Annotated in this window: 48 protein-coding genes and 1 pseudogene (2 of these 49 only partly in view); 9 read left to right on the top strand and 40 right to left on the bottom strand. The window is 44.4% G+C overall.

All coding sequences use genetic code 11. The features are described 5' to 3' along the window. Positions 1-735 carry the 5' end (the start) of a malate synthase A gene (gene aceB, locus OXI21_RS07825; protein ID WP_279619009.1) on the bottom strand. Its footprint begins 828 nt before the window's first position, so only the first 735 of its 1,563 coding nucleotides appear in the window; its start codon is at positions 733-735; its stop codon lies beyond the left edge, outside the window. A 347-nt stretch (positions 736-1,082) separates the two neighbouring features. Between aceB and OXI21_RS07820 the strand changes: the two genes are divergently transcribed. After that, positions 1,083-2,039, top strand: coding sequence for a LysR family transcriptional regulator (locus OXI21_RS07820; RefSeq protein ID WP_279619008.1), 957 nt, complete (start codon positions 1,083-1,085; stop codon positions 2,037-2,039). A 445-nt stretch (positions 2,040-2,484) separates the two neighbouring features. On the opposite strand, the gene OXI21_RS07815 is transcribed toward OXI21_RS07820, so the two are convergent. Both OXI21_RS07815 and OXI21_RS07810 read right to left on the bottom strand, forming a co-directional pair. Continuing rightward, entirely contained in the window at positions 2,485-3,684 is a 1,200-nt protein-coding gene (locus OXI21_RS07815) for a glutathionylspermidine synthase family protein (protein WP_279619007.1), read from the bottom strand. Positions 3,685-3,697: 13 nt separating this feature from the next. Further along, positions 3,698-4,360 carry a DUF1190 domain-containing protein gene (locus OXI21_RS07810; protein WP_279619006.1) on the bottom strand — a complete coding sequence of 221 codons (663 nt, stop codon included), beginning with the start codon at positions 4,358-4,360 and terminating at the stop codon, positions 3,698-3,700. Between the two features lie 537 nt (positions 4,361-4,897). Here OXI21_RS07810 and OXI21_RS07805 point away from each other — a divergent pair. Together OXI21_RS07805 and hpaA are read left to right on the top strand one after the other, a co-directional pair. After that, positions 4,898-6,247, top strand: coding sequence for an MFS transporter (locus OXI21_RS07805; RefSeq protein WP_347815526.1), 1,350 nt, complete (start codon positions 4,898-4,900; stop codon positions 6,245-6,247). A gap of 185 nt (positions 6,248-6,432) precedes the next feature. After that, a complete protein-coding gene (gene hpaA, locus OXI21_RS07800; protein WP_279619004.1) occupies positions 6,433-7,356 on the top strand; it encodes a 4-hydroxyphenylacetate catabolism regulatory protein HpaA in 924 nt (307 codons plus the stop codon). 178 nt (positions 7,357-7,534) lie between these two features. Here hpaA and OXI21_RS07795 read toward each other — a convergent pair whose 3' ends face one another. The 15 genes from OXI21_RS07795 to OXI21_RS07725 form a co-directional block, all read right to left on the bottom strand. Then, on the bottom strand, positions 7,535-8,737 hold the full coding sequence (locus OXI21_RS07795; RefSeq protein WP_279619003.1) for a Bcr/CflA family multidrug efflux MFS transporter: 1,203 nt from the start codon (positions 8,735-8,737) through the stop codon (positions 7,535-7,537). A gap of 12 nt (positions 8,738-8,749) precedes the next feature. After that, positions 8,750-9,694: a p-hydroxyphenylacetate 3-hydroxylase reductase component gene (locus tag OXI21_RS07790; RefSeq protein ID WP_279619002.1), complete on the bottom strand. Its 945-nt coding sequence runs from the start codon at positions 9,692-9,694 to the stop codon at positions 8,750-8,752. A 224-nt stretch (positions 9,695-9,918) separates the two neighbouring features. Continuing rightward, positions 9,919-11,088 carry a p-hydroxyphenylacetate 3-hydroxylase oxygenase component gene (locus OXI21_RS07785; RefSeq protein WP_279619001.1) on the bottom strand — a complete coding sequence of 390 codons (1,170 nt, stop codon included), beginning with the start codon at positions 11,086-11,088 and terminating at the stop codon, positions 9,919-9,921. 288 nt (positions 11,089-11,376) lie between these two features. Then, entirely contained in the window at positions 11,377-12,828 is a 1,452-nt protein-coding gene (locus OXI21_RS07780) for an NAD-dependent succinate-semialdehyde dehydrogenase (RefSeq protein ID WP_279619000.1), read from the bottom strand. A 174-nt stretch (positions 12,829-13,002) separates the two neighbouring features. Next, on the bottom strand, positions 13,003-13,821 hold the full coding sequence (gene hpaI, locus OXI21_RS07775; protein ID WP_279618999.1) for a 4-hydroxy-2-oxoheptanedioate aldolase: 819 nt from the start codon (positions 13,819-13,821) through the stop codon (positions 13,003-13,005). Positions 13,822-13,878: 57 nt separating this feature from the next. Continuing rightward, positions 13,879-14,682 carry a 2-oxo-hept-4-ene-1,7-dioate hydratase gene (gene hpaH / locus OXI21_RS07770; RefSeq protein ID WP_279618998.1) on the bottom strand — a complete coding sequence of 268 codons (804 nt, stop codon included), beginning with the start codon at positions 14,680-14,682 and terminating at the stop codon, positions 13,879-13,881. Between the two features lie 174 nt (positions 14,683-14,856). Then, on the bottom strand, positions 14,857-15,255 hold the full coding sequence (locus tag OXI21_RS07765; protein WP_279618997.1) for a 5-carboxymethyl-2-hydroxymuconate Delta-isomerase: 399 nt from the start codon (positions 15,253-15,255) through the stop codon (positions 14,857-14,859). A 43-nt stretch (positions 15,256-15,298) separates the two neighbouring features. Continuing rightward, complete coding sequence (hpaD, locus tag OXI21_RS07760; protein WP_279618996.1) at positions 15,299-16,147, bottom strand: 3,4-dihydroxyphenylacetate 2,3-dioxygenase; 849 nt, start codon at positions 16,145-16,147, stop codon at positions 15,299-15,301. Positions 16,148-16,216: 69 nt separating this feature from the next. Beyond that, on the bottom strand, positions 16,217-17,677 hold the full coding sequence (gene hpaE, locus OXI21_RS07755) for a 5-carboxymethyl-2-hydroxymuconate semialdehyde dehydrogenase (protein ID WP_279618995.1): 1,461 nt from the start codon (positions 17,675-17,677) through the stop codon (positions 16,217-16,219). 98 nt (positions 17,678-17,775) lie between these two features. Beyond that, the gene (locus tag OXI21_RS07750) at positions 17,776-18,552 is read right to left on the bottom strand and encodes a fumarylacetoacetate hydrolase family protein (RefSeq protein WP_279618994.1); all 777 of its coding nucleotides are present in this window, start codon (positions 18,550-18,552) and stop codon (positions 17,776-17,778) included. After that, on the bottom strand, positions 18,552-19,205 hold the full coding sequence (locus tag OXI21_RS07745; protein ID WP_279618993.1) for a fumarylacetoacetate hydrolase family protein: 654 nt from the start codon (positions 19,203-19,205) through the stop codon (positions 18,552-18,554). The genes OXI21_RS07750 and OXI21_RS07745 overlap by 1 nt, the downstream gene beginning before the upstream one ends. Before the next feature lie 206 nt (positions 19,206-19,411). Then, on the bottom strand, positions 19,412-19,918 hold the full coding sequence (gene hpaR, locus OXI21_RS07740; RefSeq protein ID WP_279618992.1) for a homoprotocatechuate degradation operon regulator HpaR: 507 nt from the start codon (positions 19,916-19,918) through the stop codon (positions 19,412-19,414). Positions 19,919-20,014: 96 nt separating this feature from the next. Continuing rightward, positions 20,015-20,869, bottom strand: a complete 855-nt coding sequence (gene modD / locus OXI21_RS07735; RefSeq protein WP_279618991.1) for a ModD protein — start codon at positions 20,867-20,869, stop codon at positions 20,015-20,017. Between the two features lie 60 nt (positions 20,870-20,929). Beyond that, entirely contained in the window at positions 20,930-21,427 is a 498-nt protein-coding gene (locus OXI21_RS07730) for an Lrp/AsnC family transcriptional regulator (protein WP_279618989.1), read from the bottom strand. Between the two features lie 302 nt (positions 21,428-21,729). Beyond that, a complete protein-coding gene (locus OXI21_RS07725; protein WP_279618988.1) occupies positions 21,730-22,149 on the bottom strand; it encodes a universal stress protein in 420 nt (139 codons plus the stop codon). Between the two features lie 229 nt (positions 22,150-22,378). Between OXI21_RS07725 and fumC the strand changes: the two genes are divergently transcribed. Beyond that, positions 22,379-23,776: a class II fumarate hydratase gene (fumC, locus tag OXI21_RS07720; RefSeq protein WP_279618987.1), complete on the top strand. Its 1,398-nt coding sequence runs from the start codon at positions 22,379-22,381 to the stop codon at positions 23,774-23,776. Positions 23,777-23,856: 80 nt separating this feature from the next. Here the strand turns inward: fumC and OXI21_RS07715 are convergent, their stop codons facing one another. The 4 genes from OXI21_RS07715 to OXI21_RS07700 all read right to left on the bottom strand — a co-directional run bounded on the left by OXI21_RS07715 (position 23,857) and on the right by OXI21_RS07700 (position 28,710). Further along, a complete protein-coding gene (locus tag OXI21_RS07715; protein WP_279618986.1) occupies positions 23,857-24,891 on the bottom strand; it encodes a hypothetical protein in 1,035 nt (344 codons plus the stop codon). Between the two features lie 100 nt (positions 24,892-24,991). Further along, positions 24,992-25,624, bottom strand: coding sequence for a hypothetical protein (locus OXI21_RS07710; protein ID WP_279618985.1), 633 nt, complete (start codon positions 25,622-25,624; stop codon positions 24,992-24,994). Positions 25,625-25,733: 109 nt separating this feature from the next. Then, on the bottom strand, positions 25,734-26,417 hold the full coding sequence (locus OXI21_RS07705) for a DUF1294 domain-containing protein (RefSeq protein WP_279618984.1): 684 nt from the start codon (positions 26,415-26,417) through the stop codon (positions 25,734-25,736). A 79-nt stretch (positions 26,418-26,496) separates the two neighbouring features. Further along, positions 26,497-28,710, bottom strand: a complete 2,214-nt coding sequence (locus OXI21_RS07700) for a UvrD-helicase domain-containing protein (RefSeq protein WP_279618983.1) — start codon at positions 28,708-28,710, stop codon at positions 26,497-26,499. A gap of 128 nt (positions 28,711-28,838) precedes the next feature. Here OXI21_RS07700 and OXI21_RS07695 point away from each other — a divergent pair, with 128 nt between their 5' ends. Next, entirely contained in the window at positions 28,839-29,351 is a 513-nt protein-coding gene (locus OXI21_RS07695) for an acyl-CoA thioesterase (protein WP_279618982.1), read from the top strand. Between the two features lie 90 nt (positions 29,352-29,441). Here OXI21_RS07695 and epmA read toward each other — a convergent pair whose 3' ends face one another. The 7 genes from epmA to OXI21_RS07660 form a co-directional block, all read right to left on the bottom strand. Further along, a complete protein-coding gene (gene epmA / locus OXI21_RS07690; RefSeq protein WP_279618981.1) occupies positions 29,442-30,395 on the bottom strand; it encodes an EF-P lysine aminoacylase EpmA in 954 nt (317 codons plus the stop codon). A 114-nt stretch (positions 30,396-30,509) separates the two neighbouring features. Then, positions 30,510-33,464 carry a FimV/HubP family polar landmark protein gene (locus OXI21_RS07685; RefSeq protein ID WP_279618980.1) on the bottom strand — a complete coding sequence of 985 codons (2,955 nt, stop codon included), beginning with the start codon at positions 33,462-33,464 and terminating at the stop codon, positions 30,510-30,512. Positions 33,465-33,612: 148 nt separating this feature from the next. After that, the gene (gene asd / locus OXI21_RS07680) at positions 33,613-34,728 is read right to left on the bottom strand and encodes an aspartate-semialdehyde dehydrogenase (RefSeq protein WP_279618979.1); all 1,116 of its coding nucleotides are present in this window, start codon (positions 34,726-34,728) and stop codon (positions 33,613-33,615) included. Positions 34,729-34,917: 189 nt separating this feature from the next. Beyond that, on the bottom strand, positions 34,918-35,985 hold the full coding sequence (gene leuB / locus OXI21_RS07675) for a 3-isopropylmalate dehydrogenase (RefSeq protein ID WP_279618978.1): 1,068 nt from the start codon (positions 35,983-35,985) through the stop codon (positions 34,918-34,920). 21 nt (positions 35,986-36,006) lie between these two features. Then, positions 36,007-37,227, bottom strand: a complete 1,221-nt coding sequence (locus tag OXI21_RS07670; RefSeq protein ID WP_279618977.1) for an MFS transporter — start codon at positions 37,225-37,227, stop codon at positions 36,007-36,009. 112 nt (positions 37,228-37,339) lie between these two features. Next, a complete protein-coding gene (gene dut / locus OXI21_RS07665) occupies positions 37,340-37,795 on the bottom strand; it encodes a dUTP diphosphatase (protein WP_279618976.1) in 456 nt (151 codons plus the stop codon). Between the two features lie 17 nt (positions 37,796-37,812). Beyond that, positions 37,813-38,757 carry an NAD-dependent epimerase/dehydratase family protein gene (locus OXI21_RS07660; RefSeq protein ID WP_279618975.1) on the bottom strand — a complete coding sequence of 315 codons (945 nt, stop codon included), beginning with the start codon at positions 38,755-38,757 and terminating at the stop codon, positions 37,813-37,815. Positions 38,758-38,962: 205 nt separating this feature from the next. On the opposite strand from OXI21_RS07660, the gene glmM reads away from it, so the two are divergent. Both glmM and OXI21_RS07650 read left to right on the top strand, forming a co-directional pair. After that, positions 38,963-40,261, top strand: coding sequence for a phosphoglucosamine mutase (gene glmM, locus OXI21_RS07655; protein ID WP_279618974.1), 1,299 nt, complete (start codon positions 38,963-38,965; stop codon positions 40,259-40,261). 25 nt (positions 40,262-40,286) lie between these two features. Then, positions 40,287-41,453, top strand: coding sequence for a hypothetical protein (locus tag OXI21_RS07650; protein ID WP_279618973.1), 1,167 nt, complete (start codon positions 40,287-40,289; stop codon positions 41,451-41,453). Between the two features lie 101 nt (positions 41,454-41,554). Here the strand turns inward: OXI21_RS07650 and purD are convergent, their stop codons facing one another. From purD to purE, 9 genes are all read right to left on the bottom strand, one after another. Then, on the bottom strand, positions 41,555-42,826 hold the full coding sequence (purD, locus tag OXI21_RS07645) for a phosphoribosylamine--glycine ligase (RefSeq protein WP_279618972.1): 1,272 nt from the start codon (positions 42,824-42,826) through the stop codon (positions 41,555-41,557). Between the two features lie 131 nt (positions 42,827-42,957). Next, positions 42,958-44,499 (bottom strand): bifunctional phosphoribosylaminoimidazolecarboxamide formyltransferase/IMP cyclohydrolase, encoded by a 1,542-nt coding sequence (gene purH, locus OXI21_RS07640; RefSeq protein WP_279618971.1) that lies wholly within the window; start codon positions 44,497-44,499, stop codon positions 42,958-42,960. Positions 44,500-44,513: 14 nt separating this feature from the next. Next, positions 44,514-45,080 carry a phosphoribosylglycinamide formyltransferase gene (purN, locus tag OXI21_RS07635; RefSeq protein WP_279618970.1) on the bottom strand — a complete coding sequence of 189 codons (567 nt, stop codon included), beginning with the start codon at positions 45,078-45,080 and terminating at the stop codon, positions 44,514-44,516. Further along, positions 45,077-46,084 (bottom strand): phosphoribosylformylglycinamidine cyclo-ligase, encoded by a 1,008-nt coding sequence (purM, locus tag OXI21_RS07630; RefSeq protein ID WP_279618969.1) that lies wholly within the window; start codon positions 46,082-46,084, stop codon positions 45,077-45,079. The genes purN and purM overlap by 4 nt, the downstream gene beginning before the upstream one ends. Positions 46,085-46,095: 11 nt before the next feature. Next, a complete protein-coding gene (gene purF, locus OXI21_RS07625) occupies positions 46,096-47,505 on the bottom strand; it encodes an amidophosphoribosyltransferase (RefSeq protein ID WP_279618968.1) in 1,410 nt (469 codons plus the stop codon). Further along, the gene (gene purC, locus OXI21_RS07620; protein WP_279618967.1) at positions 47,505-48,218 is read right to left on the bottom strand and encodes a phosphoribosylaminoimidazolesuccinocarboxamide synthase; all 714 of its coding nucleotides are present in this window, start codon (positions 48,216-48,218) and stop codon (positions 47,505-47,507) included. The genes purF and purC overlap by 1 nt, the downstream gene beginning before the upstream one ends. Positions 48,219-48,235: 17 nt before the next feature. Further along, positions 48,236-51,979 (bottom strand): phosphoribosylformylglycinamidine synthase, encoded by a 3,744-nt coding sequence (locus tag OXI21_RS07615; RefSeq protein ID WP_279618966.1) that lies wholly within the window; start codon positions 51,977-51,979, stop codon positions 48,236-48,238. A 38-nt stretch (positions 51,980-52,017) separates the two neighbouring features. Continuing rightward, positions 52,018-53,142, bottom strand: a complete 1,125-nt coding sequence (gene purK / locus OXI21_RS07610) for a 5-(carboxyamino)imidazole ribonucleotide synthase (protein ID WP_279618965.1) — start codon at positions 53,140-53,142, stop codon at positions 52,018-52,020. Positions 53,143-53,163: 21 nt separating this feature from the next. After that, positions 53,164-53,649 carry a 5-(carboxyamino)imidazole ribonucleotide mutase gene (purE, locus tag OXI21_RS07605; RefSeq protein ID WP_279618964.1) on the bottom strand — a complete coding sequence of 162 codons (486 nt, stop codon included), beginning with the start codon at positions 53,647-53,649 and terminating at the stop codon, positions 53,164-53,166. Between the two features lie 803 nt (positions 53,650-54,452). Here purE and OXI21_RS07600 point away from each other — a divergent pair. Next, positions 54,453-55,694 carry an aromatic amino acid transporter gene (locus OXI21_RS07600; RefSeq protein ID WP_279618962.1) on the top strand — a complete coding sequence of 414 codons (1,242 nt, stop codon included), beginning with the start codon at positions 54,453-54,455 and terminating at the stop codon, positions 55,692-55,694. 119 nt (positions 55,695-55,813) lie between these two features. On the opposite strand, the gene OXI21_RS07595 is transcribed toward OXI21_RS07600, so the two are convergent. Both OXI21_RS07595 and OXI21_RS07590 read right to left on the bottom strand, forming a co-directional pair. Further along, a complete protein-coding gene (locus tag OXI21_RS07595) occupies positions 55,814-56,629 on the bottom strand; it encodes a transferrin-binding protein-like solute binding protein (protein WP_279618961.1) in 816 nt (271 codons plus the stop codon). Positions 56,630-56,739: 110 nt separating this feature from the next. After that, on the bottom strand, positions 56,740-57,201 hold the full coding sequence (locus tag OXI21_RS07590) for a glycine zipper 2TM domain-containing protein (protein ID WP_279618960.1): 462 nt from the start codon (positions 57,199-57,201) through the stop codon (positions 56,740-56,742). A 262-nt stretch (positions 57,202-57,463) separates the two neighbouring features. Between OXI21_RS07590 and OXI21_RS07585 the strand changes: the two are divergent. Next, positions 57,464-57,671, top strand: a pseudogene (locus tag OXI21_RS07585) (EamA family transporter); it runs 764 nt beyond the window's last position.

Genomic DNA, 57,671 nt, shown 5'->3' with positions numbered 1-57,671 from the left:
CGGAATCGTCTCAATTAAGACCGTACAGCGCAATGTGCCCGGTTTCATGCCGAGATAATCCTCGGTAAATTTAAAGACATCGTTCCAAAAACGCGCTTCTAAATAGTGCTCAAGCTTCGGAATATAGAGATATAATCCTTTTTTATGCTTGGTGGCACTTTCGTAGTTATTGGCCATAAAGACCGCAAAATCAAAGAGGCTTCCACTTATCGGATTATTTTGGTAGAGAACGTGTTTTTCCTCTAAGTGGAGCCCGCGAACTCGCACCATCAGCACCGCAGGATCGTCGCCGACCTCATAAATACGGCCATCAGGATTATTAAAAGTGAGTGAGTTTGTGTAAGCATCATGCAGATTAACTTGCCCTTGAATCACATTATCCCACGAGGGACTATACGCATCCTCAAGGTCTGCCATGAAGACCTTTGCCCCACTATTGAGCGCATTAATCATCATTTTACGATCGCACGGGCCGGTAATCTCAACGCGGCGATCTAAGATATCAGCATAGAGCGGTGCAACTTGCCAATCGCTCTCGCGAATGTCTTTCGTTTCTGGGAGAAAATCGAGCGTTCCCCCTTGATCGAGCAGTGCTTGACGCGCCTCTCGGTCAGCCATCAATTGACGGCGAGTTTCACCAAAACGCTTCTCGAGCGCCTCGATTAATGCGTGGGTTAATGGGGATAATACTTTTTCGTATCTCGGCTCAATGGTTTCAGTAAATCGTATCGCCATGATTCTTCCTCTCTTCACCACAAAAACAGCGCCCTGACACTCTGTTTCAATCGCTTGCCTACTCGCCTAGTTGCCTATCAAGAAGCGTTGTGCTATCTATAGTTTTATCAGCGTCTCTCTATTTACATTAATAACTCGTTCTGACTCGGATAATAAAAGTAAATAGTAGATCGGTTTTCAGCTTTTTTGTTGTTTTTGTTTACTGTGGTTTGTCGTTATTATTCTTATTTGTCTAAGGCTTGACTTCATCCTGCCCAGATCACCAAGGAATATCAAACACTTAATGATTCGATTACGGTATTCAAAGCATACTAAAAATTTATAATGCAGTAAGCATGAGGCTTTACATGGATAAATCACTCTTTTTCCAACGCCAATTTTTCAATACGTTACGCACATTTTGCACCGTTGTGGTCGAAGGAAGCTTCTCCAATGCCGCTCTTGAATTAAAAACAAGTCAGCCCGCGGTCTCCCTTCAAATTCAATCCTTAGAGAAATATCTCGATGTGATTTTATTTGAGCGCAAAGGGCCCAAAATCTGCATTACCCCCGATGGGCGCGCCCTTTATGAGATGGCGATGCCGGCGCTTTCCACCATTGAAGCCTTACCGGATCAATTTTTAAGCAGTCGCGGGGAACTTCAACATGGCGATCTCACTCTTGTTGGCGGAGAAACGGCGCTATTAAATATTCTGCCGCCCTATCTCAAGCTCTTTTCCACGCGCTATCCGAACATTAATCTCATTATTCATTCCACCTTAACCCAGACCATTCCGGAGATTATTCTCTCCAATAAGGCCGATTTTGCGATTGGATCGCTTTTTGAGGAAAATGATGAGCTCCTCTATTCACCGATTTTTAAATTCCCCTCTCTGCTGATCATGCCGCACAATCACCCGCTTGCCGAGCTTGAAACCATTACGCTCCGCGATATTGCTGCCTATACACTCATCATGCCGCCGGAGTATTCCTATTCATGGTGGTCGATCAATCAGGTTTTTAAAAATAATAATATTGAGTGCCCCAGCCAGCTCACTGTATCGAGTAGCGAGGCGGTAAAGCGCTATGTTCGTGAAGGCCTTGGCGTTGCCATTATTATGAGCGCGGGCGAAATTAATTATAATGATCTCCTTGCTGTGCCGATGAGTCGCTATTTCCCTCATCGCGATTATGGACTGATCCAACGGCGCGGGAAATTTCTCTCCCCTCAAGCGCGGAAATTTAAAGAACTCCTTCTTTCCAATGAGATTCAACTGCCTAAAGCAAAATTGCTCCACACGCCCGTCGTACCAAGCCTTTCATAAGAGAGTAAACAGGGTTAAATAACGCAAAGAAACCCCAAAATTCTTTTATCTATGTTATTATTTATAAAGAGCTGTTAAATTTCTGTATCTTCTACGAAATAACCGCTTAGGAATCTCTCATCTATTTAATATCATTGATCAAACTGTGAGTCTGCTTTGGACAATCTTGCCATACAAGTTTTCTCGACCGTATCGATTATTTATCCGCTAACCTGCCTTATTTTGCTTGTAATAACGCTGGTGAGCCACTATTTGGTAAAAAAGAAAGGTCGCACCATTCCCAATTTAATTCATCTCTATATTCTCACCGGCGTCAGCATTGCCGGAACTGCAATTATGATGATGTTAAATTCGGTCGCCTAAATATTGAAGCTCAAAAAAAGCCCCTAATCTCTGCTGAAATTAAGGGCTATTGGACCATGCTACTTAGCTCTCGGATCGACAATTACGCGGTAAAAATGCCTGCTGAATCCTCTTCCGATACCGGTAAAATCATATGGGGATAGAAACGCGATAAATCTTGAGTCACAAGACTCTTATCTTCACGAATGCCGATACCGCACGCGGTTTCCCCGACAATCCAACTGCCGATTAAGGTGTAATTATCCTCAAATTTAGGCAGCGGATAATAAGCTTGCAATACTGCGCCCTCTTCACCGTACGGCCCTTCCGATTCATAGATCACCTCACCTCGATCGATAATCTCGATATTCGCCCCTTCGCGAGAAAAGAGCGGTTTACGTACATAATGGCTCATCGCTTTTGCGCGCGGATCATCGTCAAAATAGGCTTCCAATAAATTTGGGTGATGCGGAAACATCTCCCACATTAAGGGCAATAGCGCTTTATTTGAAAGAATCCCTTTCCACGCGGGCTCAAGCCAGAGCGTTGATGCATTGCCGAGATATTCTGCAAAATCCTCGCGGAACATAAATTCCCACGGATAGAGCTTAAAGATCGCCTCAATAACGCCATCATAAGGATCGGTAAATTCGAGGTTTTCGCCAATGCCGATCTCTTCCATAAAGAGAAAGCTATTTTCAATTTCCGCATCGGTTGCGCAATCTTGCAGATACTGCGTCGTTCCGCGATCTTCCACCGAATCATCACAGCAAGCAAAATGCAGATGATGCAGATTATAAAAGCGTTTAAACTCGACAAATCGATCAATCAGCGCCTCTTGGATGCTATTAAATTGATCGCTTCCTTCCGGAAGATTGCCCGCCTCCCCTTGATCTTCAAACCAGAGCCATTGGAAAAAGGCTGATTCAAAGAGCGATGTGGGCGTATCGGCATTATATTCAAGCATTTTCGGTGGCGTTTTACCGTCATAGGCAAAATCAAAACGCCCATAGAGTGACGGCTCTTCCTTCTCCCACGAGGTTCGAATCAGCGGCCACACTTTTCGGGGAATGGCGAACTTTTCAAGCAGCGCATCATCATGCACCACCCGTTCCACCGCTTTTAGCGCCATCTCGTGAAGCTCTTCCGTTGCCGCTTCAATCTCTTCGATCTCTTCGAGCGAAAACTCATAATAATAATCTTCACACCAATAAGGCTCGCCATACATGGTGTGATAACTAAATCCATACTCTTCCGCTTGCGCCTTCCAATGCGGGCGCTCGCTAATTGCAACTCGTCTCATGAATCCCCTTTAATTATCCGCCAAAACTGCGTGATGAAGAGCGTGACGAGGTTCCTTTTTTCGATTGTGCCGCATGTTGCTGATTGGCCACCACTTGTCCAAATCCACCGCGTTTTAAGGTGCGCGTGGTTTTCGGAGCAGGTTTTAAATCGCCTTTAGGAACGGATACGGTTTTTCCAGGAGTTGCTGCGCCGTAAGATTTCCCCGTTGCATCATAAAACTGGCCTTTTCCAGCGCCGGCTTGTGGCGTATAAAGAGGCTTTTGCGCTACCATTCCGCTCGACATACGCCCAAACATATAGCCTGCAATCAGAGGCATCCACATGCTGCCTGAGCTTTGATATTGCTGTCTTTCACCATTTTCATTACTCACGGTTTGACAGGCAGCGGCTCCAAACTCCGCTTCACAATCTGCTTGTGAGGCAAATTTTGGCGCGCTTGAGATCGCTTCTAATTTCGCCGATTCATAGGCGTTATAACACTCTTGCCCCATGTTTGGATTGGCCTCAAAACAGGCTTCGGGGGATTCATAAATGGTTAAATTTTCATTTGGTTCATTGCCACCGCAAGCGGTTAATGTCATCACCGCAAGAGCTAAGGGCGCTAATTTAAGCAGAGGACGACGTTTACGAAAACGGTCGCGATTGATCGATTTTGTGCGTTTTAATTCAGTCATACTACTCTCTTTTTTATCTGTAAATGGCGATCTAAAATCCCCACGGGATTCGTATAATTATGATTTCTGATTGATTCTACCATCTTTTTAATGCGTAGGTTAAGAATCCTCGGCTTATTTTCACCCGCTTTTTGCCTTCTTATTGCCGATTGCAATCGATGACTCCATTGATAACTATTTAATCAATCTGTCTATTTAAACGCGTTTTTATCCCGGATTGTGCATGAAAATTTCATAAACAGTTCTCTTTTTGCGATTATGTTTTATTTTCCTCGATGGATTGAATAGCGCCGATAAATCAATCGATTGCCCTTTTGTAAATAATTCAAAAAAGACTAGACAAAGCCAGATTTAATCATCTAATATGAATTTATATTCACTAACATATTAGCTATATTTTTAGCCGGGTATAAAAAAAGTACAAAGCGCCCGCCGTTAGCTGAATAAATCATCGAATAAGAAAGATAACAATTAGCACGAGATATATGTATATATATTGGAGGAAATATGTCTACAACAACGCTATCCGTTGAGGAGATGCAACAGCGCTCGGACGAAGCAAAACGCACACGCCGAGTGGCTTACGCAACCATTATTGGGACCACCATTGAATGGTATGACTTTTTTATCTATTCCAGTGCCGCCGCACTGATCTTTAGCAATCTCTTTTTCAAACCCGCGGGCGATACCTTTGCGACCATTTTAGCCTTCGCATCGGTGGGAATTAGCTTTCTATTTAGACCGCTCGGCGCGTTTTTAGCCGGACACTTTGGTGACCGAATCGGACGCCGTGCCATGCTCGTCATTACCCTCATTGCTATGGGACTTGCCACCACATTAATCGGACTCTTACCCACCTATGAATCCATCGGAATTATGGCGCCCATTTTATTGATCCTTCTGCGCATTATTCAAGGAATTTCCGCAGGCGGCGAATGGGGTGGCGCGGTATTGATGGCCGTTGAACATGCGCCCGATGATAAGCGCGGCCTTTATGGCTCTTTCCCACAGGTGGGTGTTCCGCTCGGGCTTCTCCTTGCATCGGCGGTATTTGCGCTCATGAGTGGGGTGATTTCCCCCGGTGAAGAGTTTGTTAAATGGGGCTGGCGTATTCCATTTTTACTCAGCATTGTACTTCTCTTTTTAGGCCATTGGGTGCGCCGTTCTGTGGATGAAAGCCCGATCTTTGAAGAGATTAAAGAGCGTAAATCGAGCACGAAAGCGCCAGTTGTAGAGCTTTTTAAAAATCACTCTTTGCTCGTACTTCTTGCTGCGCTTGTCTTTGCCGGAAATAGCGCCCTTGGCTATATGACAACCGGTGGATTTATCCAAAATTACACCACCGACCCCAATGGGCCACTTGGAATGGACCGAACCCCGATCTTAATTGTGGTGACGATTTCAGCGGCGTCATGGCTCTTCTTTACCTGGCTTGCGGGCTATTGGTCAGACAAAATTGGACGCCGTAATATCTATCTAATCGGCTGGATCGTTCAATTTATCGGCGTTTTTGCACTTTTTCCCCTTGTTAATATAGGAACGTGGCAGAGCGTGCTCTCAGCCCTTTGTCTACTCTCTGTTGGAATTGGCCTTACCTATGGCGCGCAATCGGCGTTTTATGCAGAACTCTTCCCCGCTTCGATCCGCTTCTCAGGAGTGTCGATCTCTTATGCTATCGGGGCAATTATCGGGGGCGCATTTGCACCGATGATCGCAAAATGGTTGATTGCCGCCACAGGTTCAACGGAATCGGTTGTGGTCTATCTCACCATTATGACGGGGCTTGGACTCATTTCTACCTTACTCTTGAAAGATCGAAGCCGTATTCCGCTTGGCCCGGATCATGAAGAACTGCAACTTCAATCACCGATTTATGGCAGAAAATAGATAAAACCGTCTGCATTAACAGCGCATTAGATTGCTAATGCACTTGTAAAAAAACTACTAAAGAGGCCATAATGAATGTATGGCCTTTTTAACTTAGGTCGCATAAATCATTTATAACAATAATAAATAACAATAATATTACACAGATCACCTTCATTGGTTAGATCTCGGATTTGGAGCATCACATGAAAGAAACCACTAATATTCCTATTCTGAATCTGCCGGGGACTAGCAGTCTCTCCTATGAAAACTCTCTAATTCACTGCGAATCGCTCAATGCGCTGGCAAACTTTTTTGGACGCAACATGCAGGCCCATCGTCATGATCGTCATTACCAGTTGCATTTTATCAATAGCGGTAAGGTTCACTTAAGCCTTGGTGAAGATGAATATAATGATGAGGGGCCGCTTATTTTTCTCACCCCTCCACCGATTCCGCATAGTTTTATTACTGAGCCGACGGCCCACGGGATTGTGGTGACGGTGCATCAAAGTGTGATTCAAGATCTCCTGCAAGTGCTGGCAAAAGATGAGCTCCACCTTGAGCCGATCTGCATCACCTTAAGCCAAGTCTCTGATACGCTTGATCATCATAAAGAGCAGCTTCTGCTTGGGCTTAAGGGGATTAGTCTCGCCGCTGAAAATAGCCAAGCCGACCACCACTCGTCCACCATTATGTATTGGACGAAGCTCATTTTTATTAATCTAATTTCGCTCCTTGAAGAGACGCCAGCAGTACGCCCATCGCATCATAGCTACTCACAAATTTTCCGTGATTATCTTGAGCTCATTGAAGAGAACTTTAAAAAGCATCTCCCCATTGATTTTTATGCCGATCAGCTCAATATTACCGAAGCAAAGCTCAATACCATCTGCCGTATTGTTTCGAATTCATCGTCAAAACAACTGATTTACGATCGCATTATTCAAGAGAGTAAATATCTGCTTAACTACACGGGCATGTATGTTAAAGAGATCGCCTTTGAGATTGGCTTCCAAGACCCCGCCTATTTTACCCGGTTTTTCGCCAATTATATGGAATTGACCCCTACTCAATATCGCAATTCAATACGGCAACACACCCATTCAGAGCGTGCCCATCAAAATTAATCGGCAGATTTAATCAATATTCTTTAGCAATAAAAAAGAGCCATGATTCAACGAGAAATTATCTTCAAGAATCATGGCTCTTTCTGTTACTGCGTGACACCAAAATCAATGCAAGCGCTTCGCTCTGAATGGAGTTGAAATCATTGAGCGATGCCTACATATCAACGCGCAGTAGTTATCAATTAGAAGTGGCAGGCTCTTTCGTCATCATCATGGCTAAGAAACTGAGTAACCCAGCGCAGGCAATGAGATAAATCATCGCTGCAGGGGAAGCTGATTTACTCTGACTCACAATAAAACTCAAGAGCCCACCGAGTCCAAACTGAACCGATACGGCAAGTCCCGCCGCCGCTCCAGCCTGTTTTTTGGGGAATAATCCCATTAATTTAGCAATGCAATTTGCGCTCAATAGACCGGTCATACCCACAAAGAAAAAGAGCCCTAACACCACTAAACTGAGTGGAATATCGATCATTAGGTGAACCACTAACATAAATAGACTCGATCCAAGCACCGTTGTCGCGCCAAAGGCGATCATCTTTTGAGGATCAAGCGTACGGACTTGCCTTGCGTTAAAGATCGTCATCGCCATAATCGAAAAGATATTCAACCCGAAAAGAAGCGCATAATGTTGGCTTGTGACACCAAAGTGTTCGATATAAACAAAGGGAGAGGCGGTAATATAGACAAACATGCCCGCAAACGCCATGCCCATGCAGCCGATATAACCAATCGCTCGGCGATTTTTAAGAATCTCAAAATAGGAGGTTAACGCCTGTGGCAGTGACTCAATCCGAGCCTCCTCGGGAAGGGTCTCTTTAATATTAATAAAACTTACCAAGGCCGTAAGCCCGGCGAATATCAACAAAAAAACAAAGATCGAGCGCCAGCCAAAAAAGTCCGCAAGATAACTGCCTAAGATCGGCGCAATCAGCGTTGCGATCATCGTAATGGTATGCATCCACGATAAAATACGCGCCGAGTCTTGCACTGAATAGAGATCACGAACGATCGCTCTTGCCAATACAGAAGCACTTGCCCCGCCTAACGCTTGGGCTAAACGGGCAATAAAGAGCTCGGTACCATTTGCTGCAAAGATACAGCCGATCGTCGCAATAATATAGACAATCATCCCGGTAAAGAGCAGTTTACGCCGGCCAAATCGATCCGATAATGGTCCATAAAAAAACATTCCGACACTAAATCCGACTAAGAAAAAAGTGATGGTCTGTTTAATCTCACGAATATCAGCTCCCAAATCGTCGGTGATCATCGTTAAGCTTGGTAGATACATATCGATCGATAGCGGCCCGAAGGCCACTAATGCCGCTAGGATAATAATGAGTCCTGCACTTTGTGGAGTGGTCTGAATCTGTCTCATAAGACCCTCCTTCTATGAATTGGGATCAGGATCGCGGTCGATTAACTCTTTTAGAATCTTTTTAAATACGGAGATCTCTTCGGAGGTATATTTTTTAAATACTTCCGTTTGGTGGTTTGACGCAATGCTCGCAAGTTTCCCCGCCGCTGCACGCCCCTCTTCCGTTAAACTGAGCGTTCCTTCCACACATTTTAAGAAGCCTTTTAATTTAAGCGCTTCTACCGCGATATTGATCTCACGCATCGGCATGCCCACTTCTTTGAGCATCTCTTCTTTTGTTGATCCATGTTCGCCAAGTAAAACCATCGCTAAACGCGCTTCACTTGTACTTAACCCTGAGGAGAGCTGTTTAGGATAATACTCATTTTGATAGGCGCGAACCGCTTGCGTGAGCAGATAGTGCATATTGTCAAACAAACGCTCATCACAAGAGGAGGCTTCTTTTTTATGAGAATCAGGGTCAATCACATGCCCTGGATGCGGTAATACCGCTGAATACGCCCCTTGATGATAGAGAAGAGGCGGTTTTCCATTATCACTAAAGCCCACCACTTTCCCGACTAAAATAACGTGATCTCCCCCATCTAAGGTTTCATGGAGTTCACATTCAAAGCTTGCAGCACAATTCGGCAGTAATACCGAACCGCCTGCGCCCTCTTTAAATTCAATGCCTGCAAAACGATCTTCTGCAGGACGTGCAAAATTGTTCGAAATATTGATCTGATCAACGGCAAGGACATTCACCGCAAAATGCGTTGCATTTAAAAAGACCTCTTTACTGCCAGAACGGCGATCAATACTCCATAAAATAAGTGCTGGATCAAGTGATACTGAGTTAAAACTATTTGCTGTAACGCCCACTCGATTTCCATCTCTATCCGTTGCCGTCATTACCGTTACACCGGTTGCAAAGTTGCCTAATGCGCGACGAAATGCTTTTGGATCAATCTGTCCCATATCCTTATCCCCTTAAGTCATTGGTTGGTATTGTTATTATTATGTGCTGTTTATCTATTATATTTATAGAAACGTTATAGAAATTAGATTCTATGGCTCCCATCCATTATTACAGCTATGGATATAAATATCCAAACAAGACCAGCGCTCTGGTATCCACCACGGCCGGCCCTGCTTGGAGGGAGGAACTGTTGTTATTATGTTTTTAGTAAAACAAAATGTGCTTATACCATGCTTGGATCGGGATCAAGTCCCATGATTTCACGACCTAAAATTTGCGCACAAACATCATAATCAGTATAGGCATGCGCGCCGGTCATATGAGAGTCTCTAAAGAGGCGTTGTAATTCATTGCCATCAAACCACGCAGATCCACCGGCTGCTGTAAAGAGGCGATCAACCGCTTCAATACACATTTTGACCGCATAACCTTGGTTGGTACGCCAGTACGCTAAACGTTCTTGGGTTGGATACTCTTTGCGCTCACCATGAACTTTGTGATCTTCCCAGGTTTTCTCTAATAGTGCGCGCGCCGCTAACACTTGATGGGTCGATTCTGCAAGACGCATTAATGCAGGCGTTGCGGTACCGACGCTAGCACCGGTATAGGCACGAACGCGGTTTTTAGTACGTTCTTTAAAGGCTTCCAACATGCGCTCTGCCACGCCTAAGCTGATCGCCGCAAACCCACACGCAAAGTACGGACGATATGGCGTGTAATAGATTTTGCTATCAGGATAGAGACCAAATCCAGCGGATTTACCGGTCATCATATCTTGCGCTGCTTGGATACGGTGTTCAGGGACAAATACATTCTCAATTTTAAGCATCTTTGAGCCACTGCCCTTCATGCCCATCACAAACCAGTTGTCTACAATGGTGTAATCTTCACGTGGAATCACCGCAAACGAGTAAACTTTGTTGCCTTCCGCATCATAACGATTACAACCAATAATCGCCCAATCTGCGTGATCACAACCACTGCTCCAGCCCATTTCACCACTTAAACGAATGCCGCCTTCTACCTCTTCAATGGTACTAAAAGGCGCGATTGAGCTGCTCGCAACGGTATCGGGATTATCTTTCCAAAGTTCGTCTTGAAACTCTTTTGGGAACATGGCTAATTGATGATTATGAGTACAGAGAAGACTATACGCCCATGCAGTACCACCACACGCCGATGCAAGCGCTACAACGCACTCAGCAAAATCGGGCAGAGAGATCTCGTACCCACCGTATGCTTTCGGTAAAAATGCACGATGCAGACCTGTCTCTTTTAATAAGCGAATATTCTCTTCTGGTACTTTTCGCTCCGCTTCAGCTTTGTCTGCGTTCGCTGCAATAATTGGTAAAATCTTTTCTAAGCGCTCTAAAAGAAAATTAGACTCAGTCATATCTCTACTCCCATCTCTTCGATCGTTATTATTTTTTATTGATCTTATTGTTTTATAAATTATTTTATGTGATGTCTTTTTCAAGGCATAATTCGATTATGCGTGATAGATTTCAAATGATAAATGTAATTTTCCAAGCTAAACTTGTACTTTTCATATGAATTATTAATTTATTAGCAAATAAAAAAGAAAGTCGTAACAATAAGGTGCTAAAAATAGTTCCCATCATTACGACTTTCATAGTTGATCGAGCCTTTTATGGCGACTCTATCTTAAAATAATAGTGGATTATATTCCGGCTAACAAGACATATTTAATCTCTAAATAATCCTCAATGCCGTATTTAGATCCTTCGCGACCAAGGCCTGATTGTTTAACCCCACCAAAGGGCGCCGCCTCATTTGATAATAGCCCTGTATTGACGGCAACCATGCCATACTCCAAGGATTCTGTCATACGAACAATGCGGCCTAAATCTTGGGTGAAGAGATAAGAAGCCAAACCAAACTCAGTATCATTAGCGTAATTAACAACTTCCGCCTCCGTTTCAAATTTAAATACCGGTGCAAGCGGGCCAAACGTCTCCTCTTTTGCCACCAACATCTCTTGTTTTACATCTTTCACAATCGTAGGTTTAAAAAAGAGTGACCCAAGTGCCGGATCAATCTCTCCGCCCGTTACCAGCGTCCCGCCTTTTGAGACCACATCATTAATATGTGATGTCACTTTTTTAACGGCATTTTCATCGATCACTGGCCCAAGCTCAACCCCTTCGGTTAAGCCATCACCGAGTTTAAGCCCATTTACGGCCTCTGAAAAACGTTCAACAAATCGATCATAAATGCCCGATTGCACATAAAAACGATTCGCGCAGACACACGTTTGCCCAGAATTACGGAATTTACTAGTGAGCGCCCCATCAATCACGGTATCGAGATCCGCATCATCAAAGACAATAAAGGGCGCATTTCCACCGAGTTCCATCGTCACTTTTTTAATGGTTGACGCGCACTGCTCCATCAATTTTCGCCCAACGCCTGTCGATCCCGTAAAACTAAACTTACGCACACGGTCATCTTCAGTAAGCACTTTTCCAATCTCAACGGCATCTCCGGTAATAATATTGAGCACACCCTTTGGAATCCCAGCTCGATCCGCTAGTTCTGCAATCGCAAAGGCTGAAAGCGGTGTTTGAGATGCCGGACGCACCACAATGGTACAACCCGCCGCTATTGCCGGTGCAATCTTACGGGTAATCATCGCATTGGGGAAATTCCATGGAGTGATCGCCGCGCAAACGCCAATCGGCTCTTTCGTCACTAAAATGCGTTTATCACTGCTCGGCCCAGGAATAATATCGCCATAAATTCGTTTTGCTTCTTCAGCATACCACTCAATATAGGAGGCACCGTAGGCAATTTCGCCACGGGCTTCTGACAGCGGTTTTCCTTGCTCTAAGGTAAGAATTTTGGCCAAATCCTCTTGGTGCTCCATCATTAGATCAAACCAGCGGCGCAACAACTGACTACGGGTTTTCGCCGGCACGCTCCGCCATGATTTAAGCGCATCGGTTGCCGCTTCCACCGCGTTTTCAGCATCTAAACGGCTCATCTGCGGGACATCGGCAATATGCTCACCATTTGCCGGATTAATCACTGCAACGGTTTCGCCACTAATTGCATCGATCCATTTTCCATCGACGTAACTTTGTGTGCGTAATAAATTTGAGTCCTTTAACATGTCACTCCCCTTCATTGGTTATGATTCATTTTGTTATTATTGTTGAATTTTCGGGCCATAAGCCCGGATTCTTTCCAATAAAAAGCCCTGTGAATGTGAACATTTTCACCATTAGACAGGGCTTTTAAAGGTTAACTATAATGCTAATTTCTTTGCTACTAAAGTGGCAACCCGCTAATACACCGAGTTGCTATCCTCTTTTTTTGCCCCATTTGGCGCTTTAAATTTATCAAGCAGTGCCTGGCATGATTTCACTAAAATTGAGGTATCCACACCGACCGCCACAAAGTTAAAGCCCATCTCGATAAAACGTTTAGCGCCCTCTTCATTTGCATATAAAATCCCCGCCGCTTTCCCGTGAGATTTAATGATTTTAAGCGCCTTTTCAATCGCTGCTTGCACCTCAGGATGCGATGGATTACCGCGATGCCCCATCGAAGCACTCAGATCCGCAGGGCCAATAAAGATCCCATCAACGCCCTCAAGCGAAGCGATGGCATCCAGATTTTTAACGCCTTCAAGTGTCTCAATTTGAAGCAATAAACACATCTCATCATCGGCTTGATTGAGATAGTCATCGACCTGATTCCAACGTGATGCCCGCGCAAGTGCACTTCCCACCCCGCGAATCCCTTTTGGGGGATACCACATCGATTTAACGTAGGTTTCAGCCTGTTCTTTGGTTTCGACCATCGGGATTAAGAGCGTTCTCGCGCCTAGATCGAGAAGCTGTTTGATCACTGCAGGCGAGCCCTCTAAGGGACGAATGACCGGATGAGAAATCCCTTCGCTCTCATACGGCGCAATCGCTTGCAGCTGACTTAACAGAGTTGATACATTATTCGGTGCGTGTTCACCATCAAGGAGAAGCCAATCATACCCAATCGATGCAACCATCTCAGCGGTATACCCATTCGCAAGACCCACCCACAGCCCAATTTGAGGCTCTCCTGATTTTAATGCGGCTTTAAACGCATTTTTCCTAAATTTCATCTATCTATTCCTTCAATTTTAGAATGTTTCGATCAAATAACGGAACTATCTGATCGTTTATCCAAAATAGCAGGTTACTGCGCCAAGTTCATCATAATCTACATGAAATGTATCGCCTTTGCGCGCTGGCACGGGACGAGTAAATGAACCGCCTAAAATAACCTGTCCTGCTTCAAGCTCAACCCCATAAGGATGGAGTTTATTAGCAAGCCACGCCACCCCTTTTGCGGGATGATTTAATACCGCTGCAGAAACGCCCGATTCCTCAATCACGCCATTACGATATAAAATCGCACTGACTCGACGAAGATCAAGCTCCGTTGGACGAATCGCCCGACCACCCATCACAACACCGGCATTGGCCGCATTATCAGAGATCGTATCGAAGACTTTACGTGTCACCTTAGTTTCAGAATCGACCTGTTCAATCCGCGCATCAATAATTTCTAACGCAGGAATCACCCAATCGGTAGCATCGAGTACATCGAAAATCGTGCAATTCGGGCCACGTAGCGGTTTACCCAAGATAAAAGCGAGCTCCACCTCAACGCGCGGTACAATAAAGCGATCCGTTGGGATCGTCGTGCCCTCTTCAAAAAACATATCGTCTAATAACGCGCCATAATCGGGCTCATCAATGTTCGATGAGAGCTGCATTGCCCGTGACGTTAGACCAATTTTATGCCCTTTTAAAATGCGTCCTTCGGCAATTTTTTGCGCAACCCACGCCTTTTGAATTTTGTAAGCATCGTCAATCGTAATATCAGGGTGCTGAAGGGAAAATTGGCGCAGCTGTTCTCCGCTTTTTTCCGCCTGATTGAGCGAACGCGCAAGGTGTTCGATCGTTTCTGGTGTTAACATAGCTCTTCCTTTTAGTTCTCTAGCGCACGTCTATGACTGAGTATCACTTAGCATGATATGCGCCATGTATTTTTATAATCTGTCTTACTTGTCTTACTGTTTACTTAAATGCACTTTTACACAAACATACAGAGATGGGCGTACAAAGATGGACAAAGGTTCATGGCAATAGCGCTATGACTTTTCGGCCTCTTTTTGTAAAAATGCATGAATATTATTTTTCTTATAGGTCAATACAGGATCGATCTCCTGCATCTCAAATGTGATCGCTAATAAGCGCTTGTCTTGAATGGGCGCAAGGTAGGATTCGATAACGTTAAAAAGATCGTCACAGACTTTTTTACGCACCTCCAAATCCCGCCCGGATCCCACTTTTAAAAGAATATGGATAAACGCATAATCGTGCGCTCCATCTGCAATTCGATAATGATCCATACGGATTGCGCGACTGCGTATCCCCCCTAAAGGGAATACGCCACTGCCGCCCAAGTTTTCATGTACAAGGGTGAAAAACTGATCAAAATCGAGCTCATTCTCTAAATTTGCTGAATATTCAACAATAAAATGAGGCATGATACTCTCCTTTTTGAATCGTTTAATTGATTAAGGATTAAGATTAATCAAGGGGTAGAACTGCATTGATTTGCCCTGTACCAGAGCTTGCAAAGAGTTCGGTGATAATTTCAGCTTTGCCCTTATATTCGTCCCAACCGAGAACGCCAAGCAACATTGCCGTATCGTGCATCAACCCTTCGCCGAAGCAATAGTTGGCATATTCAGGGAGCATCGCGCAAAACTCTGCCCAAAGCCCTTCAGTCCACATATCCACCACGCGAATGTCCACTTGTCTGTCAAACTCACGAGTGTAACTATTCATTCCCGCTTCTGCTTGTTGGTCCCAAATAAAGCGATGAGAAAGTGATCCGCTTGCTAATACCGCAACCGTTCCATCATATTCTTTGATCGCTTCCACCAACGCTTCACCAAGTTTACGGCTATCTTGCAGATCGTGAGAGGTACAAAATGCTGAGATCGAGAGCACTTTAAAATGCTGATCTTCATTCATATACCGCATCGGGACGAGCGTTCCATACTCAAGCTCAAGGCTTTGAACCTCATGTGCCATTGCGCGAACGCCTTTGCCACGTGCTTTTTCTGCGATCAGATGACCGAGCTCAGGATTCCCATCATATTTATAGCTCATATCTTTAATGAAGTGAGGCAATTCATTACTGGTATAAACCCCTTCAAAATGAGCGTTACAGTTGATGTGATATCCACTATTTACGAGCCAGTGCGTATCAAATACGATAATCGTATCCACGCCCAGTTCGCGACAACGGCGACCAATTTCAATGTGTCCATCGATCGCGTTTTGACGGCATCCATGATGCTTACCTGGTAACTCCGACAGATACATCGACGGAACGTGTGTGATTTTTGCTGCTAATGCGATTTTACCCATGACTATACTCCTAATATTCCTCAACTAATTCGTTGTTATATTTATTGTTATGCGAGGCGCCTTGGTGATTTAAACACCCCATTTTGGAATGTGGTGATTGCCAAGCGAGATACAGACGTTTTTCACTTCCGTGAAGACTTCTAAACTGTAATCGCCTCCTTCTCGACCCGTCCCTGAGTGTTTTACTCCACCAAACGGCTGGCGTAAGTCGCGCACGTTTTGAGAGTTAATGAAGACCATCCCGGCTTCAATTTGGGCGGCAACACGATGTGCACGCGTTAAATCCGATGTCCAGAGATACGACGACAGGCCATATTCAACATCATTTGCTAAGCGCACCGCTTCTGCTTCATCTTTAAATTTAAGGAGACAGACCACTGGCCCAAAGATCTCCTCTTGCGCTATGCGCATATTGTTATCAACATCGGCAAAGACCGTTGGCTGAATAAAGTTACCCGCTTTTAAATGATCAGGTAATCCCGCAGGACGCTCAAGACCGCCTGCTAAAAGGGTCGCGCCCTCTTCCATACCAATTTTGATGTAACCGGTGACTTTGTTGTAGTGATCTTGAGTGATCATTGCACCGACTTGCGTGTCAAAACTTTGTGGATCGCCGACTTTAATGCGTTTCGCACGTGCCGCAAATTCAGCGACAAACTCATCATAAATGCTCTCTTGAATAAAGATACGAGACCCCGCGGTACAACGCTCACCATTGAGTGAGAAAATGGTAAAGAGCGCCGCATCTAACGCACGCTGCCAATCGGCATCATCAAAGATTAACACCGGTGATTTACCACCAAGCTCCATGGAGTACTTTTTAATTCCGGCATTGGCCATAATCGCTTGGCCGGTTTTTGTACCGCCCGTAAACGATACAGCACGCACATCAGGATGCTGAACTAACGATGCACCCGCAGTGCTACCGTAACCTTGGACAATGTTTAATACCCCTTCAGGAACGCCCGCTTCAAGCGCAATTCGGCCAAGCTCATTGGCGGTCAAGGGCGATAACTCAGACATCTTTAATACCGCCGTATTTCCAAGCGCTAAACAGGGCGCTGTTTTCCAGGTTGCGGTCATAAATGGCACGTTCCATGGTGATACAAGTGCACACACACCGACGGGCTGATAGAGTGTGTAGTTAAGCATCTGATCATCAACGGGATAGGTATGCCCATTAACGCGCGTACATACTTCAGCAAAGAAGTTGAAGTTATGGGATGCACGCGGGATTAGCACATTTTGCGTTTGATGAATCGGAAGCCCGGTATCAAGGGTTTCAAGTTGTGCAATTTTCTCAACATTTTGATCGATCAATTCACCAAAACGGCGCATAATTTTTGCACGCTCTTTTGCCGGTGTTTTTGACCATTTTGGAAAGGCTTTTTTCGCTGCCGCAACCGCCATATCGATCTCTTTTTGCCCACCACTTGCCACATCACAGATCTTTTCCATAGTAGCTGGGTTAATATTTTCAAAGGTTTCGTCGCTAGCAACTTCTTTACCATCAATCCAATGCTTAATCATCTCTTTCTCCTCGCCTAGCACTCTAGGACTCTATTTTTATTCTTCTTATGTCGGCGCGGATTTCCCCGCACTCGGCTCTTAAATTGGCTAATTATCGATTACGCGTTTTGACGCTGATAAAACTCAGCTTCCGTTAAAACATGATTGACTAATCGGCCAACGCCTTCCACTTCAATCACAACGGTATCGCCGGCTTTTACATCGGAGGTGCCTTTCGGGCAACCGGTTGCGATCATATCACCCGGATTAAGTGTCATAAATTCACTTAAATATTCGATTAAAAAAGGAACGTCAAAGATCATATCTTTCGTATTTCCCTCTTGGCGAAGCTCGCCATTAACCCACGTTTTTAGACCCAGATTCATCGGATCTTTAACTGCCGATTTATCGAGAATATAGGGGCCAACGGGCGTCATTCCATCACGATTTTTAACGCGCAGATTGGGGCGATAATAGTTTTCTAGATAATCACGAATCGCATAATCATTACAGAGCGTGAATCCATCAACATACTCCCACGCATCCTCGCGTTTTACATTTTTTGCGGTTTTGCCAATCACCACCGCAAGCTCACACTCATAATGCATATAATCCACATTATCTGGGCGCCAGCTATGGCTATTGTGACCCACATACGTTCCAGGAGATTTAACGAAAATAAGTGGCTCTTTCGGAGGTTCAAACGCAAGCTCGGTAGCGTGATCGGCGTAATTAAGACCAAGCGCAATCATAATGCCGTTCGCTGGCGGTAACCACGTAACTTCCGCCTCTGATTTCACCTCACCATTTGGAAGATTCACCGACAGATCATCATTAACGGTCACGTTATAAATTTCGTTTTGATATTGAATTCGTGCTTTTTTAAGTGCTGACATTACGCGTCCTCCCCGCTGATGGTATCGGTTAATGTAGAAATCCCTTCAATGCTCGCGGTAACCTTGTCTCCTGCCGATACATAGATATTATTCGCCGGCGTACCGGTTAGAAGTACATCGCCTTCATGAAGCGTCATAAATTCGGTAATCGTTTCTAATAATTCTGGAAGGTCGCGCACCCAGTTTTCACTCGTTTCACGCTGTTTTTCATCGCCATTAACGCTCAGGGTTAAGGTGAGATTATTTAAATCAGCAATCTCACTTAACGGCGTAATGGTTTCATTAATTGTAAAAAAGCCATCGCGACATTTTGCAACAACCGCTGGGCGATAATAACTCTCAATCGGCAGCGAGTAATCGTTGGCTACCGTGATCCCTTTTACGTACTCAAGGGCATTTTCTTTCGTCACGCGTGTAGCATCTTTCCCCATTACAATGGCGATATTTGCTCCGGTTTGTACTTTTTCGAGATTTCCCGCAGGCACAACATGGGTTAAATTATAGGTGTTGGGCGTTTTAATAAAGAGTACTGGCTTTTTCGGTGGCGCGACATAGGGCTTTTCATTAAACGCCGCTTGATGCGATTCCATCAGCGATTTGAAGTTTAATGCGACACCAAAAACGGTTTTATTAGTCAAATCGAGTTGTGACATTACTCCTCCCATTTATTATTGTTTTATTGTCTGGTTGTTAAATTACTAACATATTAGTATTAACTACGATAATACTAATAGTTAAAAGCGAATGTCAAATCTATTTTGCCGATCTAGATCAAAAACTAAAGACAAAAAAATAGGCCTCTAAATGAGACCTACTTGAATCGCGATTTAAGCGTTTAAATTTCGATTTTTAAAAACCCTTAAAGACCTGTTGATTCCGCCTTTTTACGTGATTTTCCATTCACCTTTTGTGGCGCCTCTAATAGTGCGTCATCACTTAAATCTTCCGAGGCTTTAACGAGCAATTGATCGAGCACATCTTCTAATTGATAGAGCACCTCATCGCCAACTTTCGCCGCAAACTCATCATAGGCTTTAATGTTCTCTTCTAGCACTTCCTCAACGAGCGTTTCAACACCGGGCGCAAGAAGCACTTCAACACGGCGGCGATCAAATTTAGAGGGGACTTTAATAATCAGATTGAGATCTTCCATACGCTTTAAAATCCCCGCCATGCTAGGGCTCAAAATACAGCAAATCTCGCACAATTCACGGGGCTCTAACTCTTTTGCTTCATAGAGCGCACGCAAAATACGCCACTGCTGTTCTGTTAAATTCCTCTTATTTAAAATGGGGCGGAAATTTTGCATCATCACTTCACGCGCACGCATCAATAACAGAGGAATATTCCGTTGCATGGTATCCATGTTGGTCTACATTCCTTATTTTTGTATCATATATCGCTATTAATTTTGCGCCTATGCTACCGTTTTAACCGGTTAAAATAAAGTTTAAATTTTAGATTACGCAGTGACAGGCGTGAATTTAACACCCACATCAAGAGGTTTTCCGAAATAGAGTGAGGTCGTCACCAATCCATCTGCCCCTGTATTGGCATAGGTTTCAACGTTATTAAGATTGATCCCGCCCGCTGCTAAATGTACAAGTTTGGGATTAATTACCCGCACCTTTTCGATAATCGCCGCTAATACTTCAGGTGGGAGCTTATCGTACTGAATTCCATAAATGGGAAGCTCCGCGACGCTCAACGCATCGGTTTCATTAGTCACTTCCACCAAAATTGGCTTTTCGCAATCTTTCTCATGAATTTTAGGAATCGCCGTCTTAAGCCCCTCAAACCCGCCGACAAAATCGATATGTTGTTTAAAAAGGAGAATTGTTTCCGATAACCCCAACCGATGCGGGTATGCACCACCGGATAAAATCGCCTTAATTGAAAGCGCTTTCGTACCCGGAAAGACCTTTCGCGTTGTGAGCACATTTATTTTAGGACTCACCGCTTTTGCACGGCGCACCATTTGATCGGTTCTTGAGGCAATTCCACCGGCATATTCAAAGATATTTTGCAGGACTTTTACAATCGCATTGAGCGCGTCAAACCGCCCTTCCATCACAAAAAATGGCGTATGCGCTGCAATCGGATCGCCAGAATGTAAAAAAGAGATCACCTGAACGCCCTCTTTTTCACAAATATTGACCGCCTCTTCCGTGCCACACGCAATGCCAGCATCACGGGCATAAAACGCCGCACGGGCCGGCTGATCGCCAATCTCTAAAAGATGAGTGGTTAAATCAAGATGAGTGATATCTTCATTCACCCACGCAGTTAAAATGTCACCTTGAATTGCTCGGCGCATGGCATCTCCTTTTAAATCGAATTGTCTGTTAACTATTCGTTAAATAGTGTAAAGATTCGATTATACCGGATCTTGCCCTAACGCCTCGACATTTGCGGTGAAAATTTGCGTCGGCGCCTGTTTCACCTCTTTTAAGACAATATAAGAGCAGAGCTCGCGCACTTCTGGAATTCGATTTAATCGATCAATCACAAGCTCCGAAAACGCCGTTAAATCCCGCGCGCAAATTTTTAGAATATAGTTGCACGCGCCAGTGACCATATAGGCATACGTCACCTCTGGAATCGCATCAATTGCTTCCATAAAACGCTCATGGCTTTGCCCTTGCTTTTGATCGATTGTGACGTGCACCATCGCCTCAAAGGTATAGCCCAGTTTTTTCAGATTGAGTTCCGCACGATATCGTTCAATAAAGCCCGCTTGTTCAAGTGCCTTCACACGACGCAAACAAGCCGAAGGTGAAAGTTCCACGCGTTGTGCGAGATCTTGATTACTCAAACGTCCTTCATTATGAAGTTGATATAAGATGCGCCAATCCGTGATGTCCAATGCATTCATATTGCAATAATCCTCCGTTTTTTTGTTGTTATGTCGCAGAGCCTCGGGGTATTTTGGATAGGCATGCAACTTTTTATTATCTTTTAATCCTATCACAAAATAAGAGCTTCACTATAGCAAAGGAAATAAAAAATCCTCAACATCATACTCGATATTGAGGATTGATATCAGGCAACGCATGATTTTTACACAGCTTAACCCTTTTTATCTATTTTTAATCAGTCGCTAATTTATCGAGATTAAATCGAGATTAACGACCGATTTTGTTGCCTGTTATTGAATATTATTCAATATTAATGACATTATTTAACCATTAATACAGGGCAACCGACTTTCTGAATAACCTTGCTACTTACGCTACCCATCATCAGTTTTTGAACCACGTTAAGGCCACGGCTACCGATCACTAAAAGATCAAATTGGCTCTCATCTTCGTAGTCGATAATGGTCTGTGCAGGATCACCATGGAAGATGATCACAGAGTAATCGATCTCAGCTTCTTTAAGAAGCTCTTCGACGGGCGCAATGCGCTCTGAACGGATTTTTTCTTTATCTTTATCCGTAGGCGTTAAAAGCAGTTCACGATGCGTTTTAGGTGGAGCGATAACGTATACGACCTCCACATGCACGTGTTGACATAATGTTGCGATTTTAACTGCTTCTTTCGCTGCGCGAATCGCATTTTCTGAACCATCGATTGTTAATAAAATTCTATTGTACATGGACAATCCTCTTTTGATCGATTAAACACAAGGTTAAATACATTTACTAATATTTACTTCTCACCTTGAATCATAGCAGAAAACGAATATTTGTGTAGTCCCATCGATAAAGATGATTGTATCGGTCAATTTCAGCAAAAATTGAGCTGTGTAAGCTGGTAAAATATGGCATGATATAAGAGTTGTGACGAAATAATTTAATGACTTTCATAAGAGGAGAATTAAAGCGATGTCAGACACATTTCGTATAGAAAAAGACACCATGGGTGATATGAAAGTTCCGAGCGATAAACTCTGGGGCGCCCAAACGCAACGTTCATTGCAAAACTTCAAAATTTCTACTGAAAAAATGCCCAAAGCCCTTATTTATGGCTTAGCGATCGTGAAACGTTCTGCGGCAAAAGTGAATATGGACTTAGGTCATCTTGATGCTAAAAAAGCGGAAGCGATTATGCAGGCGGCCGATGAAGTGTTAGCGGGTAAACATGATACGGAATTTCCACTTTCTGTGTGGCAGACCGGTTCAGGTACTCAAACAAACATGAACATGAACGAAGTTCTTGCAAACCGCGCAAGTGAAATTCTTGGCGGCGTGCGTGGTGAAGAGCGTTTAGTGCACCCAAATGATGATGTGAATAAAGCGCAAAGCTCAAACGACTCATTCCCTACAGCAATGCACATTGCAGCGGTTTCAAGCATTAAAAACAATCTCATTCCAGAACTTAAAAATCTTCAAACAACCTTTGCTAAAAAATCAGATGAGTTTAAAGATATCGTTAAAATTGGCCGTACGCATCTTCAAGACGCAACGCCATTAACGCTTGGCCAAGAGATTTCAGGTTGGGCAGCAATGCTAGCGCACAACTTAGTGCATATTGAAAATTCCCTTCCCCATTTAGCGGAATTAGCTCTTGGTGGAACAGCGGTTGGTACAGGACTTAACACCCATCCTGAATACGCTGAGCGCGTTGCCAAAGAGATTGCTGAATTTACCGGCATTCCGTTCACCTCAGCGCCGAATAAATTTGAAGCGCTCGCTACCACTGATGCGATTGTTCATGCACACGGTTCATTAAAAGGCTTAGCGGCATCATTAATGAAAATTGCTAACGACGTTCGCTGGTTAGCATCAGGCCCGCGTTCAGGCATTGGCGAATTATCAATTCCTGAAAATGAGCCTGGTAGCTCGATCATGCCAGGTAAGGTTAATCCGACACAGTCAGAAGCGATGACAATGCTCGCAGCTCAAGTAATGGGGAACGATGTTGCCATCAATATCGGCGGTGCATCCGGTAACTTTGAACTCAACGTTTTCCGCCCAATGATTATCAATAATTTCCTACAATCGGTGCGTCTTTTAGGCGACGGAATGCAAGGATTTAACGATCACTGCGCCGTAGGCATCGAGCCAAACCGTGACCGCATTAAAGAGCTCGTGAATAATTCACTCATGCTCGTTACCGCGCTTAACACCCATATCGGTTACGATAAAGCGGCAAAAATTGCGAAAAATGCCCATGCAAAAGGCACAACTCTCAAAGAGTCTGCCCTTGAATTAGGCTACTTAACGGAAGCCCAATTTGATGAGTGGGTTAAACCAGAAGAGATGGTCGGTAGCTTAAAATAAGCTGATCTAAAACCCATCATTAATAAAAATGCCCGCCTGAATAATTCAACGGGCATTTTTATGAGACTTTAATCATGTATCTAAAACCAAGCCATCACAATCTTGCCATTAATAAAGGTGAAGATCGGATTATAAATCCTCGTCGTCCCTCTCACACTATTTTCCCAGCGTAATGGCGAAACTAATGTGTATCCTTTTCGGTTTAATCTGAACAACTTACCCCCTGCATAAATCTCTAAATCATAATCATCGATCGTTAATGGATTTGCCTTATAAACATCGGGGTTTAAATTAAAATAGTGATGGAACGTATCGGCAAAGGAGAATTCAAACTGACCTTCCGCATTGCTATCCCCATAATGCCTCGCCATATCGGAAACCCCAGGCTCAACTAATTGACGCACCGCCTTTTTATCCTTATCCGCAACGGCCTTTAAGATCTCTTGATATTTATCCCATAACCTTTTTTTATTTTCAGGCGTATTTTCAAAAGGCGTCGAATCATTGACCCAACTAAACGGTTGATAATGATTTACGATAAATGATCGTGATGCCAAGGTTTCTTGTACAGGTTTTTTGTCTGCATCATAAACATGCGGTAACTGTTGTAGCCCTACTTTATTCGATGATAAACGCTCATCTAAATTCATATTCGACTCATCAACAGAAAGTAAATAAGGAAAATTGCGTTTTAACCATTTGGGATTCTTTTCATATGAATAACGAATATTACTCACCGTTTTACGCTCTATGTCCCCAGTAGTGGGGTTTTTTACAGTGGCAAGAATATCAACCTCACAATAACTCTGTTCTATTCTATGATATGAGATATATTCCGCAATATTGGTTGCCAAGATGGATAGCTCATTTTTGCCTTGGTCTAAATATTGCGTAATATCTTGTCCAAAGCTTAACTGTTTAGGGATTTTCTCTGAATTATAAGTATCATAAATAAATACATTATTAATTCTAACTACACAAGGAATATAGTTTGCCTTAAAACGTAATTGGTACTTCACTTGTGGAGTCTCTTGTTCTTCCGCCTTAGTCATACCAGTCATCATGATGACCAAAAATAATAGGTAGTGTAATTTCTTTATTAAATCTGTTTTCATACTTTTTTATTCCTTATCCTTTCTGACTAGCCTGTTTTTAAAATAATCTTCTTTCCGCAAGAAACTCATAGCGCTATATCAAATAATATTGCCTAATCAGTCATATATTTATAGAGGCATAATCCAGTTTTCGAGCATCCACTTTAAAATTAATGAAGTAGCTAATACCAATTTGCCCTAAATAGAAAAAGAGACCAAAAGCGAGGGCTACATTAGGGGTATCGAGGAAGACTCCCCCGGTTTTCGCGGCTAAAGCAAGATAGTTCGATTCATCTAAAAAAGTAGGCGTTAAACCCAAAACAGGGATTTTTTCATGGTTGGGGGCAATTATAACGATAAGAAAGAAATAGAGGGATGCATTCAATGACGCAGTGAAAATTTGTACATTCCGCATCTCAATGCTGCGGTCTAAAATAGGTTCTATCATCCTTTGAAAAACGATAAAAAGATAGAGATAAAAGATACTATTGCCCGGAACACTCATGCTAAAAACAAAGACAAAGAGCCCATAAATTGGAATAAAGAGAAACCTAATGAGGGCTGATGGAATCACGGCCATAAAAACGCCTGAATGAACAAGAAAAAACTCGATCACCATGAGCGTTGCAAGCGTATAGATCGCCTCTCCTTGATCTAATCGGGGCGAGATCCAGAGTTGCAGTATCTCAAAAATAATTAGACCAACAAAGAATGTTGAGAATATAAATGAGATGATTCGACCCTGTTTTTCCATAACGATACTTCCAACCTATTTTTATCATTTTGTCAGAAGATTCTACCACTTATGGCAATAACATCAATCTTATACGAATTTTTTCATCATCAACATAGCTTTGATGTTCTTACAGATACGCTACTGCCTCCTCATAAATCATCTGTAATCCTTGAAAGTTAAAAAAGATCAGGTCAATCCATACCAATAAATGCAGCGTTACGATTACCCAAAAAACAAATTGATAGCTGCCTTTTGAGCTTTTATGCCGCCAGATTTTTTGAGCGAAAAACCCGCCGATCCAACCACCAAATAGCTCAAAAAGATGGAGCGTACTTTCGGGGACGCGCCATTCATCTAAAAGTGCTGAATGTTTATCACTTCGATACAATTTTAGCGTAATAAGGCTCGTCACAATATAGGTAATCGGAATCATCACCAGATAGATCGAGGGGATCGATAAAAAGGAATGATACGCCATGGATGCTTGAAGCCTACCGCTATCGAGGAGTTCATGATCGCGGAAAAGGATAAAAATCCCCACCATAACGCTAACAAACGTAATCGTAAAATAGAGATTTTTCCAAATCGAATGAACGGGGCATTTTTTAACACGACTTCCATGAATCTCCGTGGCGCGAAATCCCTTTTCCGTCATAATTTGGGTAAACGTGAGTGAATCCCCAACTTTCGGTTTTGCACCGGGAGGAAAGTCACTAATATGTGCAAATACCTCGCGCTTCCCCGATTGAATAAATCCAAATTTACGCGCCTTATCCCAATTAATCAGCGTCCCGCCGTGCCGTTCGATCATCCTTGATTTTCCTAAATTTACGCCTTCACGTTTTAGTGTTTATTTTAATATTGCCTGTTTTATCCAGTATTTATTCATATCAATCGAGCTTGGTGAGTTTAGCAAAACTTAAAACCAAGACTTTCCGCCCGCCATTTGAGAAGTTAATAACAACGCGCGTGCTCGGTCCTGATCCTTCAAAATTTTGAATCACCCCTTCGCCAAATTTAGGATGCTCCACTAAATCCCCGAGATTAAATCCTTCAATTCCATCGGTTCTAGGCGTATTAAAGGCGTGATTACTATTTGAATTAACCGTCGTTGGCGTTACCCGAATGCCCGGCCCTTCAAGCTCAACAAGCTCCAGCGGAATATCGCGTACAAAGCGAGAAACAGGGAGATAGAGCGTTTTCCCGTAGATCATTCGGCTCTCTGCCGAGGTTAAGAAAAGCTTTGTCTCCGCGCGAGTAATCCCCACATAGGCAAGACGGCGCTCCTCTTCAATACGGCCCTCCGAGAGTGAATTATCACTTGGGAATAGTCCATCTTCGAGCCCAACCATAAAGACATAGGGAAACTCGAGTCCCTTTGAGGCGTGAAGCGTCATCAATTGCACCGAATCCTCATCAATCTCCGCTTGATTTTCCGACGAATTGAGCGAGGTTTGCCCTAAAAATGCTTCGAGCTGCTCATAAAGCGGGAGCGATAATGGATCGATCTCCTCTTCAATAAAGGCAAGCTCCACCTTTTCGCCATTGGTGAAATATTCCGCCGCAGTAATCAACTCATTTAAGTTATCGATGCGATCTTCCCCGCGTCCTAAGGGCTCTTTTTTATAGTGAGGTTTTAGCTGGCTGCGCTCAATAATTTCACTAAAAAGATCTGGCAGTGCGAGATCGTTTTCCGTCAGCGCCTTCATCTCATTAATTTGCGTCACAAAACTTAAGAGCACATTGTGCGTGCGCGTTGGGAGTGCTTGGCTTTCGAGCATCATATTCGCCGAATCCCACAGCGATGCCCCGTGCGTTGTCGCAAACTCCCGAATGCGATTAATCGTCGCTTGCCCGATGCCTTTGGGCGGCGTCGTCATGGCGCGCTCGATAGAGACATCATCTTTGGGATTTACGATAAGACGAAAATAGGACAAAATGTCTTTGATTTCCGCACGATCAAAGAAGCGCAAACCACCATACACGCGATATGGAATCTGTTTGCGCATTAAAAACTCTTCAAAGAGACGCGATTGCGCATTTGAGCGATATAAGATTGCAATATCGGATTTACGTACACCCTCTTCTTTTTTGAGCAGATCTTGAATGGTTTCCACCACAAAACGCGCCTCATCATACCCATCTGTCGCGCGGTAACCGACGAGTAATTGGTCTGATTCATTATCGGTCCAGAGTTTCTTCGGTAGGCGTTCACTATTTTTAGCTATAACCGCATTCGCAGCACTTAAAATCGCTTGCGTTGAGCGATAATTTTGCTCTAAACGCACTGTTGTCGTTTCAGGAAAATCCCGATCAAAATTGAGGATATTTTCAATCTTTGCCCCGCGCCAACCGTAGATAGATTGATCGTCATCGCCAACAACAAAAAGACGCTCATGCTTACGCGCAAGCAGTTTTAACCACGCATATTGCACGCTGTTGGTATCCTGAAACTCATCCACTAAGATAAATTGAAAGCGTTCTTGATAATGTTCTAAAATAGCGCTGTTATCCCGCAACAATTCAAGCGAACGCAATAAAATCTCCGAAAAATCCACCAATCCCGCGGTTTCACACGCCGTTTGATAGAGTTTATAGAGCTCGATCAGTTGCGCTTCATGCTGATCATAAAATTCCAAATGATGCGCCCGTCGCCCCTCTTCTTTATGACCTGAAATATAATTAGCAAGCTCACGCGGTTGAATCGTTTTTTCATCAACGCCCGCTTCACGAATAATCCGGCGGCAGAGGCGCGTTTGATCATCACTGTCTAAAATCTGGAAGTTTTGTGGGAGTTTCGCTTCTTGCCAATGCATGCGCAATAATCTGTGACACAGCGAGTGAAACGTCCCCATCCAGAGGCCTTTAAGCGAGGTTTGAATCAAATCTTGAAGCCGAACTTTCATCTCAAAGGCGGCTTTATTGGTAAAGGTCACCGCTAAAATCGAATGGGCGCGACACTGTTCTGTATTTAATAACCACGCAATGCGGGAGACTAATACCCGGGTTTTTCCCGATCCGGCACCGGCTAAAACACGGACAGGACCGAGCGGTGCAGTGACAGCATCGAATTGACTCTCATTTAAGGACTCTAGATAACTCATAATCTCGCTTAATAAAAAACTTCATCAATGAAGGCGATAAAAGGATAATATTTGATATGTCTTAACAAATGTCTCTATAATATGTTCATTCACCATTATACCCATAAATAACGATAAATGAGAACGAAATGGAAAAAATGAGACAACCCACCCGCGAATTAACAATGACTGTTTTAATGACCCCTGACATGGTTAATTTTTCAGGAAATGTCCACGGGGGCGACATTTTAAAACTACTCGACCAAGTGGCGTATGCCTGCGCAAGCCAATATGCGGGAAGCTACGTAGTGACCTTATCGGTTGATAAAGTGGTCTTTAAAGAACCCATCTATGTTCAAGAACTTGTCACCTTCCGCGCGTGCGTAAACTACGTCGGTCGCACCTCAATGGAGATCGGCGTTCGCGTTGAAGCCAAAAATATCCGTACCCGTGAAGTCCGTCACACCAATAGCTGTTACTTCACCATGGTTGCGGTCAACGATAACGGAATCCCTACTAAAATTCCTGAATTATCACTCGATACCGAAACGCAAAAACGTCGTTATGACAACGCTATTTTACGCCGTAATTCTCGCCTTGCCTTTGACAAAGCGCAAATTCGCGGTAGCGATGTGGACGATGAAGTGGTAAGCGAAGAGTAATTTAAACGTTTTCAAATTAGACATTAAAATTGGCGAGTGTATGGTTTTATACAGATTTATAGACCATGACTCGCCTTTTTTACGCCCCATCTAAGCTTCATCCAATCCAAACGGCACGACCTCTTCGATTTTAGATTTCCCCCATAGCGCCATCATCAGGCGATCCACCCCCATCGCAACGCCGCTGCAATATGGTAGATCATCGAGCACTTCGAGCATCTTGTCATCAATGGGAACAGCTCTATATCCCGCCTCTTCACGGGCCCTATTTTCATTTTCAAAGCGAATGCGTTGTTCATGACTGTCAGTTAACTCTTCATAGCCATTGGCAAGCTCTAAGCCCTTCCAATAGAGCTCAAAACGTTTCCCCACTAAATTCCCCGCATCATCGGTTACAATCTTCGCAAGCGAGGCTTGTGAGGCAGGATAATGATAGAGCAGCGTCAATTTTTCAGGGTCAAACGCCGGCTCAATTAAAAATGAGACTATTAAGTCAAACGCCTCATCACGATCTTTAGGGGTAAAGCCCAGATCAATATTATGTTTCTTAATTAATGCAAGCAGATCATCCAGCGTTGCCTCAAAAGGATTAATCTCTAAAAACGTCTCAAACGCTTCACGATAGGTATAAAATTCTACTGCGAGATTTTTCTCGGTGAGCGTTTGGACAAGGAGAATAATCTCATCCATCAACGTTTCCAAGCTAAAGCCCAATCGATACCATTCGAGCATGGTAAATTCAGGATTATGGCGTGAACTCAACTCACCATCGCGGAACACCTTTCCTAAATAATAACAATCCTCTACGCCTGCCGCTAAAAGGCGCTTCATATGATATTCAGGCGACGTGATCAGGAAAAGTGGCTTTTGATGCAGCTTCCCCGGGCCATGATAAGTCGCTACAAAATTAAGGAGTGCCGGATCAGGATTACCAAATTGACTTAAAATGGGCGTATCCACTTCTATAATATTTTTTTGATAAAAATACTCACGAATCGCACGTAAAAACACAGCGCGTTGACCTAAACGCTCCTGTAGCGTCATAGCAAATCCTTTATAGAAATTGAAATTAATTGAGACAATAAAAAATGCCTAAGCTCGTTTACTTAGCTTAGGCATTATATCGCATTTAGGCTCGGTTTGAGCGCTTTGATGAGGTTATTTCACGAGCTTATTCGCCCGCGCTAATAACGCTTTTGCCTCTTCGATCTGCTCTGGAGTACCGTCCTGAATTACCTCATTAAGAAGCGGGATTGACAGCGCTGCATCAAAGTTGAGATCTAAGTACGCTTCCGCTAATTCAAGCTTCACGCGCTCACTCTCTTCTTCATCTTCATTCGACTCATCCGCATCCGCAGCTCCTGCTATTGGTGCAGCTACTTCAGGCGCTTTAGCGGTTTCTAAAGTATCGAGCGCTGCATTGAGTGAATCGAGTGATTCTTGATCATCATCGCTCGGCTCAACATCTGTTTCCTCAATCTCTTCAACCTCAACTGCCTCTGGCATTTCAATCTCAGCGACTTCTTCAAGGGGCTCAATCGCACCTTTTTCAGTTTCATGAATCTCTTCAATCCCTGCCATTAGTGCATCAAGTTCGGCCGTTGGATCAGCCTGTTCCTCATCGGCTTCGTTGCTATCGATCTCTAAATCTAAGAAAGGTTCGAGATCTTCTTTGGCCTCCTCTTCCACTGAATCAAATACAAATGATTTTGTATCCATTTCAGGATGCTCTTCTTCATGCTTGGTTTGAATCTCTTCAAGTGCAGAATCAAGATCCACCTCTGGAAGCGCTTCAGGAAGTTCCACATTTTCCGGTGTTAATTCTGTGGTGAGTTTATCAAGATCAAAGTCGAGAATTTCCTCTTCTTCAGGTTCTGCCAGTGTTTCATCGGAGATTTCAAACGACGTTGCTTCAACATCTGAAGTTTCTTCCTCATCACTGGTTAATGTATCAACAAGTTCTGATTCAAAGCTTAAACCTTCAGATGCATCGACGACAGGCTCTGACGAAACGTCTGATTCCTCTGTAACGCTCTCTTCAAGATCGGTCAGCGAATCTTCAAACGCAAGGCCATCTTCAAAAGAGAGACCATCTGCTTCTGCCGCAGGCTCTTCCTCAGAAATAAGATCATCGAGTGCACTATCATCAAAACTTAATGATTGACTCTCTGATTCTGCAGCTGGCATTTCGATCGTTTCTGGAGTCTCTTCAATCGCAATTGCTTCTGGCTCAAACTCTTGTGGCGTTTCAGAAATTTCTTCATCAAGCGACTCAAGTGCGCTTAATGCGTCTAAAAACTCACTATCTTCGTCAACCGTTGCGGGCTCTTCAGCATCTGGTAAGATATTTTGGACATGCGCATCCTCTCCAAGCTCTGACTCGGTAAAGTCAATATTTTTACCGCCATGAGATTGTACCAGCGCGACCGCTGTATGCTCATGATTTTCCTCGGCATCCGCTGTTTCAGTAGCACTATCTTGAGCCAATACATCCCCTACAGGCTGAGTGAGTTCACCAACCGGGGCAAACTCTTCTTTACGTTTACGCATTAAGACAATGGCAATCAATCCCATTAATAACGCGCCTAAGCCCACCACAATTGCAATCGCATTTTCCATGATAATGTCAACGATCCCTTTAGGCTCATCGAGCATTGGATCATGCACTACGATCGGTTTTTTAACGGGCTCTTCAGCGACAACCATCGCTTCAAGTTCCGCTTTTTTCTCAGCCGCTAATTTTTCAGCCTTCTCTTTTGCAGCAAGAACTTCTTGTTCTAAACGTGTTTTTTCAGCCTCTGCCGCTTTCGCTTCTTCTGCTAATTTAGCTTTTGCCGCTTCAGCGCTCTCTTCGGCTTTTTCCTTTGCCTCAAGCGCAAGGGCTTCAACATCTTCTTTCGCATCATGCGTGAGATCGGTTGCGATTTCCGTCACGGTTACGCCCGCCGCATCGAGTGATGTTTTCGCATCATCCGCGATATCTGTTACCGCTTTTACGGCATCATCTTTTACTTCAGTAGCTGACGCTTTCACATCATCAACCGCTTCTTTAACTTTATCCGTTGCCGCATCTACTTTTTCGGTGACTGCCGCCTTAAGGTCAGCTTGAACCTCTTCGCCTTTAGATTCGAGAGCTCCGAGAGCCGACTCTGCGCTTTTATCCTGTCCGCTTGGACTGGCATCCTGTTTAAGATCCGAAACCGCATCCGTCACGGTCTCTTTAACGGTCTCTGCCGCTTCTTTAATCGGTTCTGTAACGCTATCAAGCGCACTTGCTGTGTCAGCAACTGGAGGTGTTAACAGAGTCTCATCTGCTTTCACACTTGGCGCCGCCACTTCAACGGTTTTCGTTCCAACGGGTACGCGAAGCGTAACATTTGCAAGCAATACACCATTAGGAAATGCTTTAGGATTTTCTTTTTTGATGCGCGCAATCATATCGTTGACAGGGACTTTGTGCTTTGTTGCAAAGCCATTAGCGATGCGCCAAATAGTTTCACCCTGTTTTACCGGACCGTATTTCTCATAGACCATTTCAACTTTTGTTGTGGTTGCGCCATTTTGCGCGACTGCTTTTTCCGCCGCCGTTGCCGTCGGTGCGGCCTCTACTTTTTCTGCCGTAACTTTAGGTAAACTTGGGCGCTCATCCACTTTCGGAGCGCTTGCTTCTGCTTTGACTTTAGGCGTTTTTTTTGGCGCTGCCGCAACCGCTGTTTCCGCACGTTTTGGTGCAGGGGCTTTAGTCCGGAAGTCTAAAATAACTGGGATTTCTAATAAGCTCACGCGCTTATTTTCATCCACTCCGCGAAGCAATAAGATAAAGGCTGGATCATTGATCGGCGTATCCGTTGTGATCGACAGGTATTGCGATCCATTTTTTTCATAGAAATCTAAAGAAAGGTTGTAATCAACGACCTCGTAACCATACTGCAAATAGTCGGTGTATTTTGGGAGCATGATATCTCCCGCGCCCACCACTTTTGCTTCGATCTGTAAAGGTTCGTCAATATATGATTTGGTTTGTGCATTGGTTAACGTGATCGCATGTGCGCTGCCAAATGCTGAAATCGCGAATATGCCCGCTAAAACCTGAGTTAATTTCTTAGACTTCATCGTATTAAGTTTCTCTTGTATTCTGTAATGCATCGGGGTAATAAACGAAAGGGTTTGCATTGAAAATCAACGCCCACCCTTAACGAATTAACTACTCATAATTTGCCTATTGCAATGATATCAAGCTTTATTTAAGAGTTGCAAACTCCTAAGCCGTTTTTTTGATAATTGACAATATCCGGCGAAGCGGCTCTGCAGCTCCCCAAAGAAGCTGATCTCCAACTGTAAAGCAGTTTAAGTATTGATTACCAATGTTTAATTTACGTAAACGACCCACAGGAATTGTCAATGAGCCCGATACGGCCGCTGGTGTGAGCTCTTGCATGGTGATCTCTTTATGGTTCGGCACCACCTTCACCCAATCATTTCCCGCGGCGAGCATCGCTTCAATCTCAGGAATGGAGATATCTTGCGTTAATTTAAGAGTGAGCGCTTGTGAGTGACAACGCATTGCCCCAACGCGCACGCACGTTCCATCGAGCGACACTTGTTTTTTAAGTTGAAGAAGCTTATTGGTTTCCGCCATCGCTTTCCACTCTTCACGGCTTTGGCCATTTTCAAGTTCGCTATCAATCCACGGAATGAGGCTTCCAGCAAGCGGCGCACCAAAACGTTCGGTTGGAAATGAGGCATCTTTAAAGTGATCGGTAATTTTCTTATCAATCTCTAAGATTGAGAGCGCGGGATTCTCTAAATCGGCTTTAACGGGCGTATAAATCTCACCCATCTGTTCAATCAGTTCACGCATATTTTGCGCACCGGCACCAGAGGCAGATTGGTAGGTCATCGATGTTGCCCACTCAACAAGGCCCGCTTTAAAAAGAGGCCCTAATCCCATCAACATTAAACTCACCGTACAGTTTCCACCGATGTAGTTTTTGATCCCACGATCTAAACTCTCATCGATCACATGATGGTTCACAGGATCGAGCACAATCGTCGCATCATCGTTCATACGAAGGGTTGAGGCCGCGTCAATCCAGTAACCATTCCAGCCCTTTTCACGCAGATCAAAAAAGACCTCACTCGTATAATCGCCGCCTTGGCAGCTGATAATAATGTCTTGCGCCATAAGCGCTTCAAATGAAAAAGCATCCGCAAGCGTCGTCTCTTGAGATCCCTCAATGGTAGGCGCATCGCCCCCTGCATTTGAGGTTGAGAAGAAGGTCGTATAAAGATCGGTAAAATCTTTCTCTTCAATCATACGATCCATCAACACCGATCCAACCATACCACGCCAACCGATAATACCTAGCTTTTTCATACATTCCTCATTGTTATATATCTATAATTTTATATAAATTTTACTGTGCTTAAATCTAAAAAAGAGCGCGATTCTCGTGATGAATCAATCTATCGCAAAAATCGGCTCTTTATCTATATCGTTTAATACCGTTCGATATTGTCTCGAAGCAAGTGAAGACCTAAGATCTCCTTGCCTCAATTATACTATCTACTTAAGGGCTTCAATCACCAAATCGCCCATCTCTTTACAGCCGATCGCTTGTGATGCATCATCCGCGATATCAAGGGTACGATGCCCTGCCGCTAAGACCGATTTCACCGCATTTTCAATCTCTTTTGCGATATCGGTACGATCAAAACTGTATTGGAACATCATGCCGATCGATAAAATCGTTGCAAGGGGGTTCGCTTTATTCTGCCCTGCGATATCCGGCGCTGAACCGTGAATTGGCTCGTAAAGTCCTTTATTATTTTCATCGAGCGACGCCGATGGCAGCATGCCGATTGAACCGGTTAACATCGACGCTTCATCCGATAAAATATCACCAAAGATATTCCCGGTTAACATCACGTCAAACTGTTTTGGATTGCGCACTAATTGCATCGCCGCATTATCAACTAATAGGTGTGAAAGCTCCACATCGGGATACTCTTTAGATACCTCAGTCACCACATCGCGCCATAATTGGGTCGCTTCTAATACGTTCATTTTATCGATTGAACAGACGCGTTTATTACGCTTTTGCGCCGCTTGGAACGCAACGTGAGCAATACGGCGAATTTCAGATTCTGAATAGACCATCGTATTGATGCCCACACGCTCGCCATCACGAACTTCAATCCCGCGAGGCTCACCAAAATAGATATCGCCGGTCAATTCGCGCATGATTAAGATATCAAGCCCCGCTACCACTTCATGCTTTAAGGTTGATGCATGAGCCAGCTCTTCAAAAACTTGTGCTGGGCGAAGGTTTGCAAAGAGATTTAATTCTTTACGAATCGCCAATAATCCGCGCTCAGGGCGAATTTCACGAGGGAGCGTATCATATTTAGGACCGCCCACCGCGCCAAGTAAAATAGCATCCGCCGCTTTCGCTTTTGCGAGCGTCTCATCAGGAAAAGGTACGCCGACTGAATCAATCGCTACACCACCAATCAGTGCATGATCAATCTCTAGATCAAAATCGTGTTTTTGAGACACAAAACGTAATACTTTTTCAGCTTCAGCCACGATTTCTGGGCCGATGCCGTCCCCTGATAATACTAAAATTTTCATGAATTAAATCCCTTTTGATGATTATGATTGGTGAATTTTTTGGAGCGGTTTTTCACTTTTACTATATAAAAAGAACAAAAAACAGCCTAAAAGCAGTATGGAACTTGCGAGAAGACCCCACATAACGTTCGCATAAGAATTAGTTATATCATAAATAAACCCAAAAAGGGTTGGAATCATTGATGAAATTACATACCCGCCGAAGGACATCATCGCAGTCCAGCTCGCAATCTCATTTCCACTATGCACTTCATGAAAGGGGAGCGTTAATACAATGACAAACATTCCCGCATTGGCCGTCATTCCGAGTACGAAAATTGCGCTATAGAGAATGATGCGATTTTCAAAGAAGAAGAGGATCGCCAAGATCGAGCTGATCAACATAAATGCCGCCACGTAGATCGCCACTTCTTTACGAAACCGCGCCAATAAAAAGGGAAAGACAAAGCTGCCTAAAATCCCATTTAACATAAACAGATTGAGCAGAATTTGGCTATGCAGCGCTGAAACGCCCTGCTCTTCGAGATAAGGAATCAGCCACGTCACCAGGGTGTAGAAATTTCCCGATTGAAGCCCGAAACAGAGAACGAGTAACCACGCTTTTTTATTGCCCCACGGGAGCGGTGCTTTCGCCTCTTGTTGACCTCTATTATTCGCCATATTCCCGCTTGGCCGAAGATAATAGAGTGCCCAAAAGAGCGCAATCAGAAATATCGGCAATGCCCAAAGCTCAAGCGCTACCGGCCATTTAAGATCAAAGTATCCGCTTAAAACCGACGTACCAAACGTCCCTAATACACCACTGACGCTAATGCCTAGAGAGTAGAGAAACATCCCTCTCGATGAGAGCGTACCAAAATGACGTTTTACAAATCCCGAAGCGAGCGGCCCGACAATGGCGATCCCCGTTCCCATCACAAATGAGAAGAGAATCAAGAGCATCACCGTCGAAAAATGCGTTCTAAAAAAGGTAGCGATCGCAATCGTAAAAATTGAGAGTGTAATCGTGCGCTCAAGACCAATTCGGTTACTAAGCGGCGTTGCCAGTAGCGCGCAAACACCCATACAGAGCGTCGGGATCGTCACCACTAAACTTGCCACCGCTTTAGACAAGGAAAGGTCGTTTGAGATATCCTCTACAAACGACCCAAGTGATGTCAACGTAACCCGCAGACAGGCGGCGGCTAAGAAAATTAACCAATAAAATCGAAGCGGCACTCTGCCCGTTGTCTCTTTTGTCATCTAACTTATCTATTATCTTTATATGAATAAAATCAATCGCCCCTTTCGAGACGATTGATCGACTATTGACGCACGCTTAATTAATGCGCGCTGATTTCTATATGAAGGCAGATTATTGGCGACCGGTATGCCCAAATCCTCCGGCACCGCGCTCGCTCTCTTCAAATTCATCCACTTCTTCAAAATTCGCTTGAATCACCGGAACGATAATCATCTGCGCAATGCGCTCACCGATCTCAACGGTAAACGGTTTATCGCTACGATTCCACAGCGATACCATTAACTCGCCTTGATAATCCGCATCGATTAAACCCACGAGATTTCCGAGCACGATGCCATGTTTTACCCCAAGCCCTGAACGTGGTAATACTTGCGCCGCGTAATTTGGGTCTTTTAAGTAGATCGCAATCCCTGTTTTGACCATTTGGCTTTCACCGGGATTTAAAACCATAGGCTCATCGAGCATTGCACGAAGATCAAGCCCTGCCGATCCTGCGGTGGCGTAGCTTGGAAGCGGAAAGTCACTTCCAAGGCGCTTATCTAAAATTTTATAGCTAACTGTTAACATACTTTCGTCCGTTTTCCTTAACGTCTTGCGATTGAACGATCGAAATTATATTTGTCGTAGACTTTAAACTCAAGCTCATGAGGGAAAAGAGTCTCAAGACGGGTCGGCTCAATGCCTAGACGCGGTAGATCATTCTTTTCGGTAGTGCTCGGAATTCGCGACGCAAGGTAATGATTTTTATTAATCGGCGAGCCCCAGACCCAACCAAATAGATTGACGTAGAGCGAGGTTAAAAAGTTTGGATAACGCACGATGCCTTTATCGGTGCCTTGTAAGTTTTTCGCCATCAGCGTCACAAGATCAAAGAGCGAATAAGTTTTTGCGCCCGCGATATCAATCACGGTTTGATCGCACGAATGCTTAATTAAAAGCTCGGTCGCTTTCATCAAATCATCGATCACCACCGGCTGAACCGTTGCATCGTGCATTGGAAGTGGAAACACCGGAAGCAGATCAATAAAGCACGAAACTTTATAGCTAAAGGGATCTTCATGCCCGAGCACGAGCGATGGACGCACGATGGTTAAATCGACTTTCAGCTCTTTTGAGCGATTGAGAAGCGCTTCATCACCGCGGCGTTTTGAGTTAAAGAAAGTACTATTACTCTCTTTTTCTGCACCAAGGGCACTGAAATGGATCATTTTTTGCACGCCCACTTCATGGCAAAGCTCATAAATGGCTACGGGAAATTGATGATGGGTGACATCGGCGCGTTTTTTATTATTATCCCATGTGCCCATCAGATTGATCACGATATCGGAGCCTTTAAGCTCACGTTTGATCATCTCTAGATTATCCATATTGGCTTTCGGAACGCATTTTACGTTCGGAATGCATGAAGCACTTGTTTGAACATTTTTACGACGTGAGAAGAGCGTAATGTGGTGCCCTTTTTTTGCTAAAAGTGTCGTTAAAACCGTCCCTAAATATCCTGTTCCACCAAAGATGCTAATACGCTTCATAAAATCTTCTCCTGCTCTCCATCAAATTTATGACATGATATGTAAATGGTATGATTTCGCTTTTAGATGGCTCTTGCGCGAGCCGATCTCACTATTGTAACAGTTTTTAATCTAAATCAGCGAAAGAATGGTAAAATCGCTTACCATTATCCCGTAGAGGTTCTCCGAGTAATACGAGCTCGATCAAAATCAGAAGGAAAAAATAATGAGAAAATATTTTGGTACCGACGGCGTACGCGGAAAAGCAGGCGTTTACCCAATGACTCCCGATTTCGTTTTACGTTTAGGCTATGCGATGGGACGCATATTAGCCGACGAAGGCACACGTGTCTTAATCGGAAAAGATACCCGAATTTCAAGCTATATGTTCGAGTCCGCACTTGAAGCAGGATTGACCTACGCCGGCGTTGGCGTTGCTCTCATTGGCCCGATGCCCACTCCCGGAATTGCCTATTTAACGAGCACGCTAGATACGGTCGCCGGGTGCGTGGTATCTGCCTCACACAACCCCTATTACGATAATGGGATCAAGTTTTTTAACGAACATGGCCTAAAACTCGATGATTCCATCGAACTTAAAATCGAAGCGATTTTAGATGGTGAGATGACCTCCGCTCCTTCCGAAAAAATTGGACGTGTGCGCCGCATTAATGACGCGCCCGGCCGTTATATCGAATTTTGTAAAAGTACCGCACAGCGCCTTTCACTAAAAGGGATAAAAATTGTCCTCGATTGTGCAAATGGAGCGACCTATCACATCGCGCCGAACGTCTTTAAAGAGATGGGTGCAGAGGTGATTACGATCGGCGTTGAACCGAATGGCTTTAACATCAATAAAAATGTCGGTTCTACCTCACCGCAAGCGCTTATTGATAAGGTGCTCGAAGAGAAAGCAGATTGCGGAATTGCCTTTGATGGCGATGGCGACCGTTTAGTGATTGTCGATCAGCACGGCAATCTTTTTGATGGCGACGATATTCTCTATCTCTTAGCGCTTCACCGTCAGGAAAAAGCAATCGTTGGTACCATTATGAGTAATCTCGGTTTTGAATCGGCGCTTAAAGCAAAAGGCATTGATCTTATTCGTGCAAATGTTGGTGACCGCTATGTTCTCGAAGAGTTGAAGAAAAACAACCTTACCCTCGGCGGTGAAAACTCTGGCCACATTCTCTGCCTTGATAAACACACCACCGGCGATGGCATTATTGCGGCGCTCCAAGCGCTTAAAGCAGTCCACGAACTCGGAACCGATTTTGCGAGCGTAAAAGCCTCCATTCCGAGAAGCGTTCAAGTGATGGTCAATGTTCCGATCGATCGCTCAAAAGAGTGGAATACGGACGCGCTTCAAGAGGCCATTTCGGCAACAGAAAATCGTCTTAAAACCGAAGGCCGCGTCTTAATTCGCCCATCGGGTACAGAGCCGCTCGTACGCGTGATGGTCGAGGGTATGGATGAAGCAGTTTGCCGTAAAGAAGCGGAGGGCTTAGCCAACATCATCCGCTAAATTTCATGCATATTACGAGGCGCTTATGTATCAGACTCACCCCTTAATCTCCATTGTAATTCTTGCCAAAACGCCCGATTTAAAGCGATTAAAACGCACCATTAATTCGGTCACCATGCAGCATTACAGTAACTGGGAATGCCTGATTGAAGCGCCTTTTTTATTGCCTGATCTAGAAGAGGCTCACCAAGATCAAACCAATAATCCCTCAGAGTTTGATGGCTTTTTTGATGACCCTTATTTCGAAGCTCTATTCGACGATCCTCGTTTTATTTTCCCTAGCGAGCTCCTCGCCAACAGAGCTAGCAATAAAGAGAGTGACAAAGAGGACAATAAAAACACCTCTACTGAACTCATTCTCGCCAATCCCAATGCCTCACGTTTTACCAAAAAAGCCTCGCTCTTCTCCTTTTTAGAGCAGTTTCTCGGGGAGTATCTCATTGTCCTCCAAAGTGGGGATCAACTCTATCCTGAGTATTTAGAAAGCGTTGGCGATTTTGCACTCACGCACCACACATCACTAACCGATGCACCCTTTCAATGCCATCCGCTCGGCGCTTATCCTGAAAAATTGACGGAGACTGATGCCAAGGCTCATAATAATGCTCAAGATCAGCCTCTCTTTCTTCCCGACTATCTTGCCCGCTTTGAAAGCATTCCTCACCTCTTTCCGAGATTGCTGCTTGAACGCCATTCTCTTTTAAAGGTTTGGGAAAGCTATGCGGATCAATTTAGAGGGGGTACCGATCATAGTTTACAAAGTGCTTGGGAGCAATTTATTCTGCTCTATAGCGCCTCCGATGAGGTGACCTTTGGTCTCTGCTCGCATAGTCATAGCGGAAGCAAAAATAAAATCCTCTATAGCCTAGATGCTTCAATCTCAATCACACCAGAAGAGGAGTTTAAAAGTCATCTAACGGGCTTTGAAAACATTCTGTTTTTGCAAACTCATCTTTCTCGCAATAGTGCTCGCGGAAAAATCCTCCATCCGATTATCGCTTCGCGCTTACAAACTCACGCGGCAGTCATCATTCATTATTATTGGGCACACCTTTTTAATCGTCCGCTGCGGTTACAAATTAAGACTCAATTAAGCCCTATATGGGGCAATCTTATCAGCGTCATCAAGCAGGCTAAACTGCCCTTTACCACTCGTATTAAAGCGTGGATAATTAATCGTTTAGTGCGTTAAATCCAATAGAATAATTCAATAAAGTAGTTCTATAAAAAAGCCTCTTAATCATGAAGAAAAAGAGGCCTTATGTGTCTTTCAACTAATATCTAAATGATTCACTATTTTGCTTCTTCACGAGCAATTTGACGATGGCCAATGTCCGAGCGATAGAAAGTATACGGTACTTCGAGCTCTTTCATCGTTTCATACACGCGCGCTTGGGCGTCTTTGAAGGTCGGCGCGATTGATACCGCGAGCAAAATACGCCCGCCATTACTCAGGAGAACTCCCTCTTCCTCTTTCACCCCGGCATAAAAGACAAAGGAATTATCCGCAGGCTCGATCCGTTTTAATGGATGACCTGTATTCGGGTTTTCAGGATACCCTTCCGATGCGAGCACAACGCCGACCGCAAAATCAGAACTCCACTTAAGCTCAGGCACTTCATCTTTTGTGAGAAGCGTCATTAATACTTCAATAAAGTCAGACTCTAACAGTGGCAAAATCACCTGCGCTTCGGGGTCACCAAAACGCGCATTAAATTCAATTACTTTGAATCCTTCATCGGTTTTGAAAAGCCCGCCATAGAGAAAACCTGTATAAGGACGCCCTTCTTTTGTCATACCATCGACGATCGGTTGCATAATCGATTTTAGCGCGCCCTGCACTTCATCACTTTTAGCATCAAAGATTGGCGCGTACGCCCCCATTCCGCCGGTATTTGGCCCTTCATCATTATCGTATGCACGCTTATGATCTTGCGCCATCACCATCGGAATCACATGCCCATTATGGACAAAGGTCATCAATGAAAATTCTTCACCCACGAGCATCTCTTCAATTAAAAGACGCGAGCCGGCATCGCCAAAAAGATTTCCCTCAAGCATGTCATCGATCGTTGCTTTCGCCTCTTCGATCGTCTCAGGAATTACAACGCCTTTCCCCGCCGCTAAACCATCGGCTTTAATTACAAGCGGAAGACCAATCTCGTCCACGTAAGCTTTCGCTTTTGCGGCATCAGTAAAGCTCTCAGAGTGCGCTGTCGGTGCACCATATTTCACCATCATGCGTTTAGAGAAATCTTTACTGCCCTCGATTTCAGCCGCGGCTGCCGTCGGACCCCATACTAAAAGATCGTGCTTGATAAATTCATCGGCAACGCCCGCCACTAAACTCGCTTCAGGGCCAATAATGGTTAATCCAATATCATTTGCTTTCGCCCAAAGTGCTAACTTTTTCGGCTCAGTTTCTCCAATATCCACGAGCGTTGCCACATCGGTCATGCCGGGATTTCCGGGCGCAACAAACACCTCAGATACGAGCGCACTCTGCTTTGATTTCCACGCAAGCGCATGCTCACGCCCGCCTTTACCAATTACTAAAACTTTCATAAATAACCCTCACTATTTTACGAGTAAAGAGGTAAAAAGAGAGACACTTAGCGATAGCGCTCTCTTTTTAATAAATTTTGCTCTTTTTATAAAAAAGCGCGACCTCAATTAGCCGCGCTCTTTATCATCAATTAATGCTTAAAGTGACGCTTTTTCGTGAAGACCATGGCGATGCCGTATTGATTGGCAACGTCGATTGAGTCTTGGTCACGAATCGATCCGCCTGGCTGAATCACCGCTTTAATGCCCGCTTTCGCTGCATTTTCGAGTGTATCAGGCATTGGGAAGAAAGCATCTGAACTTAAGACTTGGCCTTGCGCTTTCTCACCGGCTTGATCAAAAGCGATCTGCGCTGCGCCAACGCGGTTCATCTGACCTGCGCCAACCCCTAAGGTTTGACCTTCTTTTGCCACCACAATCGCATTTGATTTAACGTGTTTCACCACTTTCCAAGCAAAGAGAAGCGCTTTCATCTCTTCTTCGGTCGGTTTGCGTTCGGTCACGATTTCAAAATCATTCACATCGATCACTTCGCGATCGAGCTCTTGAACTAATAGTCCGCCATTTACGGCTGTGGTTGTGAGCTTGCCCTCTTTCGCTCCTTCAATCACAGGATTTTCGAGAAGACGGATATTTTTCTTCGCTTGAAGAATGTCGCGCGCTTCATCGGTAAAGCCTGGCGCTAAAATGATCTCAAGGAAGATCTCACTCATTTTCTTCGCCGTTGCCGCATCGACCACTTGGTTTGTTGCGATAATCCCGCCAAAGATTGAGGTCGAATCGGCTTCATAGGCCTTATCCCACGCCTCTTCTAGCGTATCGCCAAGACCAACGCCACACGGATTCATATGTTTTACCGCAACCACCACCGGCTCTTTAAACTCAAGCATAATATTCACCGCGGCATTCGCGTCTTGAATATTGTTGTACGAAAGCTCTTTACCGTGAAGCTGTTTTGCAAACGCAAGTGAGTTATTTTCCGCAAGCGGTGTGCGATAGAATGCCGCATTTTGATGCGGGTTTTCACCATATCGAAGCGATTGCTGTTTTTCAAAAGTTAGCGTTAATTTCTCAGGGAACTCATCACCAAGTTGCTCAGCAAAATAGCTCGCAATGAGCGCATCATAAGCGGCAGTTGTTTGATAGACTTTAAGCGCTAAACGTTGACGCGTTGCAAAGGTAGTGTCGCCATTTTCTTTGAGTTCTTTTAGCACCACTTCATAGTCCGCAGGATCGGTAATCACTGTCACTGCATCATGATTTTTCGCCGCGCTACGAAGCATTGAAGGCCCACCGATATCGATGTTTTCAATGGCGTCTTTATATTGCACATTTGGCTTAGAAACCGTCTCTTTGAAAGGATAGAGGTTCACCACCACCATGTCGATATATTCGATGCCATTATCGGTCATCTGTTTGGTGTGTGAATCATTTCCACGTACCGATAGCAAGCCACCGTGAACCATGGGGTGAAGCGTTTTAACGCGTCCATCCATAATTTCCGGGAAGCCTGTGATATCAGAGATATCTTTCACCGCAATGCCCGCGTCTGCAATCGCTTTTTTAGTACCGCCCGTTGAGATCAGCTCAAAGCCTAACTCTACGAGTGATTGGGCAAATTCGGTAATCCCTGATTTATCACTTACACTTAATAAAGCACGTCTTTTTTTCATTGGACCTTCTTCCTTTATTGTTTCAATAATTTTGCTAAGGTTTGTGGATATAATTTATGTTCTACCTGATGAATTTTTTGAGTTACATCCTCCAACGACTCATCACCCGTCAATTCGATCGATTCTTGCGCAATAATTTCACCGGTATCCATGCCAGAATCCACATAATGGATGGTAATTCCGATGGTTTTGTCGCCCGCTTCAAAAGCCCGCTCAATCGCATCTTTCCCTTTATATTTAGGTAACAGCGATGGATGAACGTTGATAATATGCCCTTCATAGGCGTTTAAAAGCGTATCGCCAATTAAGCGCATATAACCTGCTAGAGCGATCCATTCCACCTTGTGTTTTTTAAGCGCCGCTAAAATTTCAGTCTCATAGGCCTCTTTTGAAGCGAACTCTTTTGCGGTAAACACAAAGGTTTCGATCCCTTGTGCTTTGGCTTTTTCAATCACCGGTGCGCCCACTTTATCGCAGACAAGTAGCACGGCTTTTGCCGGAATTTCGCCATAATTGATCGATTTTACAATCGCATCAAAATTAGATCCGGTTCCTGAGGCAAAAATGGCTAACTGTTTCATAGTTCAACCTTACCTGATGCGGTAATCTCACCAATCAGACGTCCTTCAGGAAGGAGTTTAAGCGCGTTTTCTTTCTCACTTGGGTCGATCACAATCATATAGCCAACACCCATATTGAAGACGTTAAACATCTCTTCAAGCGAAATGCCCGCCGTCTCTTGTAAGAAGGTGAAAACTTGAGGAATCTCCCAACTGCTCGCGGTAAATTTAGCGCCGAGACCTTCAGGCAACATTCTGGGAACGTTTTCGTAAAATCCGCCACCGGTAATGTGCGCCATTGCATTAACCTTCACCGATTTAAGAAGATTTAATACCTCTTTCACATAGATCGCGGTTGGCGCAAGTAGCACCTCACCAAGGGGTTTATCAAAGCCTGCGTAGGTTTTGCCGTAATCAAGATCATGCTCTTTTACAATATGACGCACAAGTGAAAAGCCATTACTGTGAACGCCGGTTGATGGAAGGCCGATGATTAAATCGCCCTCTTTCACATTTGCTTTTGTGATACGTTTATCTTTTTCAACCACACCCACTGCAAAGCCGGCGATATCGTATTCACCTTCTTGATAAAATCCGGGCATCTCCGCCGTTTCACCGCCTAAAAGCGCCATATCGGACTGTCTACAGCCATCAGAAACACCTTTCACAATCGCTTCGATCTGTGCAGGATTATTCGATCCACACGCAATATAATCGAGGAAATAGAGCGGTTCGGCGCCTTGGGTTAAAATATCATTAACACACATCGCCACGGCATCAATGCCGATCGTATCGTGAATATCAGTGATAAAGGCGAGTTTTAATTTTGTACCAACGCCATCGGTTCCGGAGACTAATACCGGTTTTTCATAACCGAGCTCAGAGAGATCGAACGATCCACCAAAATCACCAAAAATGTCCATCGCACCGCGGCGCATGGTGGAAGCCACGTGCTTTTTAATTCGCTCAACAGACTCATAGCCTGCTTCTAAGTTTACGCCTGCTTTTTTATATGCATCACTCATTTTACAATCCTTTAATGATTTGCGTCTTCAACCGCATCATATAATTTTGTGGGGTATTTACCTGTAAAACAGGCCATACAGTGGCCACAATTATCGCCATAACTCTCATCAAGTCCAACCGATTTAATCATACCTTCATCGCTTAAAAACGCGAGTGTATCAGCACCGATATGACGTCTCATCTCTTCAATGGAGAGCTGGTGCGCCATCAGATCATCGATCACGGTGGTATCAACGCCGTAAAAGCATGGATATTTAATCGGCGGAGAAGAAATTCGCATGTGAATCTCTTTAGCACCCGCTTCACGCAGTAGGCTCACAATTCGTTTACTCGTTGTGCCGCGCACGATGGAGTCGTCAATTAAGATCACGCGTTTATCTTTCACAATCGAAGGAATCGCCGAGATCTTCATTCGAACGCCCTGCTCGCGCATCGCTTGGTTTGGCGCAATAAAGGTACGCCCAATATAACGATTTTTAATCAGGCCCATCTCGTTGGGAAGCTTCGCCGCTTCGGCATAACCGTTGGCCGCTGAGATAGAAGAATCCGGCACACCAATGACGATATCGGCATCAACGTGTGTCTCTTTGAAAAGCTCAATTCCTGAACGCTTACGCACACTATGGACGTTGCGCTCAACAATGTCACTATCGGGACGGCTAAAGTAGATATACTCCATCATGCACATCGCGTGGGTCGTCTCATCGGTATAAAATTCCGAGACAAGCTTGCCATTTTCAACATAGACCACTTCGCCTGGCTCAACATCCCGAAGGAACGTCGCCCCGACGATATTAAGCGCACAAGTTTCTGATGAAAAGACATAACCGCCATCTGAGAGTTTACCGATCGAAAGCGGACGAATGCCGTAACGATCACGGGCAACGTAAACGCCACTATCGTGCAAGAGCACATAACAGAAAGCGCCATCAATCTCTAATAAAGACTCTTTAAGACGATCAACAAAGCTCCCTTTTTTACGACGTAAAATATGCCCGATAATCTCCGCATCGCCCGAGGCGTGAAAGATCGATCCTTCCGATTCGAGCGTCGTTTTAATCTGCTCTGCATTAATAAGCGCGCCGTTATAAGCAATGGAGATCTTTTCCGTTGTCGCGGTTAAATTGATGGGTTGCACATTTGCCGGGCCTTCCGCGCCGGTTACCGGATAGCGCACATGGCCAATCGCGTGTGAACCGATCAATTTTTTAAGATGGCGCCGATCTTCAAATACCTCCGTCACCAGGCCCTCGCCTTTATGCGTAAGGAATTTATTATCGTCTGAAAGCACCGTAATCCCGGCACTTTCCTGCCCCCGATGCTGAAGCGCATGGAGGCCATAGTAAGTCAATGAGGCAGCACGTTCGTTGCCGATCACAGCGAACACACCACACTCTTCATTTAATCCTCGATCAAACATTAGTTTGCGCCTCTCGCTTTTAAGCGTCGGTGAATTTCGCGATACGCGTCCATCACATTTCCAAGATCTTGACGGAAGCGATCTTTATCGAGTTTATCATCAGTTTTCGCATCCCATAAACGGCAGGTATCGGGGCTAATTTCGTCCGCAAGTACCACTTTACCGTCCGGATTTCGGCCAAACTCAACTTTAAAGTCCACGAGCGTAATGCCAATCTCTGCAAAAAGTTTTTGTAAGAGACCATTAATTTTCGCCACTTCCGAGTAGATCACATCTAACTCTTCTTGCGTTGCTAAACCGAGCGCTAAGGCATGATCGTTATTGATTAATGGATCGTTAAACTCATCTTTTTTATAGCAGAGCTCATAGATCGAAGGATTGAGTTTTGTACCTTCTGCAATGCCGATGCGTTTTGTGAGCGAACCGGTCGCAACGTTACGCGCGATTACTTCTAATAAGATGATATCGATCTTTTGGCAACGCACGTCACGATCGTTAATTTGCTCGATAAAGTGGGTCTCGATGCCATTTTCTTCAAGATATTGGAAGATCATGGTAGAGATTTCCGCGTTCATCACGCCTTTATCGTTAAATTGTGCTTTTTTCGCGCCGTTACCTGCGGTTGCATCATCTTTGTAGTGAATGATTACTTCATTATCATTCTCTGCGGTGTAGATCTGTTTTGCTTTGCCTTCATATAATAATGTTGCCATGATGTGTCCCCTAACCTTTAGTTAAATTGTCCTGTTACGAACTGAACGGCACTCTCGAAAATCGGAAGCGCTTTGTTGCCTGCAATGTTAATAAATAATCCTGATTCATAGCGATCGACATTCCCCATCAGCCCTAAAATTTGGCCATTAGGAGATGTGAGTCCATCGATATTGTGCGTTGAGCCTGAGATATTGGCCTCTTCTGAGTCGATTGCATTGCCTTTTCCATCGACCCATTGTGACACCACTTGTCCGTTTGCAATCAAGGTTTCAATTAATGCTTGATCACCAGTTAAACGGCCGTATTGTGTCGCAAATGGCACGGTGTAAAGATCGCCGGTTTTAATGGTATTTAACCAAGCCGATGCGCGGTTAACAATCTTCATTTGACGAAGCGCGGAGATAAGCTCGCCACCTTGGTTTAGCGCCATAGTTAAGCCTGCTTTTTTATACTCACCAAATGGAAGTAGACCGGTATTAATGAGCGCACTCATACCGCCATTTAAGCCTAAAATCAGGCCGCCACGTGCGATAAACCGAGTGACCGCTTGTTTTACTTTCGCATTTTCTAAAATCGTTGTCGCGATACCTGCATTCATTGGCTCATCAGTGCTGATAAACCCGCTTGCGAGCATGAAGATATTGGCTTTTTTAAGCTCGGCAACCATCTCATCAATGGATTCTTCAATCATCGCTTCTGTGAGCATTCTAAAGGGTTTAACCACCACTTCAGCGCCCGCTTTTTCAAAGGCTTTTGCACTATCGTATTCGCTGTGAGTGCCGGGGAATACAGGAATGAAAACACGCGCCGCATCGGCAAGTTTAACGCCTTTAACCGTCTCATCTTTAACCGTTTCAAGGCTCTGATCCTCTTTTGAGTAAACGATTGAATTCACATCGCCAAACACCGATTCAAATTTACCGGTATAGGCCGCTTCAAGCGTTGACCCTAAGATCACTTTATCTTGATATTCCACATGATATTCGCTGCGGGTCGTTCCGATATTGATGTAACGATCCGACTCTGGCAGCGGTTTTTTCGTCGTAATGACAAATGCACCGTATTGCGGTCTGAAAAGATCGCGGGAATCGATATTTTCTAAGCTAATGCCGATGCGATTACCAAAGCTCATGGTCGCTAATACTTCCGCCACCCCACCTTGACGCACCGAGCTTGCCGCGGTAATGCCGTACTCATTACGCACCGATTCAAAGGTCTCAAAGTTGCGTAAAATCTCAGCGTAATTTATGGTGTTCGTTGCACATTCTGCCACCGGTAAGAGATAGATATACTCACCGCTTGCTTTAAATTCTGGTGATAGAATTCGATCAACCTGGCTAGAGGTAACCGCAAATGAAACGAGCGTTGGCGGTACATCAATATCATTAAAGGTGCCGCTCATGCTGTCTTTCCCGCCAATCGATGGAAGGTTAAACATTTTTTGTGCTTGAATTGATCCTAAAAGCGCCGCAACTGGCTTACCAAATTTCTCTGGAATGTTGTCTAAACGCTCAAAATATTCTTGGAACGTTAAGCGAACGCGCGTCCAATCAGCACCGGTTGCCACAATGCGCGCCACCGATTCGATCACCGCGTAGGATGCCCCGTGGAAGGGAGACCATTCGCCAATATAAGGGTTATAGCCGTGAGCGATAATCGATACCGTATTGGTTTCTCCGCTCATGGTTTGAATTTTTTGGACCGAACTTTCTGCTTGCGTCATCTGATACTTACCACCATAAGGCGCAAGTACGGTTGAACGGCCAAGCGAGAAATCAAATTTCGATTGAAGCCCTTTTTGTGAAGCGTGTGCATATTGCTTCATCAGCGATACCCACGTTTTCTCATTATCGTCTACCACGGTGCGCAGTAAAAGAGGCGATGGAAGATCTGAATCGACAATCACCGCTTCATTTTCCTTACGAATCCCATTGGTATCTAAGAATTCACGGGCAATATCGACGATCTTTTGCCCTTTCCAACGAATCACAAGACGAGGAAGCTCTGTCACTTTTGCAACTTTCACCGCTTCGATCGATTCTTCTTCACAATATTGGATAAAGGTATCCGCACCGCTTGCAGCAACCACAACGGCCATACGCTCTTGCGATTCAGAGATCGCGAGTTCCGTTCCGTTAAGGCCTGCGTATTTAGTCGGCACCACATCAAGATTGACATCAACACCATCAGCCAACTCACCAATCGCAACGCTCACGCCGCCAGCGCCAAAGTCGTTCGATTTTTTAATCAGTTTGGTCACTTCCGGTTTTCTAAAGAGGCGCACAATTTTACGCTCTTCAACAGGCGAGCCTTTTTGAACCTCTGATCCTGCCGTTTCGATCGAGCTTGCCGTCTGCACTTGAGATGAACCCGTTGCACCACCAACGCCATCACGGCCTGTTTTACCGCCAAGCATAATGACGATATCACCAGGAATGGGGTTTTCACGCACCACTTGATTTTCAGGCACAGCGCCTACGACTGCCCCAAGCTCCATGCGTTTTGCCGCAAAGCCCGGGTGGAAAAATTCTTTAACAAATGCCGTTGTTGAGCCGATTTGATTACCGTAGCTACTGTTACCGCGCGATGCATCTAAAGTGATTTTGCGCTGTGGCAATTTATTTTCAAGGGTTTCATTAACGGGCTGTAAAATATCCGCAGCGCCAGTAATACGCATCGCTTGATAAACAAATGCTCGGCCCGAAAGCGGGTCACGAATCGCACCGCCAACACAGGTAGACGCGCCGCCAAAAGGCTCGATCTCCGTTGGGTGATTGTGCGTTTCGTTTTTAAACATTAATAACCAAGGCTCGATTTTGCCATCGACATCCACATCGATCTTAACGCTACACGCGTTGACCTCATCGGAGATTTCCATATCCGCAAGCTCGCCGGTTTGACGTTGATAACGGCCAAAAATCGTTCCCATATCCATTAAGGTTTCAGGTTTTTCTAAACGATTCGTTTTCTCGCGAAGCGCTCGATAAGTATCGTACGCCTCTTGAATTTGCTCTTGGAATTGGCTTTTTTCAAAGGTGATGCTGGTGAGCGCCGTTTCAAATGTAGTGTGACGGCAGTGATCTGACCAGTAGGTATCGAGCACTAAAATTTCCGTTTCGGTCGGATTACGTTTTTCAACATCGCGGAAATATTTTTGAATAAATTCAAGATCCGCAAGTTCCATCGCTAAACCGCCGTGGAGACGGTATTCAATCAATTTACTGCGGGTCATGTGAATGAAATCCTTCACAGAAGGGACTGCTTCAGGCTCACGGCTATCGACATAGCGCATCGGATTCACCGGTTTTTTCGGATCTTTTAAGCGCGTATCGATGGGATTGAAGAGATAATTTTGGATCGTTTTCAGATCTTCATCGCTTAAGTCCTCATTAAAGAGATAGAGCGTTGCAGTGGAGAGTTTTGCCTCCCGTGACGCGCCTTCTAAATAGAGTGTCTCTTGGAGAGAATCCGCACGCTGATCGTATTGACCGGGTAGGCTCTCGATACAGATCGATGGGTGCGCCTCGAGCTCTTTAAACAACACTTCTTCATCTAATACCGTTTCAATCAGCTCGGTGTGAAGCGCATTTTTGATCGTGCCCGCTGAGAGTTCATCCTCAAACTTAAACAGATCATAGAGTGCAATCACTCGAACCGACTTTAGGGTCGTAACATCAAGTACGCGGGTTAACTCATCGAACAGAAGGGTCGCTTTTGTTTGATACTCTGGTTTCGCTTCAACAAAAATTCTATTGTTCATACTTTCCTTAGATGCGTTGTTGTGTCGTTTAAAAATAGTTAAAGATTAAAAAACTGCTGCTCAAATTCTGCTAATATTTCGGGATCAAAAGCATCGAGCGTAAAGGTAATGTGCCCCATTTTGCGATTTTCCTTATACTCTTTTTTACCATAGAGATGAAGGTGTGCATTCGGGTGTAAATTCGGCAGATACTTAAAGAGTGCATCGCGATGCTGCCCTAAAATGTTATACATCACCGTCGTTGTTTCAAGGGATGTATCCCCAAGCGGTAATCCGCAAATCGCGCGCATATGCTGCTCAAATTGAGAGGTATAACAGCCTTCAATGGTGTAATGGCCTGAGTTATGGGGGCGCGGTGCCAATTCATTGACATAAATTTTATCGCCCGCAATAAAGACCTCCATCGCCAGCGTCCCTTTCATATCGTGCGCTTCCATGAACGTTTTCAGCATGGTGTGCATCGTTGCTTGCTGCGCTTTATCGATCAGATCATAATCGGCGATCGATTGATGCAAAATATTATTGATATGCAAGTTTTTCGCGACAGGGAATGTTTTAAATTCACCTGAAGTGCTGCGCGTCCCAATAATCGACGCTTCAAAATCATAGCGAATAAATTGTTCTGCTACCGAAGGAATTCCGTAAAGAATCGTTAAGTTCGGTAAATCCGCTTCGCTTTTTACCACCACTTGACCTTTACCATCATACCCACCTTCTTGCGTTTTCACCACAAAGGGGTATCCGAGCGTATCGACTGCTGTTTGAATCTCAGCTTCGATATCGGTCAAGATGACGTAAGGGGCAACCGGTAGATTGGCGTGGGTGAGTGCTTCTTTCTCGCGTCTGCGATTTTGAGCAATATAGAGTGGCAGATGGCCTTGGGGGATTTTATGAGTTTTCTCGTTAAATTGCTTAACAAGATTGGAATCGATATTCTCGAATTCGTAGGTGACAACATCGCATCGGGAAACGAGTGTTTCAAATCCAGATGGGTCATCAAAGGGTGCAACGATATGATCATGAGCGGCTGAAAATGCTGGTGCCTCGGGAGAGGGGTCTAATACGCAGATGCGATACCCCATTTTATTCCCAGCTTCGGCTAGCATTTTACCAAGTTGCCCGCCTCCGATAATGCCGATAGTTGCGCCTGGTAAAATGTTCATATAGTTTACTAACCTTTACTTTTATTGCTTGTTGTTAGCTAAAACACTTTCTTTTTGCGTATCGCGAAAGGTTTTAAGTTTTAAAGACAGATCGCGGTTGGATAAGGCTAAAATTTGCGCGGCTAAAATCCCGGCATTTTTCGCACCTGCATCCCCGATGGCCATAGTAGCAACGGGTACGCCGCCTGGCATCTGTACAATTGAAAGTAAAGAATCCTTTCCGCTTAACGCTCGGGACTGAATCGGCACACCAATCACGGGAAGTGTCGTCAGCGAAGCAACCATGCCCGGTAAATGCGCAGCACCGCCTGCCCCAGCAATAATAACGTCATAACCGTTATCTTCCGCTGTAGTGGCAAATGAGAACATAAATTCGGGGGTTCGATGAGCTGAAACGATCTTTACATCGTGAGGAATTTCAAACTGAGTGAGCATGTCGACCGCCTGTTGCATTGTAGGCATGTCACTCGTGCTACCCATGATAATAGCGACTTTCTGTTTTTTCATTGAGAAATTCTATCTATTTGAAGTTTTTATAATCAGATAAGCAAAGATTGCTTGTCTATGAAGTGAAAACTTTATAGCACGCCCCCTTTTTTGTCAACTCTATTTTCTCCCAAAATTAAGGGTTTTACCTGCTTTTTCAAGGATAAATCTCTTCACATTAAGATAAATTATTTTGAATCTTTCCATCAATAAATCTGATATTTTAAGCCCTTTATCTCACCGAAAAGAGACCTGATTTTCGCTTAAAAGGCCGATTAAGCGCTTCAATCTATTTAAAATATTTATTACAACAGAACTACAACGCCAAAATATCGCCTAAAAAGTCACGGCCCCGTCACACTCATTTGCTAATTAAAAAGGCGTAAATTAGGGTGGAAAATGCATAAACTTGTCGCAATCCACCCTGTTTTTATCTTTAAGTAAAGATACTTAGCATTAAGAACGCGCAGAAATTACTCAATGAATTCCCGCGCGATAAAGCTATTTTGTCGGACGCGTTCCAGCAAAGGATCCGATCATGCCATCTTTTTATCGCATTCATAGCATTCGTTATATCTATGAACTATAGAAATAAAATAGTTTTCTTCACGATACCCGCAAACCCTATATTTAACAATTACTTATCCACCGTCTTTTTAATGCCCATTTATTGCATGTCATTTCATTAAGGATTAACAATCGCTTACATAAATTGAATCTTCCCGCAACTGTATGAGCGTGATAGTATATAAAGCTTGTGTTTGTTTAATAAACACAGCTATTTTTACACTTAAAATCGAAACGTTTGCAAAAGGATAACACCGATGAGTAGCAAGAAAAGCCCAAGCGTGATTGGGGGAGCCATGATTGCGGCGGGAACGATGATTGGAGCGGGCATGCTCAGCCTTCCGATCGCGTCCGCGGGAATGTGGTTTAGCTGGACCTTAGTAATTATGTTATTAACGGTCTTTTTTATGTATATCACCGCAGAACAGATTCTCGAGGTCAACCTAAATTATCGCCCTGGCGCGAGTTTTGACACGCTTGTTAAAGACAATCTCGGGAATGTCTGGAGCTACATTAATGGATTCGCCGTCTCATTTGTGCTCTACATCCTTTTATATGCCTATGTGGTCGGCTCGGGCTCGGTGATCAGTGATACAATTCACGCAAGTACCGGCATTAAGGTCGCTAACCCCATCTCATCGCTTGTCTTTTCTGTGATTTTTACCGCGATTGTCTGGTGGAGTACCCGCGCGGTAGACCGTCTTTCAACAATTTTACTCGTCGGGATGTTTATCACCTTTATCGCAGCGCTCACCGGAGTTTTAGGCTCGCTTGATGTACCGCGACTCTTTAATCCAAGCGGTGAGAGCAAATTTGCGATCTATGCCTTTGCAAGTCTGCCCTTCTTTTTAACCTCATTTTGCTTCCACGCCAGTGTCCCAAGCTTTGTAAAATATTACGGCATTGAAGGTTCGAAAATTCGTAAAGCAATCCTTATCGGCATGGCGATCACCTTCGTATTCTATCTCTTTTGGATGATTGCAATCATGGGGAACATCGATCGTTTAGCCTTCTTATCGAAAGGAAAAGATGAAGTGGCGTGGTTATTAAACCAAGTGAGTGCTCCTGAAGCCGCGCGTTATGCCCTTCGCTTCTTCGCATTCTTTGCTGTTGTTACCTCATTTTTGGGTGCAGGTCTTGGCCTTTTTGATTATATGGCCGACCTATTAAAATTTGATGATTCGCGCGGTGGGCGCTTAAAAACGGCAGCGGTTACCTTTGTACCACCGACGATTTTAGGCATGATCTTCCCAAATGGATTTGTCATGGCGATCGGTTATGCCGGATTATTTGCGGCGATCTGGTCAGTCATTATTCCGGGAATGATGGTGATCACCTTCCGCAAAAACCAAGCGGCATCCGGTAAAATCCCGATCTTTAGAGCCGTTGGCGGCAAAATGATGCCTTATACTATTATCGCCTATGGTGCGATTGCAGCTATTTCACACATCTTAGCGGAAGTTTATGAGCTTGAGGCACTCAACTTCTTTGCCGGTTAATCGCCGATTTATATAAGAATTTAAATCTTAAAACTTAAAAACCAGTCACTGATCTATTTCAATCAATCTATGACTGGTTTTTTATTGCCTATTGGTTTCTTAATAATATGCCCAATTGATTAACGTTTTTCGGCAGCAAACGATCCCACCATACCATTTTCTTTAGAACTATTAAACGCGCCCGAGAGCTCTTTTGCATTGTTACCGTTAAATTGCCCATTCAGCGTTGCGGTATCACTCGCGGTAGAGGCCGTTCCATCAAATTTATTCCCCGTAATCGCGCCATTTAAATCGATTTTACCCTGATTTCCCGGGAGCGTAATATCCCCTTTGAGCGAACGATCTCCAAAATCAACCGTTAGCATCGTCTTGCCCTCATGAATTTGATTGGGATATTGCCCGATCGAGCCATAATGCTGACTTTTATCCATGACAACGCTCGCGAAACCTGAATAAGTTGCCGCCCCCTGTTTTGGCATCTCCGATTTTGGCGTGCTTACCCCGCCGCCATAAGCCGCCCAACGATTTTTTCCGCGCCCTTCATCAATATTAACAAGCCCAAAAAACGAGCTGGAATTCGCCTTACCATTTCGATTAAGCGAATTATCCACGCGCCAGAGACGACCTTGGTCATCACCAAAAGTTGCCACTCTATTATGCCGCTCAATCACCGTTTCTCTGCCCGATTCATCAATCAAAGTGACTTTTAGCGGTTTACCACTTTGCATGCTTTCATCAAGGAGTTTTTGCGGGATTTCAACCAGCGGAAAGGATTGTGTTTCCCCTTCAACCGGAGGCTTGGGTACATCAATCACCGGCTTATCCGTATCGCCCCATTGCACCGAAAGCGACGCATCCGCGCCACAACTCATCAAAAGTAGCGCGCTACCTAAAACGCCGATTTTAGCGAAAGGTGATAACAATTTAACAGGCATGGAAATCCTCCCTTGATATAAAAAACGCCCCAGATCATCTCTCTGCGGCGCTTTGTTTTATGATGTAAATGATAAATGCAATACGATTCTATCTTCAAGAACCTTTTAGCTTATAGAGGTGAGACGTTGATGCGATTGCCACTTCCCACCATGCGCACACGTTGCCCAACTTGGAAAGGGGTTGGTCCTTGCGTTTGCACTACCGCGATAACGCCACCGCTATCCCGTTCGATCTCTAATTCAACGGCACTTGAGGCTCCAATGGCAGCGCCGGCTTTATTCCCTGCAAGACCGCCTAAAATCGCACCGCCAGCAACGGAAATTCGTTTACCTGAACCACTTCCCACCGCACTTCCGAGCACACCCCCTAAGACCGCACCCGCTGCAGAACCGACTTCCGCATCCGATTTATCTTTCACCGTCACAGGACGCACCGCAATTAGGCGACCATAACTCACATTTTTCACCTGTTTCGCATCGCCTACGGTATAGACATCTCCCGAGTAGAGCGATCCATCGCTGCATGCGGCCAACACAAAGAGCGATAAAGGGAGTAACAATAATTTTTTCATGAATATCGGTTCCTTTTAATGACTATTTTCACTATTATAACTCATGGTTATCACAATTAACCATATAAACCTAGCTAAATGCACCACCTAAAGCAGATAGCATAGTCCATAATTTCAAAAGGATCATTCCATTTTATCCCGCGCCACACCCCCGGATGCGTGATAGCGTGCGCTCAAAAAGCCGACCAATCTGAACGACCTTCACCAATTAAATCCATCATTTAACGCTAACGGGAATGCTACGCGCATTCATTTTATATCTATGACGACCGATCGACTCAGTACTAACGCCAAATTAAATCAATTCTCCCCCGCCACCTTTAAGATGGCGCTTTCAATGATTATCTTCGGCTCTGTGGGATTTTTCTCCCAGCATACAGGGCTTCCCGCGCTTGAGCTCGTCTTCATTCGCTGCGTTGCCGCATCACTCTTTTTGGGCTTTTTATGGGTGGTGACCGGAGGTGCAAAAC

The organism is Ignatzschineria sp. RMDPL8A (assembly GCF_029815055.1).
Classification (GTDB): Bacteria; Pseudomonadota; Gammaproteobacteria; order Cardiobacteriales; family Wohlfahrtiimonadaceae; genus CALZBJ01.
The sequence above is the reverse complement of the archived record's forward strand: the minus strand, read 5'-3'. Positions and strand labels throughout refer to the sequence as shown.

Coding starts and splice junctions, on each gene's coding strand:
- leuB (WP_279618978.1), bottom strand. CDS start 35,985: ATGAAAATTTTAGTATTATCAGGGGACGGCATCGGCCCAGAAATCGTG.
- hpaR (WP_279618992.1), bottom strand. CDS start 19,918: ATGGATACCATGCAACGGAATATTCCTCTGTTATTGATGCGTGCGCGT.
- OXI21_RS07745 (WP_279618993.1), bottom strand. CDS start 19,205: ATGTCACAACTCGATTTGACTAATAAAACCGTTTTTGGTGTCGCATTA.
- purF (WP_279618968.1), bottom strand. CDS start 47,505: ATGTTTGATCGAGGATTAAATGAAGAGTGTGGTGTGTTCGCTGTGATC.
- hpaA (WP_279619004.1), top strand. CDS start 6,433: ATGAAAGAAACCACTAATATTCCTATTCTGAATCTGCCGGGGACTAGC.
- OXI21_RS07790 (WP_279619002.1), bottom strand. CDS start 9,694: ATGGGACAGATTGATCCAAAAGCATTTCGTCGCGCATTAGGCAACTTT.
- OXI21_RS07670 (WP_279618977.1), bottom strand. CDS start 37,227: ATGACAAAAGAGACAACGGGCAGAGTGCCGCTTCGATTTTATTGGTTA.
- OXI21_RS07650 (WP_279618973.1), top strand. CDS start 40,287: ATGTATCAGACTCACCCCTTAATCTCCATTGTAATTCTTGCCAAAACG.
- hpaH (WP_279618998.1), bottom strand. CDS start 14,682: ATGTTAACACCAGAAACGATCGAACACCTTGCGCGTTCGCTCAATCAG.
- OXI21_RS07710 (WP_279618985.1), bottom strand. CDS start 25,624: ATGGAAAAACAGGGTCGAATCATCTCATTTATATTCTCAACATTCTTT.
- OXI21_RS07700 (WP_279618983.1), bottom strand. CDS start 28,710: ATGAGTTATCTAGAGTCCTTAAATGAGAGTCAATTCGATGCTGTCACT.
- OXI21_RS07590 (WP_279618960.1), bottom strand. CDS start 57,201: ATGAAAAAATTATTGTTACTCCCTTTATCGCTCTTTGTGTTGGCCGCA.
- purD (WP_279618972.1), bottom strand. CDS start 42,826: ATGAAAGTTTTAGTAATTGGTAAAGGCGGGCGTGAGCATGCGCTTGCG.
- hpaE (WP_279618995.1), bottom strand. CDS start 17,677: ATGATTAAGCATTGGATTGATGGTAAAGAAGTTGCTAGCGACGAAACC.
- purK (WP_279618965.1), bottom strand. CDS start 53,142: ATGAACATTTTACCAGGCGCAACTATCGGCATTATCGGAGGCGGGCAA.
- OXI21_RS07705 (WP_279618984.1), bottom strand. CDS start 26,417: ATGATCGAACGGCACGGCGGGACGCTGATTAATTGGGATAAGGCGCGT.
- purE (WP_279618964.1), bottom strand. CDS start 53,649: ATGAAAAAACAGAAAGTCGCTATTATCATGGGTAGCACGAGTGACATG.
- OXI21_RS07730 (WP_279618989.1), bottom strand. CDS start 21,427: ATGAATGCATTGGACATCACGGATTGGCGCATCTTATATCAACTTCAT.
- OXI21_RS07785 (WP_279619001.1), bottom strand. CDS start 11,088: ATGACTGAGTCTAATTTTCTTTTAGAGCGCTTAGAAAAGATTTTACCA.
- OXI21_RS07820 (WP_279619008.1), top strand. CDS start 1,083: ATGGATAAATCACTCTTTTTCCAACGCCAATTTTTCAATACGTTACGC.
- glmM (WP_279618974.1), top strand. CDS start 38,963: ATGAGAAAATATTTTGGTACCGACGGCGTACGCGGAAAAGCAGGCGTT.
- OXI21_RS07595 (WP_279618961.1), bottom strand. CDS start 56,629: ATGCCTGTTAAATTGTTATCACCTTTCGCTAAAATCGGCGTTTTAGGT.
- OXI21_RS07660 (WP_279618975.1), bottom strand. CDS start 38,757: ATGAAGCGTATTAGCATCTTTGGTGGAACAGGATATTTAGGGACGGTT.
- OXI21_RS07780 (WP_279619000.1), bottom strand. CDS start 12,828: ATGTTAAAGGACTCAAATTTATTACGCACACAAAGTTACGTCGATGGA.
- asd (WP_279618979.1), bottom strand. CDS start 34,728: ATGAAAAAGCTAGGTATTATCGGTTGGCGTGGTATGGTTGGATCGGTG.
- purC (WP_279618967.1), bottom strand. CDS start 48,218: ATGGCAACATTATTATATGAAGGCAAAGCAAAACAGATCTACACCGCA.
- OXI21_RS07805 (WP_347815526.1), top strand. CDS start 4,898: ATGCAACAGCGCTCGGACGAAGCAAAACGCACACGCCGAGTGGCTTAC.
- OXI21_RS07615 (WP_279618966.1), bottom strand. CDS start 51,979: ATGAACAATAGAATTTTTGTTGAAGCGAAACCAGAGTATCAAACAAAA.
- purH (WP_279618971.1), bottom strand. CDS start 44,499: ATGAAAAAAAGACGTGCTTTATTAAGTGTAAGTGATAAATCAGGGATT.
- OXI21_RS07750 (WP_279618994.1), bottom strand. CDS start 18,552: ATGTCAGCACTTAAAAAAGCACGAATTCAATATCAAAACGAAATTTAT.
- OXI21_RS07685 (WP_279618980.1), bottom strand. CDS start 33,464: ATGAAGTCTAAGAAATTAACTCAGGTTTTAGCGGGCATATTCGCGATT.
- OXI21_RS07600 (WP_279618962.1), top strand. CDS start 54,453: ATGAGTAGCAAGAAAAGCCCAAGCGTGATTGGGGGAGCCATGATTGCG.
- OXI21_RS07695 (WP_279618982.1), top strand. CDS start 28,839: ATGGAAAAAATGAGACAACCCACCCGCGAATTAACAATGACTGTTTTA.
- hpaD (WP_279618996.1), bottom strand. CDS start 16,147: ATGGGTAAAATCGCATTAGCAGCAAAAATCACACACGTTCCGTCGATG.
- OXI21_RS07810 (WP_279619006.1), bottom strand. CDS start 4,360: ATGACTGAATTAAAACGCACAAAATCGATCAATCGCGACCGTTTTCGT.
- OXI21_RS07725 (WP_279618988.1), bottom strand. CDS start 22,149: ATGTACAATAGAATTTTATTAACAATCGATGGTTCAGAAAATGCGATT.
- purN (WP_279618970.1), bottom strand. CDS start 45,080: ATGAAACAGTTAGCCATTTTTGCCTCAGGAACCGGATCTAATTTTGAT.
- modD (WP_279618991.1), bottom strand. CDS start 20,869: ATGCGCCGAGCAATTCAAGGTGACATTTTAACTGCGTGGGTGAATGAA.
- dut (WP_279618976.1), bottom strand. CDS start 37,795: ATGTTAACAGTTAGCTATAAAATTTTAGATAAGCGCCTTGGAAGTGAC.
- hpaI (WP_279618999.1), bottom strand. CDS start 13,821: ATGAAATTTAGGAAAAATGCGTTTAAAGCCGCATTAAAATCAGGAGAG.
- OXI21_RS07815 (WP_279619007.1), bottom strand. CDS start 3,684: ATGAGACGAGTTGCAATTAGCGAGCGCCCGCATTGGAAGGCGCAAGCG.
- fumC (WP_279618987.1), top strand. CDS start 22,379: ATGTCAGACACATTTCGTATAGAAAAAGACACCATGGGTGATATGAAA.
- epmA (WP_279618981.1), bottom strand. CDS start 30,395: ATGACGCTACAGGAGCGTTTAGGTCAACGCGCTGTGTTTTTACGTGCG.
- OXI21_RS07795 (WP_279619003.1), bottom strand. CDS start 8,737: ATGAGACAGATTCAGACCACTCCACAAAGTGCAGGACTCATTATTATC.
- OXI21_RS07715 (WP_279618986.1), bottom strand. CDS start 24,891: ATGAAAACAGATTTAATAAAGAAATTACACTACCTATTATTTTTGGTC.
- purM (WP_279618969.1), bottom strand. CDS start 46,084: ATGAGTGATGCATATAAAAAAGCAGGCGTAAACTTAGAAGCAGGCTAT.
- OXI21_RS07765 (WP_279618997.1), bottom strand. CDS start 15,255: ATGCCTCATTTTATTGTTGAATATTCAGCAAATTTAGAGAATGAGCTC.